Source organism: Exilispira thermophila (genome assembly GCF_055389015.1).
The window spans coordinates 2,422,199-2,479,869 of the sequence record NZ_AP042476.1 but is presented as its reverse complement, the minus strand read 5'-3'; the positions used below and the strand labels follow the sequence as shown (position 1 = coordinate 2,479,869).

Below are 57,671 nucleotides of genomic sequence, written 5' to 3'. Positions count from 1 at the left end.
TTCACATAATGGAATTATCAATATAATCAAAACAGCTATAAACTTTTTTAACATAAATAAAATCAATTTAATAGCAGGTGGATTTCATTTAAAATCAAAAGATCAAAACTATATTTTAAAAATTATAAATGAATTTAAAAATATTGATTTTAACTTAATTGGAATTAACCATTGTTCTGGTTTTGAAGCATATAGACTTTTTAAAAATTACTTTTCAGATAGGGTCAAATATATTTCAACAGGAGATAAAATATCATTTTAACTTTAACTATAGTTCCAATTATAACTTTTATGAGATTTCAAATATTTTTATATTAGAAAAATGAATAAACAAATTATATTTTATTACTATTATTCTTTTAATATTTTATTATTATTCATTTTAAATATTTTGGTCAAATTTATTTTATTAATATTATGATTTTAGTTTTATCACTTCTTAAATTAAATAAATAATCCAAATTATTTATTTTTATTAATATAATGATTTTAGTCATTCTTGTTAAAATTCTTTTTAATTTGATAATTAGTTCTATTTAATTTTAAAATAAAAATTAATACTATAAATGAAGATAATAAGCTAATAAAAATTATACTCATAACAGCCTTTTCTCCATAAATTTCATAACTATTTCCAATTATACTTGGAACTACCATTGCTCCAATTGAAGTACTAATAAAAAATATACTGTTAATTTTACCAGTTATACCAATAATTTTTTCTGCATATGCCATTATTGAAGGAAATATAGTAGCCATTAATAAACCTGCTAACATTACAAAAACAATATATATAAAAAGATTTAAATTCTGTAAGTTTAGAAATAGAATAACTAAAACACTACCAGAAAAAGCAAGTAAAAGAGTCTTTTCAACCTTAATTTTAAATTTTGATGATAAAAACATATTTATGAATCTACCAATTATAAGCATACCCCAGAATATTGATGTTATTAATCCAGATATAAGCAAATGGGAAGAATATTTGTTCAAAGTATAAACATATATCCATCCCCCAAAACTGGATTCTGCACCAACATAAAGCAAAAACATAAGAGAAATTAAAATTAGAGGGCCTAAGATTTTCTTTCTTTCAGATTCATGTTTTTTAATTTTTCTTATTTCTGGACTTTTTAAAAACAAAATAAATATTGAAGACAAAAATGTATAAATAGAAATTATAATATAAGATAATTTTAATGAACCTGTTTTATTTAACAATAAACTTATTAAAAGAGGAGAGATAAAAGCACCTATTCCTGAAAACATATGTAAACCATTAATCCACATATCAACTCTATCTTTATTAACCCATACAATTAGAGTATTACCTCCAACTAAAATTATCCCTAAAAAAACTCCTAAAAAAAAAGTTAAACCAATAAGATAAAGATAAAAAGAGATCAAAGGAACTAAACAATATAGTATTGAAACAAATATTAAAGAAGAACCTAAAACTATATGCCCTCTAAAATAATCAAAAAGGAAGCCTCCTATTAATGAACCTATTAATATTCCAAGATTATAGGTTGTAAACAAAAAACTTATTTTTCCTATTGTGGTTTTTGTATTAAAAACCAATGAAGGAATTGATGGTCCAAGAGAGGATATAACCATTCCAAAAGATAAAAAAGCAAAATAATATGAAAATGATTGTAAATAATTATTTCTCTTTTTTAATAGATTCATTAAATTTTAAAGACCCTGTTCTTACCACTATTTTTCGCTTTATACATTGCACTATCAATTTTTTTTGTCAATTCATCACAATCAACTTCTTTTTCAATTGTTGATACTCCAAAACTGCATGTTACCTTACCAACATGTTCTTTCTCAGAATTGAAATCTGTGTTTTCTAAAACTTCTCTTATTTTCTCAGCACTTATATAAGCACCTTCTAAATTAGTATTGGGTAAAAGGATAATAAATTCATCTCCACCCCATCTAAAAAATATATCTGTATTTCTAATAGTATAACTTACAACAGTAGAAATAGTTTTTAAAACATTATCCCCTGTTATATGGCCAAAATTATCATTAATCTTTTTAAAATTGTCAATATCAAACATTATAATCGAAAAAATTGTTCCATACCTATTGTATAAATTTATTAATTTATTACACTCTTCATAAAATTTGTATCTATTATAAATTTTTGTTAATGGATCTATTGATGCTAATATTTCTGCATATTTCAACTTTTTATTTAGATCCTTAATCTTGTCTTGAAGAAATTTCTCATTAGTTTTAATAACAGTTATATCATTTAATAAAATCAATTTATAAATTGATGAATCATAATCAAACTTAATTTTATTAATTATAAAAAATAATTTTTTTTCAAACTTTTTCCCTAACTTTATTTCAAGAATATGGTTATTATAATTTTTATCATTACTAAAAATATTATAAAGGTTTAGATCTTTATCTTTTTTATTAATAGCATCAATCAATTTTAATTTTTTAACAATTTCATTTTCCAGATTATTTTTTTTTATTATCTTATCAAGGTCTAACAACTTTAAAAAATATTTATTATAATAAATTATATTATTGTCACTATCAATAATTAATAAAACCAGTTTTATTTTACTGAAAATCTTTCTTAAATAATCTGTAATATCTAAATCTTTATTTTTCATATATATTATTTTTGACAATTGATTTTTATATATAATAATATAATTATAGAATAAATCAAACACACATTAAATATTATTATGGCATTTAATTTAATTTAAAAATAAAATATTTTTCTAAAATTAAAGATTTTATAAAAGTATTGTCTACTTTTGTTAGTTTTTAATAAAATTAAGGTTTTATGTATGCATAAAAAAGTAGTATTAAAGATACTCTTAATTTTCACTATTGGTATTTTATTCTTTTCCAATTCCTGCAAAAATAATTTTAAATTAAATTCATTAACTAATAAAGAAAAAGAATATCTAAAAAACAAGAAAACCATAATTTTTACCGGTCAGATAAATTATGCTCCATTTGAATTCATTGATAAAAATAACGAATATACTGGAATGATGATTGATCTTGTAAGATGGATTTCTACAGAATATGGATTTAAAGTTAAATTTATACCTCAACAATTTCAAAAAGCACAACTTTCAGTACTTAAAGGAGAAGCTGATGTAATAACTTCCCTTTTTTATAGTGAAAAAAGGGATAAATTTTTTGACTTTACAAAAACAGTTTTTAAAGTTCCATCTTCAATTTTTACATATATAAATAGATATGACATTCAGTCATATCAAGACTTAAATAATAAAAAAATAAGTATGCAAAAAGGTGATGTAGCTGAGGAATTTTTAACTTCTCATAACGTTAAAGCTAAAATAATTTATGTACAGGATTTTTATGAAGCAGTTGATAAAATTGTCTCATTTGAATCTGATGCTGTAATAGGCGATGAACAGGTTGTCTGGTATCATGTTTTCAATAAAAATTATGTTAATAAAATTAAAATAGTTGGAAAACCTTTATATATAGGTCAAAATTGTATGGCTGTAAAAAATGGAAATATAATTTTATTAAACATTTTAAATAAAGGGATTAATCAAGCAATAAAACAGGGTATTTTAGATAAACTTTATGCAAAATGGATTGGAAGGACTCCTGAAGGAAAAAACTATTTTTTAAAATACAGAAATCATATAATAATTACTTTATTAATAATTTTTTTTATTCTTATTTTATTATTTATCAATAATATTTATTTAAGAAAAAAGGTTAAAGAAAAAGTTAATGAAATTATTGAAAAAAATGAAAAACTTGAAACAAACGAGGAAAAATTAAGAAATCTAATAAATTCTATACCTGATATTATATGTTTTGTTGATTCAAATGATAATATTGTTGAAGCCAATAAATCGTTTTTATCTCTTTTTAAAATAAATAATTCAAATTACAAAAATCATACAATAACTGAACTTACCAATTTATATATAAATAATTCTAAAAATTTAAATGATTTTATAAAAGAATTTTCTATTCAATCATTTTATACAGATCTCGAAAATATTAAGTATGAAAAAAATGTGATTTCTCCATTTAATACTAATACTAAAATAATAAGAAAAGAATTAAAACTAATTTTAGAAAATGACAAACTCTGTTATTTTGATCTAATTAAAATCCCAATAATTAATAAAAAAAATCAAATTATAAGCATAATATCAATTGGTAGAGATATAACTGAAAAAAAACTTGCTGAAAATGAATTAATTAAAATTCAAAAATTAAATTCTTTAAAAAACCTATCTTCTCGTTTTGCTCATGACTTTAATAATATTTTAACAGGAGTTATAGCAAATATTACACTATTGCAAATGAAAACAAAAAATAAGGAATTCTTATCCCTTTTAAAAGAAGCTGAACTTGCTGCTGAATCAGCAAAAAACATAAGCTTGCAATTACTAACTTTTACAAAGGAAGCAAAAACAATTAAACAGGAAATTGATCCTGTTGATCTTATTGAAAAAGCTGCAAAATTATCACTGAGAGGTGGTAAATGTAAATACAATATTTTAATTAAAAGCAATGATATATACGCTATTAAAGCTGATCAAAATCAATTAATGCAAGCCTTAAATAATATACTTATAAATGCTGATCAGTCAATGCCTGATGGAGGAAATATTGACATATTAATTGAAAATAAAATTATTGATAAATTTAATAATATTCCTATTGATAAAAAACTATATTTAATAATTGAGATAAAAGATCATGGAATAGGAATAGATAAAGAAAAATTATCAAAAATTTTTGACCCCTTTTTCACTACCAAAAAGAAAGGAAATGGTTTAGGATTATACTCTGTTTATAATATTTGCAAAAATCACAATGGATATGTATTTGTAAAATCTCAAATTAATAAAGGAACTTCATTTTATTTATTAATCCCTTCAACTGGTAAATTTATAAAAACCAATAATAATAATGAAACTATAAACACTAAATTTAATTATTCAATTTTACTTCTTGATGATGACCCGATTATTCACAAAGCTGCTAATAAACTTTTCAAACATCTTGGATGCTATATTGAAAATTCTTACACTGATAATGAATTTATTGAAAAATTTAACAGCAAAAAATTTGATATAGTTATACTTGATTTGATTTTGCCAGATAGTAAAGGGGGCATAGAATTAATAAAAGAGATTAAAGATAAAAACCCCAATATTATTGCCATTGTATCTTCTGGATATTCCAATAATCCTGCAATTAGTAATTATAAAGAAATTGGATTCAATTATTTTTTGAAAAAACCATACACAATTTATGAGGTATATGAAATTTTAAATGATATAAAAAATAAAAAACTTATATAAAAAAACTAAAAATATCAACTTGAATATAACAATTCCCCTTCTTTAAAAACCATTAATTGAGCAGGCTTAAATGGGATCCATCCTACCTCTGTTAATGGTTTTGTAGAAATAATGTATCCCTTTAATTTCTTTTTTAATTCTTCATCTTCAATACCACAATTTATCTCAAATTCTTCATTAAGATCAACAAATTTTACTTTAAAATGATCACTTATCTTTTCTATTTTTGAATAATACAAGGTATCAAATCTATTTTTATCATAATAACAAAAAAGATACTCCCCTTGTGACATTAAAAAATTCAAAGTCCCTGAATTATTAATATAAAATATTTGCTGTAATAACCAATCAAAACTTTCTTTATCCCATTTACAAATCTTTCTTTTTTCAATTTTTCTTAATAAATAACAAAATATATACTCTGAATCCGTTGTTCCAATAGGCAAATAACATTCATCTATTTCAAGATTTTTAAAATTCTTTATTTGACCATTATGCATAAAAACATATTCTTTCCCTTTTAAAATTCTTTTAAAAGGATGTGTATTTTTAAAATTAATTTCCCCTGTATTTGCACTTCTTACATGGAGTAAAAATGTTTTTGTTTTTATTAAACTATATGTTTTTAAAAAATTATATAACATACTTTTTCTTATATCTATTGGCTCTTTAAATACAATTGCTGCACCATCTTCATAAAATGATAAACCCCAACCATCACTATTTATTGCTCCTCTTAACTGCATAGCATCCATAGGAAAAACTGGTTTTATTTTAAAATTAAATGTCATACCTAAAAATTCACTAATTTTTCTTCCCCTTCAAATTTTTCTATATATCACATAGTAAAATATATTCTCTTCATCTTCATTTCTCTTTTATTGTTTCCTTTAATAAATTTTTATTTTAATTTTATTTAATCTTACTATTTACTTTTTTTTCTCTATTTATATTAAATTTTTATTCAAATTTTCTAAATCTATTTAAACTTTTTTTCTAAATCTAAAAGAAATCTTTTATTTTCTAAACCTGATGCATATCCTACAAGTTTTCCATTTGCACCTATTACTCTATGGCAGGGTATTATAATTCCTATTTTATTTTTATTATTAGCTAATCCCACTGCTCTAAAAGCTTTAGGATTTCCTATCATTTCTGCTATTTGTTTATAACTTCTTGTTTCACCATAAGGTATTTCTAATAAGGCATTCCAAACTTTTTTTTGAAAATCAGTACCTTCAATTTTTAATTTTAGCTCAAACTTTTTCCTTTTCCCTTTAAAATATTCATCAATTTGCTTTTTTGCTTCTTCTAATATTTTTGGGGTCCTATTTTTTAAAACATATTTTTCATAATTATCCCAAATATATTTTTTATTATTTTCTCTGCTTCCAATAGTTAAAGCAATTATACTTGTTTCATCTGAATAAATTTTTATAAACCCAATAGGGGATAAATATTCTATCTTATAAATTGTTTTCAATATTTATCCTTAATTTTATAAACTTTTTTTTAAAATAAAAAACTGTTGCTAAAATATAAATTTTATTCTTTATAATAATAAATGAAAGAAATTAAAATATAAATACTAATTAAACATTAAATTAATTTTATAAAAAATCAATAGGAAGTCTTTTAAATATCTGTTAAATTTGACAATTATCATATTTAATGTAATTTTTTTAAAACCGTAAATAAGGATACATAATGATCAAAAGAAAAAAAAATGGAAAAACTGGTTTAATAATTCTAAGTATTTTATTAATTTTAATTATTTTGTTAATAATTTTTACAGGTTTTTTTGTAGTTAAACCAATTGCAGCATCCAATATTAATCAAAAATCAACATTCTGGTTTATAAGAATTGGTACAGGGTTACCTTTTATCTCTTCACCTGAAAGTTTGGCAATTAAAAAATTTAAAAAAGCCAACATTCTTGGTTCAACTGCCATGCTTATACAAACATTAACTAAAATCAAAAATAAAAAAATTGCAAAACTACCATATATTGGATTATTATATAAATTGAGTCTGGTTCTTAAATAAAAATTAATCTCCATAATAATACTATCTTTAAAAGACTATATAATACATAATTATAAATAATAAAAAAAATTATTAGAAAATAAAAAAGGATTTTTTATGGAAGTTAGAACAAGATTTGCTCCTTCTCCAACCGGTTATTTTCATATTGGTGGTGCAAGAACAGCACTTTTTACTTATCTTCATGCAAAAAAAAATAAAGGCAAATTTATTTTAAGGATTGAAGATACTGATAGAAACAGATATGTTGAAGATTCTGTAAAAGATATTGAATCCTCTTTAAAATGGTTAGGATTGAATTGGGATGAAGGACCATACTATCAGTCCAATAGACTTAATCTTTATAAAAAAGCAGCAGAAAAACTTTTAGAAGAAGGTAAAGCTTATCGTTGTTTTTGTACTCCAGAAAGACTAAAAGAAGTTAAGGAAGAAAGACTAAAAAAAGGGTTAAAAACTTCTTATGATAGAAAATGTAGAAATTTAACTCAAAAAGAAATTGATGAAAAGCTTAAAAACAATGAAACTTATGTAATTAGATTGAAAGTTCCTCTTGAAGGACAAACAGTATGCCATGATATGATAAGAGGTAAAATAGTTTTTGATAATGAAAGCCTTGAAGATATTATACTATTAAAATCTGATGGGTTTCCAACCTATCATCTTGCACATGCTGTTGATGATACGCAAATGCATATTTCCCATGTAACAAGGGGGGAAGAATGGATCTCCTCAATGCCAGTACATTACATTCTATTTAATTACCTTGGATACCCAATACCTGAATATATTCACCTACCTGTTATATTATCAGAAGATGGTGGAAAACTATCAAAAAGGCATGGTGCAACTTCAATCAAAGAATTTAGAGAATTAGGATATTTACCTGAAGCTTTAGTAAATTTCTTGGCAATGTTAGGTTGGTCATATGACGATAAGAAAGAAATTTTTTCTATGGAAGAACTTTTAAAATATTTTGATATCTCTAAGGTTTCTAAGAAATCTGCAGTTTTTTCATATGAAAAACTAAAATGGTACAATGGGCACTATATTAGAAATTTAGATCTTAATAAGTTTTATAAATTATCCCTGCCATATTTTATTGATGCAGGTTATATTGATTTCAAATATAAAGACAAAAATTATAATAAAAATGATTATATGTGGTCATCTTCAAATAATACATTATCTAAAATATCAATAATTGAACTTCAAGAAAATATTGATAAAATATCAATTTCCCCTGAAGATGAACAAAAAATCAAAAACATTTTACCATTAATTCAAGAAAGGATTGAGTTACTTCAAGATATTGGCCCTTATTGTAATTTCTTCTTTAAAACTCCTGTTGCCTATAATAAAGATGATTTTATTGATAAAAAAAGAACTTTAGAAAAAGCATTGAATATACTGGAAAAAATTTTACCAACACTTGAAGAAACAGATTTTAATGAAACAGAACTTGAAAATAGTTTAAGAGGATTTATTGAAGAAACAGGAGAAAAAGTAAGAAATGTTTTCATGAGTTTGAGAGTTGCTATAACTGGTAGAAAATTTTCACCTGGACTTTTTGAAACAATGAAAGTTATTGGTAAAGAAGAAACTTTGATAAGGATCAAAAATGCAATAAATTTTCTCAAAACAAATATATAAAAATTATTTAAATATTTATTATTAAAACATTTTAAAATATTTAAAATCCATTTAAAAAACTTGATTTAAACTATTTTTTTGTTTTATTTAACTTTAACACATATTATAAGATATACTCATATTTAGGAGCCAGATTATGTTTAAAGAAGTTAACAACAAAGTATCTTTTCCTGAAATGGAAGAAGAAATTGTAAAATTCTGGGAAAATAACAGAATATTTGAAAAATCTTTAGAACAAACTAAAGATAATGAACCATTTATTTTTTACGATGGACCCCCATTTGCTACCGGGCTTCCCCATTATGGACATTTTGTCCCAGGAATTTTAAAAGATATAATCCCCAGATACCATACAATGAAAGGCAAATATGTACAAAGAAGATGGGGATGGGACTGTCATGGACTTCCAGTTGAATATGAAATGGAAAAAGAATTAAATTTAAAAACTAAAAAAGATATTATTAAATTTGGTATAGATAAATTTAATGAATCATGTAGATCAATTGTTTTAAGATATACATCTGAATGGGAAAAAATAATTAAAAGACTTGGTCGATGGGTAGATTTTGAAAATGCATATAGAACTATGGATCTACCTTATATGGAATCTATCTGGGCAGTATTCAAAGCTTTATGGGATAAAGGTTTGATTTATGAAGGATACAAAATTTTGCCTTATTGTCCAAGATGTGCAACTCCTTTATCAAATTTTGAGGTTAATCAAGGATATAAAGAGGTATCTGATCCTGCAATTACAATTAAATTTAAATCGCTTGAAGAAAATAATACATATTTTCTTGCATGGACAACTACTCCATGGACTTTACCGTCAAACCTTGCATTAGCAGTAGGTCCTGATATTGATTACGTGCTTGTTCTGGATAATGATTCAAAAGAAAAATACATCTTAGCAAAATCAAGATTACAAGCTTATTATAGAAAAGAAGATGAATACTCTATTTTAAAAGAATTTAAAGGAAAAGAACTTGAAGGTCAAAGATATGAACCTTTATTCTCATATTTCAAAAATATCTCAGAAAATGCTTTTAAAGTTGTACTTGCTGATTATGTATCAATTGAAGATGGTACTGGTATTGTCCATACAGCACCTGGTTTTGGAGAAGATGATTACAATACTGGTAAAAAATACAATATTCCAACAGTTGCCCCAGTTGATGAAAATGGTGAATTCACAGATGAAGTAATTGATTACAAGGGGATACATGTTAAAGATGCTGATAAATTAATAATTGAAAGATTAAAAAAAGAAAAAAAACTTGTAAAAAAAGATACTATTAAACATAACTATCCACATTGCTGGAGATGTGATTCACCTTTAATCTACAAAGCGATTTCAACATGGTTTGTTAAGATTGAACCAATAAAACAAAAGATGATAGATGCTAATCAGAAAATTAACTGGATACCTAAACATATAAAAAATGGTAGATTTGGGAAATGGCTTGAAGGAGCAAGGGACTGGGCAATCTCCAGAAATAGATTCTGGGGAACACCATTACCAGTATGGAAATGTGAAAAATGTGGTAAAACTCATTGCATTGGATCAATTGAAGAACTAGAAAAATTAAGTGGTAAAAAAATTACAGATATCCATAAACACTTTGTTGATGAAATTACTTTTAAATGTGATGAATGTGGTGGAGAAATGAAAAGGATCCCTGAAGTTCTTGATTGCTGGTTTGAATCTGGGTCAATGCCTTATGCACAACAACATTACCCATTTGAACATAAAGATGATTTTAACAAACTTTTCCCTGCAGATTTTATTTCTGAAGGGCTTGATCAAACAAGGGGATGGTTTTACACATTAACAGTTATTGCTGCGGCTTTATTTGATTCTCCTGCTTTTAAAAATGTAATTGTAAATGGATTGGTTTTGGCAGAAGATGGAAAAAAAATGAGTAAAAGACTTAAAAACTATCCTGAACCAACTTATATTATGAATAAATATGGTGCTGATGCTTTAAGACTTTATCTTGTTAATTCTGCTGTTATTAGAGCTGAAGAATTAAAATTTTCTGAAAATGGGGTAAAAGAAGTAGTAAAAAATATACTTTTACCGTTATGGAATTCATATTCATTTTTTGTTACTTATGCAAACATTGATAAATGGGAACCCCCTTTAAATCTTGAAGAAGTTATAAAAAAACATAAATTTTCTAACGAGCTTGATAGATGGATTATCTCAGTTTTACAACATCTTATTCAAGAAGTTACTGAAGCAACTGAGGAGTATAAACTTTATAAATCTATTCCTTCTATACTAAAATTTATTGATAAACTTACAAATTGGTATATTAGAAGATCAAGAAGAAGATTCTGGAAATCTGAAAATGACAATGATAAACATGAAGCATATTTAACTTTATATTATGTTTTACTTACTTTTTCAAAATTAGCTGCTCCAATTATACCATTTATAACAGAAGAGATTTATAAAAATCTTGCAAAAAATGGGAAAGAATCAGTACATCTTGAACCATATCCAGAATTTAATCCTGAACAAATAGATAAAACTCTGGAAAAGAGGATGGAACTTATAGAAACAGCAACAAGACTTGGTAGAAGCCTTAGAGCTGCTGCTAATATTAAAATCCGACAACCTCTTTCAAAAATTTATATTATAGATTCATTTGAAAATGAAATTAATATTATTAATGATATGGCATCAATTATCAAAGAGGAACTTAATGTTAAAGAAGTTGTTTTTGATACTGATGAATCTAAAATGCTTAATTTATCCGCAAAACCAAACTTTAAAAAACTTGGCAAAACTTTAGGTAAAAATATTAAAAAATTACAGAAAGGGTTACAAAAACTAAACAATAATGATATTGTTAATATTATGAAAGGTGGTTCTTTTGAAGTTAAAGAAGATGACTTTTCATATAACATTAAACTAGATGATATTATTATTGTTAGAGAAGAAAAAGAGGGATTAAAGATATTAAATGAAGGTAATATAACAGTTGGATTAGATACAACTTTAAATAAATCTTTAATTGATGAAGGAAATGCAAGAGAAATAATTAACAAAATTCAAAATATGAGAAAAGAACAGAAATTCAATGTTGTTGATAGAATAAAAACTACAATATATGCAAGTTCTGATCTTGTCGCTTCTTTAAAAGAATTTATAGATTATATTAAAAATGAAACACTATCTTTAGAAATAAACATTTATGAAATTGATAAATCTAAAGACTTTGCAAATTTTAAAGAATGGGATATAAATGGAAAAACTGCATATATTAAAGTTGAAAAACTTTAATATATAAAATTAATTTTAATTTAGAAGTTTGCACTTACAGATAATATTCAATTAACCGGATTTAAATTTTATCAATAAACTAAAAAAGAGAGGCTGTCCTGAAACTTAAAGGATAGCCTTTTTTTTGTATTTATTAAATTAACTATTTAAAAACATCATTTGCTTCTTTATACCATAATACAAAGTCAAGATGTTGAGAATCAATATTCAATATTTTTGAAAATTCTATAAATTTTTCTTCTAATTCTAAATATTTTTTCTTTGGTAATGATTTTGGTATTTCATCAATTATATTTGCATAAACCATATTTTTTAAAATATGTCTATCTAAAATAGCCAGGTTTACACCTTTCCCAATATTTCTTAGAAAATGACTTGCTTCTTTAAATCCATACCCTTTAACTTCTTTAACAAGTAAATTTCTCAATTCCCTATTTGAATTACATCTTTTTTCAAATTCTAGAATTTTTTGTTTAATTACTATTTTTCCATTTTCACTAAACTTATCTCTATTTTCAACAATATATAAAGATTTTTTATATTTGAATCTTACCCCATATAAATAATTAATTATTGTATCAGAATTTCCTGTAAAAAGGAGCTTATTTTGTTTTAATTTTTCAATAGCATCCCAACAAAGTTTTGCTTTTGATTGAGGTGTTAATAAACAAAAAGCAAATTCTACAAAAACTTCATTATTATCATATGAATCATAATTTAATTTAAATTCTTTTAATCTCTTTTCAATTTTATCCTTAATCTTATTATATAAATCAAGTATCTCATCAATTTTTTTCTTATCCATTTCAATCCTTTATTGGTCTATACTATTCGCATTATTCAAATTTTTTGTCACATACATCTATTGCATCAAATATAAACTTTTTAAACTTTTCTAAATCAAGGTCCAATGCTACATTTACATTTGGTTTTTTACCGGTAACACCATAATAATCAACTACTGTTTGCCCAGAAGTTAATTCCCCTTTAGTTTCTATTTCAACATTCAGAAATTTAGTTGTCAATATGGATTTGTCAATAACATATGCAACTGCTAAAGGATCATGTAAAGGTGCACCAGAAAAATTGAAAATCTCTTTATTTGCATTTGCAAAAAATCTTAACAAAGGAGCAATAATACTGGAAACCTTTCCATTCTTTTTTTCAAGTTTATCTATATCTTCATAAGAAATAAGAGCTTTATTTGTTACATCCAGACCAACCATTGTTATAGGTATACCAGATTCAAATACAATTTTTGCTGCTTCAGGATCCACAAATATATTGAATTCTGAAGCAGGAGTTACATTTGAATCATGGAAAGCACCACCCATTAATACTATCTCTTCTATTTTTCCTTTTAAATCAGGTCTTTTAAGCAAAAATACTCCAATGTTTGTTAATGGTCCTACTGGGACTAATGTAATTGGTTCATTAACTTCTTCCAATGTTTTTTCGATAAATTCCACTGCATGCATATTAAGCCCTTCAAATTCTGGTTCAGGTAGATTTGCTCCATCCAATCCTGAAACACCATGAATTTCTGGAGCTACATGTAGTTCTCTTATAATTGGTTTATTAAACCCCCTTGCAACAGGAATCCCATTTTCTCCAATTAAAGTTAATGTTTTTAAAGCATTTTTATATGTTTTTTCCCCTATTTGATTTCCAGCAACAGTTGTCACCCCTAAAAGATCAATTTCTTTAGATGCAACTGCTAAAATAATTGCCATCATGTCATCATGACCTGGATCACAATCTAAAATGATTTTTTTCATATTTTCCCCTTTTGTAATTTTTCCTTTTTAACACTTTCATTTATTGAGTATATAGCCAATACAATAACAGTTGTTATATAGGGCAAAGATTGTATAAATTCAGAAGGAATTTTTAGTGGTGCAATAAAAATTGCAATAGCATTTACAATTCCAAATAATAATGAACCAAGAAATGTTCCAACAGGCATATTACCTCCTAAAGATGCAGCAGCTATTGCAATAAAACCACGCCCTGCAACCATATCTCTTGAAAACCATGATACATAACCCATAGATAAATATAATCCTCCAAGTGAACCAAAAAATCCAGATAACAATAAAGAATACATTTTTATCTTTTCAACATTTACACCAACTGATTCAGCAGCATCTGGATTTTGACCAACAGACCTTATTCTTAAACCCAGAGGTGTTTTGTAAATAATATAATAAAATAAAATTACAGATATAAATGCAAAATATGTTAAAATATTATGCCCACTAAACATTGGACCTATAATTGGGATATCCTTTAATAAAGGGATTTCATAAGATGGAAAAACTAAACTTGTCAAAGAACTTGAAGTACCTTTATCATGGGCAATTATATAAAGAAAGAAAATAGTAATACCTGATGCAAACATATTTAAAGCAATTGCAGCAATAATTATATCAGCTTTTAATTTTAAATGGAAATAACCTAAAAGCCAGGACATGAACATTCCTGATAAAATTCCTGAAATTAAAGCTAAAAATAAACTTCCTGTATATGCACTTACAATGACACCAGTAAATGCAGCTACAAGCATTATTCCTTCTAAAGCTATATTAATTGAACCTGCTAAAGCAGAAATCGCAACACCAATTGCTGGATATAATATAGGAGTCATAACCCTTATTATAGCAAAAACAAATTTTTCAGATAATATGCTTTTCAAAATAGGATTCATTATTTTTCCTCCTTTTCTAGTTTAGCAAGCTTAACTGTAATTCTATATCTCCATCTTTCAAGAAATGCTTCTGCGGTGATTAAAAGTATTATAATTGCTTGAATTGCAGTAACCATTTCAGAAGGGATATCTGAAAGAAGGTTCATTATTTGCCCACCAATTCTTAAATATGCTAAAAACAAAGCGGCTAATATTATTACCAGTGGATTATTTCGTCCTATAATAGCAACTACAACACCATCCCATCCATACCCGGGGCTCATTTGCCATTTAAATCTATGGTGAATCCCCATAACTTCAGTCATTCCAGCAATACCTGCTAAAAATCCACCAACAACCTGAGATATTATTATTACTTTTGCAACATTAATACCACCAAATTTTGCAAAATATTTGTTAAATCCAACCTGTCGTATTTCATAACCCTGTGTAGTGTGATACAGATAAAAATACATAAGAATTGCAAGCCCAAAAGATATAACAATTCCCCAATGGATCCTTGTTCCAGGAACAAATTGAGCTAACCATGCAGATTTAGGTAATTCATAAGATACTAAATAACCTGCAGATTTATCTCTAAAATGATAATTTATCAAATATAATCCTAAAAAATATGCAACATAGTTCATCATTAAACTAATTACTAATTCATCAGTATTCCATTTTGCTTTTAATATACCAGGTATATATCCCCATATTGCACCAGTAATACCAGCAACAAGTAAAACTGTTGAAACATGAAGAAGTGTAGGCATATGTGTTGATACTGCAAAAGCTGTACCGACTGCAGCACTAATAAATAGTGCTCCTTCAGCCCCTATGTTAAATTGTTCTGCTTGAAAAGGAATAGATATAGCAAGACCACATAATATTATTGGTGAAGCCATTTCAATTATATTTCCAAATCTACTTGTGGATAAAAATGGACCTAAAAAAAATGATTTATATGATAACCCAGGATTTTTAGAAATTATGTAAATTACAAATACACTTAAAATAACTCCAATTAATATAGCTATAATTGTTCTAATCATATCGAAATAGTTAACAATAAATTTTTCTAAAGAATTTTTATTCACCAGTCTCCTCCAGTTTGTGTTTTTTTACACCAAGCATATATGGACCTAATAATTTTTGAGTTATTTTTTCATTATTATCAAATTCTACCACAATTTCACCATTATAAATAACCAATATCCTTGTTGCTAGTTTTAAAATTTCATCTAGGTCAGCTGAGATTAAAAAGACAGCAATACCTTCATCTCTTTCTTCTTTTAATAGAGTATGTACAAGTTCTTCTGAACCAACATCAATTCCTCTTGTTGGTTGATCAGCTATTATCAACTCAGGTTCTGCAGATAGCTCTCTTGCTACTACAACTTTTTGTATATTACCTCCAGAAAGAGCAGAAATTGGTGTTTTCCCAGACTTTGTTAATATATTGAATTTTTTTATTAGACCATCAACATATTTTTCAATATATTTCCAGTTTATTACAGAGTATTTTGAAAATGGTTTTTTATAATATCTATCAACAATAATATTTTCTATTATTGATGTTTTTTGTGCAACTCCATTTTGCATTCTATCTTCAGGGATATGAGAAATTTTCAATTCTCTTAATTCCCTTGGAGTATAATTTGTAACTTCTTTTCCTTTGTAAAAAACCTTCCCTGAAGTTGCAATTCTTAACCCTGTTAAAATTTCTACAAGTTCTGTTTGTCCATTTCCTTCAACACCTGCTATACCTAAAATTTCCCCTTTATGAACTTTAAAATTAATATTTTTTAATACATTAACTTTTTCTTCATTAACATAATTAAGATTTTTTACTTCTAAAATAGGTTCCCCTATATTTTTTGGAGGAGGTATTCTATTAAAATTAATTTCTCTACCAACCATTAATTGAGCTATTTCATGTTCAGTTAATTCTTCAATATTATTAGTTGCTATATCTTTTCCATCTCTTATCACTGTTACAACATCAGCAATTAATTTTACTTCTTTTAATTTATGAGAAATAAATATTATTGTTTTACCTTGTTTTTTCAGATTTCTTAATGAATTAAAAAGCGAATCTACTTCTTGTGGAGTTAATACTGCTGTAGGTTCATCAAGAATAATTAAATTTGCATTTCTTATTAAAACTTTTAATATTTCAACTCTTTGTCTTATCCCTACAGGTAAATCTTTTATCTTTTTATCAAAAGGAACATCTAGCCCAAAATGTTTTGAAGCTTCTTCTGTTTTTTTTATTATTTTGTTATTATCTAAAAAAACTCCCCATTTAGTAGGTTCTATACCCAAAATTAAATTTTCTGCTACTGTAAGGTCAGGAGCTAACATTAAATGCTGGTGAATCATTCCTATCCCTAGCTCAATTGCATGTAATGGATTTTTTATGTTAATTTTTTTCCCTTTATAATGGATCTCACCTTCTTGAGGTTTTTCCTCTCCAAATATTACTTTCATAAGGGTTGACTTTCCAGCTCCATTTTCACCAACAATTGCATGAATTGTATTCTCTTTAATATCTATATTAATGCCTTTATTTGCAATAATACCATTAGGATATATTTTAACTATATTTTTTAATGATAACAATGTACCCATAAATCCCCCAGAATGGTTGTTCAAATAATAAATAAAGCTGGATGTCTCCATCCAGCCTATTTTTAAAAAATCTTCTTATTTACCAAAAGCAGTAGCAACTTTAATTTCTCCAGAAATTATTTTCTGCTCTATCTCTTTAATCTTATTTCTAAATTCTTCAGGAATTATTTTTTCATAATTTTCATTATCGGCAACACCTACACCATTTTCTTTTATTCCAAGAGCTTCAGCTTGCCCTAATGGAAGTTTGCCATCCTTATAAAGTTTAACTGCTCTATATAATGAAAGATCAACATTCTTTTTCATTGAAGTTACAATAAAAGATGCTTTTTCCGGGTCTTTATCTTTGTATAATAAATATTGATCTGAGTCAACACCGATTGCATATCTCTTTTTTTCCTTAGCTGCATCCAGTAAACCAAGTCCTGTTTCACCTGCAACATTAAATGCTATATCTGCACCCTGATCATACTGAGCCATTATCAACTCTTTACCTTTAGCTGGATCATTAAAACTACCTGCATAAGATACTAAAACTTTAACATCTGGATCTATATATTTAGCACCCTGTTCATATCCAACTTTAAAATCATTAATAACTGGAATATCCATACCACCTAAAAAACCAATTACTTTGTCTTTATTAGCATATTGTAAATTTGAAGTAGTAACCATTGCAGCTAAAGCACCAACAAGAAATGAACCTTCATTTTGTTTATACAGTATTGAATAAACATTTTTCAAATCACCCTTTGAATAATCAACAGATGTATCATAAATAATAAACTTCTTTTCAGGATGTTTTCTAGCTACTTTTTCACATATTTCAACCATCTGCCATGTACCTAAAATAATAATATCCCAATCTCCTTCAGCTAATTGTTCTACATCTGGTTCCCATTTAGCTGGATCATATCCACCTTCAATAGTTTTTCCCTCTACACCTAAATCTTTGATCATCATCTGGAGTCCTCTGTTCGCTGAATCAAAGAATGATTTATCTCCTAAAGTCCCATTAATATAGTTTACAATTTTTAACTTAGCAGGACCTTTTGTTTGTTCAGAAGTAGCACCTTTTTTACATGCAAAAACTCCAAAAATTAATGAAACAACAATTAATAAGACCAATACTTTTTTCACTTTACCCCCCTTTTTTTTGTTATTTAAAATATTTTTTTAATTATAAAACACAATTTGTTATATGCAAATATTTTGCATAATTTTTTTTAATATTTAATATTTTTTTAAATTAAATTATTTATTTATAAAATTATAGAAATTCTATTAGTTCCTGTAATGCAGGACTGGAAATAGATGCTCCTTTTTTTGTTACAGAATATGAAGCTGCAATTTGTGCAAAAATAAAAGATTTATCAACTTCTATATTATCCAATAATGTAATCTTATCATTTTTGAAATAATATGTTTTAATCATGTTTTGTTTTTTTAAAATAGTCCTAACCTTGCTTAATTTATCCATTTTATTTTTTATTTCTTCTATTTTTTTATTATCTATTTCCCTTTTGTTTTCACTAAAAAGAAGATTAAAATAAAAAGCTAATGCACCATTAAATGTATCGCCTGCAGCGGTAGTATCAATAGCATTAATCTTGTTTCCATTTTGATAAAAACATAGATTATTATTTTTGAAAAATATCCCTTTTTCTCCTAATTTGACAATAATATTTTTTACTCCCATTTTTAATAAAAACGCACTCTTTTTATTTAGATCAATTAAATATTCTTCTGAGATACCATATTTTTCATTTATCTCTTTGAGTTTTTCTTTGTTCTGTTCTAATAACAAATCTTTATCTAATAATTCTTCTTTAAACAAATCTTCTTTTGTAATATTCTCTTCTTTAGCATTATTAGAAACATATTTATTTTTAAACTTTTCTTTTATATAACTTTGCATTGAATTATACAAATATTCAAATTCTACTTCATTAGGAGTAATAAAATCAACTTTATCTATAATCTTAATCATATTTTTATTAGCAGGTGCAGGGTCAAATATTATTACCCCTTTATTTTTAACAATTTTTGTTGCTTCTATATTTTGTTGTAACTGTATTTCCCCCTGCAATAATAAAATGTCACCGGATTTAAAATTATTTTCTAAAAATTTTAATTCCTTTTCACCAGTATTATTATTTGCACCAGAAACAACAATTATTCTATTTTCACCCTCTTTATTTACTTCGATTAAAGCAATACCTGTATTATTATTGTCATCTTTTATCAAATGGTTTTTCACACCATTTTTCAATATTTCTTTTTCAACAAATTCTCCAAAATTATCTTTTCCTATTCTTCCTAAAAAAAGACTATCTCCTCCTAATTTTGATGCTGCAATTGCCTGGTTTGCTCCCTTACCTCCCTGATTAATTATATAATTGGCACCAAACATTGTTTCTTTTGGTTCTACGAATTTTTCTGTAAAAACAACTATATCTGCATTAACACTACCATAGACAAAAATCATTTTAAACCCCGGAAAAATATATTTTTATACAATATTTATCTTTAAATAATCCTTCTTCATATAAGATGTTTTCTAGCATAAAATCTTATAATTTCCTGTAATTATTCTATTTTAAATTTATTTACATAATTTTTCAATTTTTTTACAACTTCAAGATTTGTTTTTCCAGCCATTGCTATAACCCCAACTGATTTGAAAATCTCGTTTGCACCTTCTGACATCTCCATCATTCCAATTTTTGTATCATTGGAAATATTGACTAAATTTTTCATTGATAAGTCTATTTTATTCATCCGGCTTTGCATCTCATTTGATGAATTTTTTACTTTGCTTGTCAATTCAACTAACTCTCCTAAAGCCTTAATTATTTGATCACTACCAATTGCAAGTTCTTCCATAGCACTTTTTAGTTCTAGCATACTCTGACTAACTTTATTTGATCCATCATAAATTTTTTCAAAAATTTTATTTGTTTCGTATAAAGAAGTTTGTGTGGTTGATATTTTATCAACAATTTCATTTAAAGATTGCTCTATACCTTTAGCCTGCAAATTTGTATTTTCAGCAAGCTTACTAATCTGATCAGCAATAACTGCAAACCCTTTTCCTCTTTCTCCTGCTGATGCTGCTTCAATGGTTGCATTAATTGCTAAAATATTTGTTTGATCTGCTATATCTGCAATTAAAGTTAACATATTTTTAATTGAAGAAGTGGAACTTACCACCTCTTCAATAAGTTTTGTGGTTTTATTCATTTCTTCAGCACCTATTTTTGAAGTTTTTTCAAGGTTTTTAGCTATTTCAAATTTTGCTTCGCTATCATTTGCAATATTTCTAATAGACGAAGACATCTCCTCAATTGATGAGGAAGATTCATTTATTGCAGCAGCTTGATCATTTATAACCTGATTTAAAGAAGCAACAAATTTACTTACTTCTTTTGTTATTTCATTTGTATCTTCAACCTCTTTATCAAGTTTTGAAACTTTTTCATTTATATTTTTTATATTAACTGTTATCTGTTCAATCGCAGATGAGGTAGTTTCAGAGGATTCTGATAATTTTTCTCCAACTAAAGAAAGCTCCTTAGTTTGCATTATTATAGCTGATATAATCTCTTTAATATTTTTCATAAAATAATTAAAAGAGTTTGCAATTTCCCCTATTTCATCATTGGTTTTTATTAAACTTTTTATTGTAAGGTCTCCTAAGGAACCTTTTTTCAGATTTTCAACAAATTCTTTTAAATTTCTAATAATACTACTCATTACAGAAAAAGTTACAACAAAAGCAATTATTCCTATAACTAAACTTATTAAAATATGTAGAAATATTTGTTTAACATGTCTTTCGGACTCAGCCTGCATCATACCAACAGCTTTATTCATCTCAGACAATACTTTTATATTATTATTTATTACATATTGTAAATCATCCTGTTTTTTTGATTCCAGATATTTTTCAATATGGTTTTTAAAGGGTACCCATAGATTAACAACTATTTCTAACTGTTTTTTAGTTTTTATATTTTCCATTTCAGGCAAAGTTGTAAAATTTTTCATGTCCAGGTCAACTGGTGCTTTTCCTCCATCCTTTAATGCTCTTAAAGTCAAATCAAAAACCTGCATAGTTTTATAAATTAAATTTTTGTCAATACCCTTATTACTATATATAGAATATATTAACACTTCTTTTGTCATTTTTTGAGATAACATTCTCTGTCTTCCAGCGAGATTAATTCTTACCCCATCAAATTTTTGTTGTTTAACATTTAAATAAATTGCAACACCCATATAAATTATTGTTGAAAAGATTAACAAAATAATTAAAAACACTTTTAAAGATATACTAAATCTTTTGTTTCTTGCCATAATAAAACCCCTTACTTATTTTTTGAAATATATTACAATTAATATCCTATTTTATAAATTTTATAAAAAAATTATACATTGTTTTGCATTTAGTTTTTAATGGACATTATAAAATTAACTTCATTAAAACTTTGTTATATTTTAAATTAGAAATTATTAAAAGTCAATTTTTAAAAAAAATCATTTAAAACTATTTTTTATTTGCTCTTAGCAAATTTTTATAAAATTTTCCTGAATTCTATTGAAAAAAATATAAACTTATTTATAATATAATAAAAGATTATATACAAATGTAAAAAAATTGTTATCAATTTAGATAATTAATGTTTTAAATTTATGTAATTTATATCCATTAAATAATTAATGGTTATTTAATTATTAATTTTTGTTTGTTATTTATAATTTTTAAAAATTATAAGTGTGTAAGGAGAAAAATGTGTTGAAAAATATAAAAGTAACCTGGAAATTATTAATTAGTTTTGGTATTGTTATTGTTCTAATTCTTTCCCTGATCTTTTTTAATTATTCATTTATAAACAAAATTAAACAAAATATCAATATATACAAAAAAATACAATCTGACAATTATCTTAGAAAACAAATTCAAGTAAAAGTACTTAAAATGCAGGATGCTTTTACTGAGGCATCATTAACACATGATAAAGAAGGAATTAATGAAGCTTCAATATATTTTGCTGATGCAAAAGAATTACTTAACGAAATAATTTCTAAAAATAGTGATAACCAGAAAATTGTTGAAAATATCAATAATTTTTCTGACAACTTAAATAACTTGTATAATTCTGGAATTTCAATGTACAATGCATATATCAAAGATTATGAATTGGGTAACAAAGAAATGGAAAAATTTGATTTAGAAGTTGAAAAAATGTCTTCTTTTCTTCAAAACATGATTGGAAAATTTAATACTGAAGTACAAAAAGAATTTAATACAATACTATCTTTAATTAGTAAAACGATATACTATTCTTTAATTATTGGTATGATTATAGTTGCACTTGCTCTTCTAATTTCATTTTTAATTTCTTATTCTATAAGAAAACCACTATTTTTTAACCTTAAAATTATAAAAGTAATTTCTGAAATGGATTTTACAATTGAAAATACAAAACTATCAAAAGATGAATTTGGACAACTTGCAAATATGGTTAATACTTTAATTAAAAAACTAAACACAATGTTTGCTTCTATTTTATTTAAAATGAATCAATTATCAGATAATTCAAATAATCTCAGTAACGAAATGGATCTTGTTCTTAATTCTATTAAAGAAATCGATTCTAACATATCAAATACTGCTAATCTTTTAACTGATCAGGTTGCAAGTATAAACGAAACTTCAGCAGCAGTTGAACAGATGACAAGAAATATTGACACATTAAATCAATCTATCGATACACAAGCTTCTTCTGTTACTGAGGCATCTTCTGCAATTGAACAAATGGTTTCAAATATACACTCGGTTACAAGTACAGCACAAAATGCAAAAAATACAGTTGAAAATCTTATCAATGTTTCAAATAAAGGGGAAACTAATGTTAAAGAAGTAACAAAACTTATTAACAAGATTTCAGTTGAATCTGAAAAATTACTTCAAGCAAATCAAATGATATCGGATATTGCTGACAAAACAAATTTGCTTGCTATGAATGCTGCAATTGAAGCTGCTCATGCTGGTGAAAGTGGGAAAGGGTTTGCAGTTGTTGCTGATGAAATTAGAAAACTTGCTGAAAGTTCCACTATTCAAGCTAAAGAAATTGAAAAAAATATTACTCATATAAAACAAATAATAATTGATGCTGTTAGTTCAATGAAAGATACAAATCAATCTTTTAGTGATATCTCACAACTAATCGATATTGTTTCAAAGGTTATCGATGAAATTAATCAATCAATGGTTGAGCAAGCTGAAGGTTCCAACCAGATTTTAATTGCTTTAAAAAATTTGAATGAGATCACTTCTTCTGTTAAAACTGGATCAACTGAAATGCAGACTGGAAATGAGCAAATATTATTGGCTATTAAAAATCTAAATAAAATTACTAATGATTTACAAACACAATTTGATGGTATTAAAAAAGAATCAATAAATGTTTTTGATAATGCAAATAAAACTAATGAAATTTCTAATAAAAACAAACAATTAGCTGAAGAGGTTAATTCTATAATCAAAGTTGTTAAATTAAAAGAAGAAAACATAGAAAATAACAAACTAATTGCAGATAAAGATAATCAACAAAAAATTGATGATGAAAAAAGGATTATACCAAAAGAGTAATAAATTACTTTTATTATAGCTTTTTTGTATTTATAAAAAATAATTTGTTTTTAAAATTATTTTTTCTTTTTTTCTACTTTTTTATAATCTAAATTATATATATGATAAGCACAGTCTGGACCAACAATTTTTGAAGCAATTGTTCTATTAATTTTAATTTTGTTTTTTAAAATTAATTCTTTATATTTATATTTAATTCTGATCTCTTCAATTTTTGAATTGTTACTTGTTTTCATATCCCATTCTTTATTATGAAAATATTTTAAATCATCTTTTAAACCCATAAATTTCTCAAATTAATATTATTTAATTTATAAGTTCTAATTTGTATATATTTTTAGTTAATTATTAGTATTTTAATCCTGATTTCAATTATGTTTCAATTATATTTTAATTATTTTTTACTATTTTAATTTAATATAAACTAAAATGAGTCAATTTCAAAATTAGTGAATAAAAAAAATTTAAGATTAAAATTTAAAAATAACATTATTTATAATTAATTCCTTTACATTTTCAAAAAAATAAATTAATTTCTTTATGAATTTAGTTAGGTTTTCTTAACTATTGTTTATAAATTTATTTTACACCTAATAGATTTTTATTATCATTTTATTTTAAATTTATTTTTATATATTTTTTTATTTAAATAACAGGAAATATAAATATGATTATTGGTGAATTACTGGCTTTATTTACAGCTTTTTGTTGGGCACAAAATTCTGTTTTCTATTCTATTACTGGCAAAAGAGTTACTTCTTCTACAACAGCACATATTCGTTTATGGATAACTCTACCATTTATGTTTTTAATTCATTTTATCTTTTACAAATCCATTTATCCAATCCATGAACCGTTACCAGCCTATATTTACATAGCTTTGTCTGGTATTTTTGGTTATTTTTTCGCTGACCTTATGATATTTAAATCATTTGTTGACCTTGGCCCTAGAGAAACAACTGTTATTTTGACCTTATCACCTATTTTTAGCGCAATATTATCATATTTCTTTTTTAATCAAAATTTGAGTGTTTTGAAAATATCAGGAATGTTTTTAACAATTCTTGGAATTATTATTGTAATAATTGGTGACAGTCCTGAATATAAAAATAACAAAAAAAAATTTTATAAAGCATTTAAAATAAATAAAGGGATTGTTATAGCTTTTTTAGGTGCTTTAGGGCAATCACTGGGGCTTGTACTTGCAAAAATGGGACAAAATTATGGTACAACTCCTATCTCAACTAATACCATAAGAATAACTTTTGCTTTAATTGCATACATTTTTTACCGTGGTTTTACAAAAAATTTTAAAAAAGACTTTTTAAAAATGAAAGATAAAAAAAGTTTTGTTTTAATAATGATAGGATCAGTTGTAGGACCAATTCTTGGAGTGATTGCTGCTTTATATGCAATAAATTACGCTCCAATTGGTATAGTAAGTACAATTATGCAAATAGTCCCTATACTATTACTCCCTTATGAATATTTTGTTTTAAAAAAGAAAATAACATTATTGTCAATTAATGGTACAATCCTTGCTGTTATTGGAACTGCTATATTATTTCTTTAAATTGAAAATTTTATCCATTTAAAATTTAACCTGGAATTATCATTTTATTATTTAAATCTATTATCTTATTCTGAAAATAATTGATTAAGATCAATTTTACCCAATTTTTTATCTTTGTACATATTTTCATAATTTTTAATAGCATCAGAAATATAGCTGGAACTAATACCATGTTTTTTTGAATACAAAGCTTCTAAAAACGCAGCATATCGGTCTGCAATCCTTACAATTCCACCAAATATTGGATTAAATCTATCATTATTATATTTATTCAAAAAATCTTTTTCTTTTATAATTTCAGAAGTTTCAAATTTGTTATATTCCCCATCTATAAATATCTTGTTTTCAAATTCATCTATAATATACAATCTTATCTCTTCTCTTATATATGGAGTTAAAGTTGGTAATAATCTCCCTTCAATTTCTTTTAATTCATAATCTTTAATAGCTTCATCAAGACCTTTTATTCCCATCTTTATCGGAGATATGATATCCCTTGTTAAAGCTTCAGGTAAGTCATGAAATAATGCATTAAAAAATGTATTATAAACACCTTTATCACAAATATTTAATTTAATTGAAAATAGATGCACAAAAACAGCTACAAGATAAATATGACCAAGAACAGATGTTTTAGGTACTCTTGGAGTTTGAGCCCATCGTTTCTGAAATCTTAATTGACCACAAAAATTTATAAATTCATAAGGTTTTTGTTTATTTAAAATTCTTTCAACCCCTTTAAAATGTAAATAATTCTCAACCTCATTAATAAGGTCATTATAAATTTTTTCAACTGGATGTATTTTTTTATTAAATTCAGATATTATTTCAAACTCATAAAGTGTTGCTAAAGTTGAAGAAGCTCTCAAAATTTGTCTTTCAATAATATATTCATTATCAGAAAAATAATATTTTTTAAATCTTTCAAAGAAATCTTTGTTGAAATGCTTTAAATATTTTTCAAAAGTGTTTATCACATATTGATTAATTTCTTCTTTTTTTCTTTTGTATAAGTAAGAAATAACAGGTCTTTTTATATCTGTTAAAGCAATATTTCTAAAATATTCAAAAATTGACCCTTCAATAAGGATTCTCCAGTTTATCTTTTTTCTTCGTTCTTTTTGTTCAATATTTGCAATTATATAAGCAATAATCATCTTATGTGCTTGCTTATCTAACTCAATAAGATCTATTGGCCTTAATAAATCATTCCACCTTTCTATAGAGGCGCCATTAAAAAGTAATTCTACAAATTTTTTATCTATCATTATTAGCTCCAAAACTTTGTTTTTAATTTATTACTATTACTCAATATCACTTTTTATCTTTTTTATCCAGTTTTTAAGTTTAATTTCAAAACCATTATTTTGAAATTCAAAAAGTTTTAAGTCTTCTTCTAAATATTTTTGTCTAACCCAATGATTTTTATAATTATGAGGATATTTGTATTGAGTAGCATCTTTGTAATTTTTAATACTTTTTTTATATAATTTATAACCACCACTTTTTAAATAATCTGGTATTTTAAAAATTTTTCCACTATTAATTACTTCTGTTGCCTTATTTATTGCTAAATATGAAGAATTACTCTTTGGTAGAGTAGATAATAATATGGTAATTTCTGAAATAATTATCCTTGCTTCAGGCATCCCAATTCTTTCTATAGCAATTAAACCAGAAACGGCAATAGACAAAGCTTCTGGATAAGCCAGTCCTATATCTTCTGCTGCTAATATAATTAACCTTCTTGCAATATATACGGGATCCTCACCACTTTCCAGCATTAAAGCTAAATAGTAAATTGCAGCATCAGGATCACTTCCTCTAATCGATTTTATAAAAGCTGAAATAACATTGTAGTGATCTTCAATATCTGAATATTTAGTCTCTTTTTTTAATGTAAATAAATTTATATCGTCTTCAGTTATTTTAATTTTCTCATTCTTTAAAATATCATCAATTTCCTTTAATTTAATTTTGTTTTTTACATATTTTCCAATATTTTTTTCATTATACATTAAATCTAATAAAAATTTTTCAAAATTTTCTTCTTTTATATAAAATTCATTTTTTTGTAGTATTGAATAAACTCTGGATAAAATAACCAATTCCAGAATATTTAAAGATTTTCTTACATCAAAAGAAATTTCAAGAAGAGATGATAATGCTCTATCTTCAATATCAATATTAAATTTACTTAAAAGAACATCCTTTTTAATAGCGTTTATAATTATCTTTTCTATTTCATCCCGATTAAGTTCTTTAAATTCAAAAATTAAAACTCTCGATCTAAGAGCTTTTTGTAAAACAAAAAAAGGGTTTTCTGTAGTTGCTCCTATTATTATTATTTCTCCCTTTTCAAGAGGAGCTAAAAGCATATCCTGTTTTGGTTTGTTTAATCTATAAAACTCATCAATAAACAAAATTCTTTTTGTACTGCTTTCTAAATCATTTGAATTTAAGATTGTATTTAATTCTTTTGAATTTAAACTTAAAGCATTACTTTTAATAAAAGGGTAATTAAAATATTGGGCTAAAATATTTGCTAATGTTGTTTTTCCAGTTGCTGTAGGACCATAAAATATCATTGAAAACAAGTTTTTTGATAGCATCATTGTTGTTATTGGTCCATTTTCACCCAATAGATGTGTTTGTCCAATAAACTCATTAATATTTTTAGGTCTTGCCCTTTCAGATAAAGGTTTCATGGCTCCTCTTCACTAAATATTTTTTAATAAATCTTAACACACTTTCATCTATATATTGATTTGTATAATGTTAGTTTAATTTTGATAATATTTTTTTATTATGCTTAAATGTTTATAATATATTCTAAATATAACAGATTAAATGTATAAAAACAAAATTTTTAATTATAATTTTATTTATAATAATTAATATTTATATAACCATTATATTCTTTTTCTTTCTATAATCACAATCAATTCACAATAATATTCACAAAACTCAAAGGTATTGTTTATTTATACACACAAGGTTTTCATAAAACATTAAAACCTAATTTTTTCAGATTATTAACAAGTTTTTCAATTTTTTTATACTATCAAGTTTTTTATTCAAAAATAAGATTTATGAAAATTAAAAAAAGAGGCTATCCCATAAGCTTTAGGACAACCTCTTTTTGTTTTTAATATTTATTTATTATTTTTCTAAAGCTTCTAAAACTCTTTCTGGAGTAAAAGGAGCTTTATAAATTCGTTTTCCTGTTGCATGAAAAAAAGCATTTGCAATTGCTGGAATAGGACCATTAATATTGATTTCTGAAATTGATTTTGCACCAAATGGACCTGTTTTTTCATAAGTTTCGACTAATTTAACTTTCAAGTCAGGAATATCATCTGCTGTAAATAGTTTATATTTACCATAGCTATTATTTATCATTGTACCTTTATCAGAAAAATAATAATTTTCTGTTAAAGCATAAGATAAACCATTAACAATAGCTCCCTCACATTGACCTTCAGCAAGGGTTGGATTAATTGCTGTGCCACAATCAACTGCAGCAAAGTAGTTTAATACTTTTATATTTCCAAGTAATGTGTCAACTTCGATTTCTACAAAATGTGTTGCAAATGGTGGTGGAGATTGATCTCCAACATGAGATGCATAAGCCTGTATTTGAAATTGGTCTTTATCATATAAAGAATATAAACAAATATCCTCATACTTAACATGTTTATCACTGTTTTTAATAAATACTTTTCCTTCAACAATTTCAAGATTATCGACTTTTTCTTCTAACATTTCAGAAGCAACTTTTAAAATGGTTTGTTTTATATTAACTGCACATTTCCTTGTTGCTTCACCTGAAAGATAAGTTGTTGAAGATGCATATGCACCTGTATCAAAAGGTGTAAAATCTGTATCAGAAGAATAAACTATAATTTTTTCTACAGGAACATCCAATACTTCAGCAGCAATTTGAGCTAATATTGTATCAGAGCCAGTTCCTAAATCTGTAGCTCCAACATTCAAATTGAATGAACCATCTTCATTCATTTTCATATATGCTGATGCCATATCAATTCTAGGTATTGCAGACCCCTGCATAAGTGAAACCATTCCAACACCTCTTTTAAACCTCTTTCCTTCTTGTTTATAAAACCAATATTTCTCTCTTTTTTCTCTCCAATTAAATTCTTTTTCACCTACTTCAAGACATCTATCAAGACCCACAGAATTAAGATTCATATCAACACCTTCTTTACCTTCACCAATTGCTTTAAAAATTGGGGAAGTTTCACCTGTTTTTATTGACCATTTTTTATAAAAATCAACAGGATCTATTTTACATTCATAAGCAATTTGATCTATAATTTGTCCATATCCTGCATACCCTTGAGATGCACCATACCCTCTATAAGCACCTCCAACTGGTAAATTTGTATATACTGCTTTACCGTTAAATTTTAAATTAGGTATTTTATTCAACAAAGGTAAAACTTTTGAACCTGCATTTGAAAGAACTGTCAAAGCATGGGAACCATAAGCACCTGTATTTTCTAAAGCTTCATACAAAAGGGAATTAATTTTACCATCAGAATTATACCCTGCTTTAATATGAATCCTATAAGGGTGTCTGGTTCTTGTAAAAGTAAAAACTTCCTCTCTTGTTAGAGTTATTTTTACATTCCTTTTATATCTCCATGCAACAAGTGCTGCATAAGGCTCTATAATTATCTCCTGCTTTCCTCCAAATCCCCCACCTATTCTTGGTTTGATAACTCTGATTTTTGAAATTGGAATTTTTGTAACATAAGAAGTAATTCTTCTTACATGATAAGGAACTTGAGTAGTTGTAATTATAACAAGTCTACCTCTATTATCAAAATATGCTGCAACAGAGTGTGGTTCAATAGCAGCATGAGAAGTATAAGGAGTATAAAAAGAACCTTCAATTGTATGTTCTGATTCTTTAAACCCTTTTTCAATATTACCAATCTCAAAATTTATTTCAGCTGCAATATTCTTTTCTGGATAATAAGGAACCGGTATCTTTGCAAAAGAATCTTTTTCAGGATGAACAGGATTTGAAGATTCAGCTTTTTCAAAATCAAGTACTGGTTTTAAAATTTCATATTTTATTTTTACCAGTTTTGAAGCTTTTAATCCTATCTCTTTTGTCTCTGCAACTATAGCACATACTTTATCACCAACATATCTTACATAATTATCAAATAAATAAGTATCATAAGGAGAAGGTTCAGGATATCCCTGGCCAGCTGTTGTATAAGGTATTCTTTCAACATTTTTATATGACAATACATCTAATACACCTTCAATTTTTAAAGCTTCTGTTGCATCAATATCAACAATTTTTGCAAATGCATAAGGAGATGTGATAAAAATCAATAGCAGGGGATAAAGAAACTGCTTTCAGGCAACGAAAATAAACCTGAAAGCAGATAGGCTTAGGTTCGACATTTAATTTGGTCAAAAAGACCGTTTAGGAGAATGAAGAGCCTACAGCCGAATCAACATAATAATCGGATTTTAACAATCCAGATTGAATAGGAGAATGGATTATTCTCTGTAATAAATATCGTAAAGAATCTGCTTTCAATTAAAAAAAAATAATTGGAGGAGGCAGATGAAACTATCAGTTGGAGTTGATTTACACAAGCATCAAATGACGGTATGTATAAAAAATTTAGAACAAAGGATTGCAGATATTAATTGGAAATTTTCTACAAAAAAAGAAGGATATATGGAATTTGTAAGATTGTTAAAGAAATTATCCCAACCAGAAGAAATTGAAATAGCAGTAGAATCTACAGGAAATACAAGATATTTCAAAAGAGAAATGGAAAATTATGGATTTAAAGTACATGTAGTAAATACCTTAAAGTTTAAAGTAATAAATGAATCAATAAACAAAACAGATAAACATGATGCAAGGACATTAGCAGAATTTTTATCAAAAGATATGATACCAGAAGTAAATTTATGTAAAGAAGATAGTAAAAATTTAAGAGATTTATTAAAGCATAGGTCAGTATTAAAAAAGACCAATGTAAGTTTAAAGAATCAAATACATGGAATAATGTTAGAAATGGGTATAGGAACAAAGAATGGACAGCTTAACACAAAAACAGGAAGGGTAAAAATTATAGAACAAATATCGGACCCAATAAAAAAAAGTATAGTATCAGGGATAATAAAAACAATAAATAGTATAGAAAGTTTAATATCAGAAATAGAGAAAGAGCTTTCAAAGATGACAGAAAAAGATGAAGCAGTAAGAATACTAAGGACAATACCAGGATGTGGATTGATAACTTCAATTACTTTAAGGGCTTACATAGATGACATAAATAAATTTAGTTCATATAAAAAGCTTTCTTCTTATTGTGGATTGGTACCATGGGTACAAAATTCAGCAGACAAAGAAAGATATGGGAATATAACTAAAAGAGGTTCACAAGAATTGAGAACAGCATTTGTACAGATGACAATGGGTATGATAAGGGTAAAAAGAGAAAGAGAAAATAGATATATGAAATCTTATAGAAATATGAAAAAAATAAAAGGAAGTGGAAAAGCAATAATAGCAACTTCAAGAAAGTTAAGTAAATTGGTATGGACATTATTAAAAAATGGTTGTGAATATGATCCAGTAAAATCAAATGATATATTGTTAAATAAAGATTATTCCGTTGCCTGAAAGCAATGATTTGAGGTTTTACCTCGTTTATATAAATTAGCAGATTTTTTGATATTTAATATTGATTTTTATAGGAGAATAAATAAAAACTACTGATAAAGGATCCTCTATTTTAAAATCATCTGTATAAAGCTCTTCCCCAGTTGCTAAAGCTAACCCATCTATTTTTTTTTCAGCTTTGTTAACATATTTAAAATTATTCTTTTTCATAATTTTCTCCATTTTTTACTACATATTTTTATTTTTTTTAATTTTTCATTTTTTTTCTTTTTTATAATTTTTTTTATTTTTATTTTTATTTTATTTTTATTTTATTTTTTTTATTTTATTTTTTCAAATTTATTAAATTAATTACTTTTCAATATTGTTTATTGAAATTATTAAGTCTTTTTTATTAACAAATTACTTTTTATTTAACCTTTCAGCTGCTAATTTGACTCCATCAATTATTTTAACATAACCTGTACATCTACATAAATTACCATCTAAAGCACTTTTAATTTCTTCTTCATTAGGTTTTGGGTTGTTTTTTAACAATGCATAAGTTGATACAACAAAACCTGGGGTACAAAAACCACATTGAACAGCACCTGCATCAACAAAAGCTTTTTGTATTTCATCAGGTTCATGTAAAGTTCCAATACCCTTAACTGTCTTTATCTGTTTTTCAAGAACACTCATAGTCAAAACCTGACAGGAATTAACAGGAATTTCATCAATTAGAACCATGCAGGCTCCACACTCTCCCTCTTCACAACCATTTTTAACCTCAGTATAACCATTATTTCTCAAAGTAGTTAACAATGTTTCATTTGGGAAAAAAGTTAAATCAACAAGTTCACCATTTATATTCATCCTTTTTGTTACCAAATATTTTTTCTCTTTCAATTTAATATTGTTTAATTTTTGCATCTATTTCCTCCATAAATCATAAAGTTTTTATTACTAATTTAATTTTATTATTTTTATTTAAATCAAGATTTTTTCATAATTTGATTTTTTATCTCATTTAATCCATCTTTTATAAAGATTTTTAATGCTTTATCTTTGTAAGCTGCAGAAAACCTATAATCTCTTGTAAATTCAACATATAAATGATTATCTATTTCATTTATCAGATTATCATCTAACACTTTATCCTGCAAATAACTCTCTAAATCTGTTAATTCTCTAAATCTTCCAACAATACCAGTTATAAAAATTTTTGATGATTTAACTATTTTATTGTCAATTTTCAATAAAGCTGAAATATTAAAAGCAGCATAATCAAAATTTACTCTAACCAATCTGTTTACAAAGAAATAATAATCTTTTTCATTTTTAAATTTTATACTCTTTATTATAAAAGGTTTTAATTCATTCATTCTTTTAACAAGTTCAATAACTTTAATTTCAACTAAACCATCATTTCCAAATATAACTGCATTAGCATCTATTGCAAATAATGGAGCCATAAGATCGCTCCATGGTTGAAAATCAACAATTGAACCCCCTATTGTTATTCTATTTCTTAATGGGTGAGAAGCAGCTAATTCTAAAGATTTTTTTAACAATCCTGTTTTCCCTTCACCTTTATTAAAATGTTCAATTACCTTATTAAAAGTGACCATGGCACCAATTTCTATTTCGGATTCAGTTTCATTAATAAAATCCAGTTTTAATTTTGAAAGGTCAACAAAACCTTCTATTGCAGTAGATTTTGTTCTTAAAATTCCAGTTCCTCCTGCATGTAAAATTACATTAGGTTGTTTTAAATAAGCTAATGCATCTTCAAAAGTTTCAGGATAATACCATTTTACATCTTTTCTCAACATAAGCAATCCTTTAATAATTTTTATTTTTTTCTATTTTCACTATTTTTCTCTTTTTTATTTGGCTTTTTATTTTTTTAATGACACCTATTACTTTTCCAGAATCCTTTTTGCAATTTCATTTCCCTTTTTAACAATCTCTTCTTCATCAAATCCAATAAGTTTTCCATTTCTTACAACGATCTTCCCATTTACAATAGTATATTCAGTTTTATGATCATTACCTGCAAATAACAAAGCAGCAGCAGGATCTGATAAACTTCCAACATACTCTATTTTGTTAATATTAAATAAAGCAAGATCTGCAGCCCAACCTTCTTTAATTTTTCCAACTTTATTAAAACCTAAAATTTTTGTTCCATTTTCAATAGCTATTTTATATACATCTTCTGTTTTCATAGCTTTTGCACCATATTTAATCCTCTGTAATAACATAGCATTTCTCATCTCTCCAAGAAAGTCTGAAGTATCATTTGAAGCTGAGCCATCAACAGCTAAACCTACATTAATTCCCATTTCTAGCATTTCAGTAACTCTTGCAATTCCTGAACCAAGTCTCATGTTTGAAGAAGGGCAATGTGCTATTGAAGTTTTTGTTTCTTTTAATCTTTCTAACTCATTATCATTAAAATAAATGCCATGTGCATAAAAAACATCCTCCCCAATAAACTCCCAATCTTCCATTAATTCTAAAGGTCTTTTCCCAAAAGTATCCACACAATATTGAGTTTCATCTTCTGTTTCAGCTAAATGTGTATGTAATTTCACCCCATATTTCCTTGCCAGTCTGGAGGATTCAATCATAAGATCTTTTGTAACTGAGAATGGACTACATGGAGCTAAAACTATTTTTTTCATTGAAAATTCTGAATTATCATGAAATTTTTCTATCACTCTCTGACTGTCTTTTAAAATCTCATCTTCAGTCTGAACAACAGAATCTGGCGGCAAACCCCCATCTTTTTTACTTAATGACATTGAACCTCTTGTTGGTGAAAACCTGATTCCTAATTTCTCAGCAGCTTCAAATTGAATTCCCATTAAATCATTTTTAAAATCTTTTGGATAGAGGTAATGATGATCAGTTGTTAAAGTGCATCCAGTTTTTAAAAGTTCTCCTATTGCTACCAATGATGAATAATAAACAGCTTCTTCATCAATATTTTTCCATATTTCATAAAGGTATACAAGCCAATCAAATAATTTAGCATTTTGCACAGGTTTCAAATTTCTTGTTAAAGTCTGGTAAAAATGGTGATGAGTATTAACAAAACCAGGAACTACAACTAAATCTTTTGCATTTATAACTTCTATTTTATCACCTTTTTTAATAAAATTCTCAGTATCTATATTTTTTTCTATTTTTAAAATTTTATTATCTTTAATTAAAATATCATATCCCCAATAACTTTTATTATTATCCATTGTATAAATATAAAAACAATTTTTCAATAATATCATTTTTTATCTCCTCAATTTGCATTTTATTAAGAATCCTCAATTTTATAACCTTTTAAATTATTATATTAAATGAAAAAAAATCAATAGCTTTGTATAAAATTGTCAACCAATTCAAAATATTGATTTTATTTATTTATTCTCTATATTATTAAAAGCATTTGCACTTAAAATAAATATAATTAATAGCTAATAATTATTTAATTTATTTTTCTTAAAATAGGTATTATAATTATTTCATTGGGGGTTGATAATGACTTTAAAAAATATTAACAATATCCTTTTTAAATTATCAAATTCAATTATTGTTATCATCTTAGTTGCACTTTTTATTTATACCTTTTATGCATTTGTTCTTAGCTTATTAATTTTTCCTGCTATTTATTTAGTTATAAAATCAATAAATTATTTTCTGATCTCCAGATTTATAGAAATTAAAAACATATTTTATTTTTCTATTTCTATTGGTGTAATTTTTTATGCTTTCTTAATTTATGGTTCTATCCTTTTAGCTTTATTTATTAGAATTTTATCTATTGGAATTAAACCTGGGAAATACTATAAAACTTCTTTAACTACTTTAAGATGGTTAATTTACTCAGGAATTTACTCCATAGCAATTAATTTCATCTTGCCTCATATAGTTATGTCATTTTTCTTAAATCTATTTTTTAAAATTATTGGTGCAAAAATTGGGGACAATGTTTATTTAAATACATTTATGTTAAACGATGCATATTTGCTAACAATAGAAGATAATGTTATAGTTGGAGGCCAAACAGATCTTTCATGTCATATTTTTGAAAATGATTATCTAATACTTGATAAAATATTTATAGGGAAAAACACAACAATTGGAGCACATTGTTATATTTCTCCGGGAGTTAAAATAGGTAAAAACTGTAAAATAGGTCTTTATACTTATATAAGATCAAATACAACTATACCTGATTATTCAAAAATAATTTCTATTGCAGGTATGAACATGAGAGATGTTATAAAAATTGAAAAAGGTAATTTATATTAGTTATCTTTTTCAAATTCTTCTATATCTTTTATTATCTTATTATAAAACTTTTTATCAATTGGATAATAAAACAAAATACTAATACCTATTAAAAATAATATTGCAGGAAATATTCCAATTAAAAGGGTAATCCCTAATTTGGAAAGAGCTGTTTGTTCAACTTCTGGAATATATCCAAAAATAGATAAAATCCAACCACTTAAAAATAAGGCAAATGCCTGTCCAACTTTACTTGAGAAAGTCCACATGCCATAAAAAACCCCTTCTCTTCTTACCTTATTAATTGAATAATCATATTCAATTATATCTGGAATTATTGAATATGGCATCACATATTGAGTTGCAAACCCAATTCCTGTTAAAAACATAATGATATAACCAAATGTCGGGCCAAATTTTTTAGTTCCAAATGAAAAGACAATTGCAAAAACAGTTACAATAAACATTCCTATATTATAACTTAATTTCTTACCTATTTTTTTAGAAATTTTAACCCAAACAGGGATGAATAAAATACTTGTTAATAAAAGTATCATCAAAGCAATTTGAAATAATGATTCATTATGAATTATGTATTTAAAATAATAAAGTAATCCACTTTGAATAATTGTAATACCCATGATATGGAATGTCCATGGAAATAAAGCAGTTAAAAACGCTTTTAACTTTAATACTTCTTTATATGACTTCAATATTGGGATTTTTATCTCTTTTTTATAATTGTTGTTTTCATGAACTGTAATTATAGTTATAATCATTGTAAAAAACATTATAAAACCCATAACAGCTCCTGCAACAATCCATCCAGTTACTTTATTATCAAAACTGTTAACAATTGGTAAAGTCAATGCTGCTCCTACCATTGTACCAATAACAGCAAATGACATTCTATATCCGTTTAACTCTGTCCTTTCATGATAATCTTTTGTTAATTCAGGAGTTAAAGCTCCATATGGAATGTTAACCAATGTATATGCAGTATTTAAAAAACAATAAATTATTACTATGTATATAAAAAGCAAATTTTTATTAACAATTCCTGGTTTTGCAAACATTATTATCATACCCAGTAAAAGTAAAATTGAACCAATAAAAAGATAAGGTTTCCTTCTACCCCATCTGCTTTTAGTGTTATCAGATAAATACCCAACTAAAGGATCTGTTATAGCATCCCAGATTTTTCCAATCATTAAAGCAGTTCCAGCTAATGCTGATGGAATTCTAACAATATCTGTCAAATAATATAGGAGATAAAACCCTATAACAGTTACAAAAAGGTTTCCTCCAAGGTCACCAATACCAAACCCAATTTTTGAAATTAATTTCAATTTCCCTTTTTCATTTAAATTAAGATTTTTTCCCATCATTTTACCTTCATTTTATTATTTTTTTTCTATTTTTATTGATTTTTTTGTTTTTATTATTATCATTATTTTTTTAAATTTTTTAGATTTTTTTGTTTTTCTTATTTTTTTTTATTATTTTTTTTAATTTATATTGGTACTTTTACAAAATGAAAAATTAAATAATTTTTAGTTAATTTTTATTTAAAATCTTTTTTTGTCAATTTTTAATAATATTTTACTTTTATTGTTTTTAAATTATAAATTATGTTAAAAGAATAAAATCATAATTCTTATATTGTATATTCATGATATTGATGGAGGTTAAATGTCTATAGAAGCAAAGATCAGGTATGAAATATTTAATTTAAAAAACGATGAAATTGCTAATCATTCAAAAATATTTTTCAAAACAGGTAAAGGGGAATATGGAGAAGGTGATTTATTTTTAGGTGTTAGAGTTCCTGTAATAAAAAAAATTGCTAAAAAACATTATAAATCAATAAATTTTAATGAAATAGTAAATTTATTAAAGGATAAATATCATGAGATTAGATTATTGGCTATTTTTATATTGATTTTTAAATATGAAAAAAGTGATTTGTTTTATAAAGAACAAATTTTAAATATTGTGTTAGAAAATATTAAGTATTTAAATAATTGGGACATTGTTGATACTGTATCACCAAAAATTATAGGAAATTTTTTATATTTAAAAAATGAAAAAGGCCTACTTTTTGAACTTGCAAAAACTAACAATTTATGGACTAAAAGAATAGCCATTATTTCAACTTTATATTTTATAAAAAATAAAGAATTTAATACTACATTAAAATTAATCGAATATTTTCTACAAAATTCATCTAATAAAGATATAGATAAAAATTCTAGTATAAAATATAATGATAAAAAAATATATAATAAAACAAACTTTAACAAGAAAAATTATGATAAAAACAATTTGAATAATCATGATTTAATACAAAAAGCTTGTGGATGGATGCTTAGGGAAATTGGAAAAATAGATTATAATACAGAATATAATTTTTTAAAAAAATGGTACAAAAGAATACCAAGAACTATGTTGCGCTATGCTATAGAAAAATTTGATGAAAAAACAAGAAAGAATTTTTTAAATGGAACCATTTAAGATTAACAATTACATAATAAGAAGCAACAAATAAAAAAACGGAGAGGGGGGGATTCGAACCCCCGGTAGAGTTAACCCCTACAACTCCTTAGCAGGGAGCCCGATTCGACCACTCTCGCACCTCTCCGTCTGAATCAAAAATATATAAATTGAAATTTTTGTCAATAAAGAAAAAAAGGACTACCTCAATTTGAGATAGCCCTGAAATAATTTATAATAATCGGAGAGAGAGGGATTCGAACCCCCGGTACCCTTTCGGGTACAGTAGTTTTCAAGACTACCACCTTCGACCACTCGGTCATCTCTCCATCCTGTGAAATTTATTTACAATAATCTTAATAAATGTCAAGAAAAGATTATAAAATTTCTTGTTTAATTTTTTCTAATAGAATTACATGATTTTTTTCTTCAGATATAATTTGTTTTGTAAATTCTTTAGAATCATTAAATTTCAATAAATCCAATAATTCATTATAGAAAGTAATTGAATCTTTTTCAGTTTGTAAAGCATAATTTAAAATCTTCTCTAATGAATTATTTTTTATAAACCCTTTGATTTCATCTTCTTTTGTAAAAAACGGCGTATTTAAAATAGTTGAAAGATAAAGAGAGATATCATCACCTAAATAATCTGAATCAACAACTTCTTCACCATGCCTTTCAAGAATTTGTGCAAACTTTTGTTTATGCCCTTTTTCCATATCCATTAAATTAAGCATCAAATTTCTTACTTTTTCATTTTTACTTTGTTCAGCAGCAATTTTATAAAATTCAATACCTGATTCTTCAAGTTGAATTGCAATGTTTAAAAGTTCTTTTATATTAAGATTTTTAATGTTATTATTATCCATAACATCCCCTTTTCAAAAATCATTTTCTAAATAATATAATAATATTTTTTTTATTCAATAGTAAAGATTATTTTATTATTCAAATTTATTTTTATTGACAATCATAAAAATAGTTTTATCTATTTAAAAAAAAGGTTTTGCTATGATTAATTTAAAAGACTATATTAAAAAAGACAAAATCTTCTTTATTTCAACAAAAGACAAAACTGAAACTTTAGAATTTATGATTAATAATTTAAAAGACCTTAGAGAAATCAAAGATTTCGATGAATTTAAAAAAGCTGTTTTTAAAAGAGAAAGTATAATTAGTACTGGTATAGGGAAAAATGTTGCAATACCCCATGTTAAAATAAAAAGCATTGAATCTTTTTTTATTTCCATTGCAATTCACAAAACTGGAGTTGAATGGAATTCACTTGATGGACAACCTGTTAATTTTATTTTTCTTATTGGTGGCCCTGAGAATCATACAATGTATTTAAGAATACTTGCTAAATTGACTTTAATTATAAAAAACGAAGAAATTAGAAACAAACTTAAAAACACCAATAACCCGGAAGAAGTTTTAGAAGTTTTTAAGCATCTATAGAAAATAAAAAATCTTTTTTCTCTTTATATTAAAAGAACAATTTAAATTTAAATTGTTTATTTTTTTAATTTAAATATATAAAATTATAAATAGATAACTTAATATCAAAAATAGTTTTATTTTTTTAAAACAATTTTTTATCATTTAAATTTTTTTTTATTGTTAAAAAATTAGTACATATAAAAAGACAAATAAAATAATTATTAATATTCATTTAAAAGGAACAAAAATGGATGTACTTGAATATCTTCTTATTTCTTTAGGAATTACTTTGCTTATTGCACTTTTATTAAAATACTTTATATCTGACAGATATAAAATCCCAGCTGTTACCTTATATATTATATTTGGTGTAATAATGGGTATTTCGCTTTTAAAAGTTTTTACTGATAAAACTCTTAGTGATCTAAACTTTGTTTCAAAAATTGCTTTAGGTATTATTGCATTTACTATTGGTTCAGAGCTTGACAAAAATACTTTGGCCAAACTTGGCAAATCTATTCTTATAATTGCTTTCTTTGAATCATTTGGAGCATTCATTGTTGTTACTGGGTCATTAATATTATTTACAAATTATCCTTTTTATTATGCTTTAATTTTAGGTGCTGTATCTTCTGCAACTGCTCCAGCTGCTACTGTATATGTAATTAGACAATATAAAGCTAAAGGTCCTTTAACTTCTACAATAATGGGCGTTGTAGGAGTTGATGATGCTGCTGCTTTAATAATTTTTGTATTTGCATCAGTATTTGCTTCAAGTTTTATGAAAGGAACTAACCCATCTATTATTGTTATTATTTTTAAACCAATTATAATTATTGCTATTTCTGTATTGCTTGGTTTTTTATCAGGTTTTGTTTATAATCTTATTTTTAGAAAAATTAGAGATAATGAAATTATAATTATGGGTATCTTTGCTTTTTTACTTATACAATTAGGAATTTCAGAAAAATTTGATTTATCGGAACTATTAGCAATTATGTCATTTGGTTTATACCTGGCAAATACTAATAATAACCTTACTTATAGATCAAAACTTAACCTTGATAATATTTCACCTATTTTATTACCATTATTTTTTATTCTAGCTGGAGCTCAACTAAATATAAAGCTAATTGGAAAAATTGGATTAATTGGCCTTCTTTACACAGCTGCCAGAATGACAGGTAAAATTTTAGGAGCTTCTTTTGGAGCAGTAATTGGTAAGGCACAAAAAGTTGTTAAAAAATTTGTAGGATTTGCTCTTATTCCTCAAGTAGGTGTTGCTGTTGCTCTTGCTTTAACTGTTAAATCAAAATATGGTACTGGAGCTTATGGCCAAACTGGAATTGACCTATCCAATATTGTTATTAACATTTTACTTTTTACAACTATTATTACAGAAACTATTGGACCTTTTTTAACTAAAACTGCTTTAACTATGGCTGGGGAAATTGAAGAAAACAAATCATCCTAGTTTTTTTAAATATTTTATCTTGTATTCTATAAAAAATTTATTAAATATTAAAAACAATATTAAATTAATTAAAATTATAATTGATTAAATTTAAAAACTTATATTTAAGGAGAAAATATGTTTTTTTATATTATTCAGGTTTTTGATTTTTCATATAAAGATGACATAGTATTAGGATTAATTTCTGCTGATATTCATAGAGGAACATTTATTGAGGGGAAAAATATTGAAAATTTATTAAACCAGGATTTCCCTTTATTTAAAGGTTTTTTTAAAATGAAAGAAGACAAAGAAATAGTATCTGCATTATTTTTTGGAATGTGTAAAGAAAAGAAAAAAATTGAAAACCTTATAAAAGTTTTAAAACAATCTGGAATCGAAAATAAAGACAACAAAATATATAGAATTATTCTTTTACCTGGAGAAGAAATTAGTTAATTTTTCTCTAAATTGATATTCGCCTTTAATATTTCTTTTTTTAATATTTTTATAAAAACCTTATTTTATCAGAAATAAAAATAAAAAGAATTAACTATTATCTGTTTTTTAATGATTGATAAACTAAAGAAGAAATAGAATTCAATCCATTTTTAGCCATAAGTTTAGAATATTCATCATACAACATATCTGACCAGATATCCTCAGCTAAACCACCATATAAAGGATTTTTCTCCTGATGCAATGTTTTTTTCATTTCACTTAACATAAGTTTAATAAATATACTTGCAAAATCCTGTGAAACCTTTTTAAGTTTTTCATCATTTTTTGTTTTATTTAAAATCTTTTTAGAACTATCTATTTTTTTTTCTAAATTATCATATTGATAATTTGTTTTATACAGATCTTTTATATTATTTAAATTAACCATAAAAACCCCAATTCCCTTATAATTATTTTATTCTTATTTTATATATTAATCGGAGTTTTATTATATTTTTTAATCAATTTGTAAAATATAGCTTCTTTTTCTTTTAATTATTTTTGAATCAAAATACTTCCATGTTGATTGTACTTTAGAATTAATTTCCAATTCACTATTTGTTTCTACTTTTTTTATTTTCTTTTTTATTGCAGTTTTTGTCATCTCTATCATTAGTAAAGCTGGTAGTCCTTTCCCCTGATATGATGGATCAACAGCACCTAAATAAAGGTCTAACTTATCATAATATTTTAAAGCTTTTAAAATATGTATAAATCCAAATGGAAATAATTTACCTTTTGCTTTTTGTAATGCTTTTGATAATGATGGCATAGATATTACAAAAGCAATAACATTCCCTTTTTCATTTATAGCAAGTTTTACTAAATCTGGTTCAATTTTCTTAATATAATCATCAATATATTTATTAATCAATTCATCATTAAGAGTTATTGCTGAAAATAATTCACTATAAGATTCATTTATTAAATCAAAAACCTCTCTAGCATATTTCATAAGATCTTTTTTTGATTTTAATTGAACTGTTTTAACTTTATATCTTTTTGTGATGATATCACCTATTTTTAAAACTTTTTCAGGAATTTTATCTGGGACATTAATCTCATATTCTACCCAATCTATCTCTTTTTTAAAACCATAATTCTCAAAAAAAACTTTATAATATTCATAGTTATAGCTTGAAGCTACAGTGGGTAATTTATTAAACCCCTCAACTAATAATCCCTGTGTATCAAAATTTGTAAATCCTAAAGGACCATGTATAAAATTTTTCCCATTTTTTTTAGCCCACTCTTTTGAAAAATCAAAAATAAATTTTGCTACATTATAATCTTCAATAAAATCAATTCTTGTAATTCTTGCAAATTCCTTTTCTTTTTCTTTATTTTTATTAATAATTAAACCAACTCTACCAACAATATCTTTTCCTCTTTTAAATAGATAAAATTCAGCATCACTAAATTTATATGCTGGATTTTTATCATTTCTTAAAGTATTTATTTCATCATTTATAATTGGAGGAACCCAATATTTAGAATTTTTATAAATATAAAAAGGGAATTTAACAAATCTTTTGATATCATCAATGGACTCAACTTTTTTTACTTCAATCATAATAATTTTCCTTTTATATTTTAACTTAATCACATATTTAAACTATATATCTAATAAACTTTATATGTCGAAATAATTAAATAATCATATAGGTAATATAGTAAACTTCTTTATAGAACTTTTTTTAATATTTTATCTCCTATAAAAATCAATATTAAATATCAAAAAATCTGCTAATTTATATAAACGAGGTAAAACCTCAAATCATTGCTTTCAGGCAACGGAATAATCTTTATTTAACAATATATCATTTGATTTTACTGGATCATATTCACAACCATTTTTTAATAATGTCCATACCAATTTACTTAACTTTCTTGAAGTTGCTATTATTGCTTTTCCACTTCCTTTTATTTTTTTCATATTTCTATAAGATTTCATATATCTATTTTCTCTTTCTCTTTTTACCCTTATCATACCCATTGTCATCTGTACAAATGCTGTTCTCAATTCTTGTGAACCTCTTTTAGTTATATTCCCATATCTTTCTTTGTCTGCTGAATTTTGTACCCATGGTACCAATCCACAATAAGAAGAAAGCTTTTTATATGAACTAAATTTATTTATGTCATCTATGTAAGCCCTTAAAGTAATTGAAGTTATCAATCCACATCCTGGTATTGTCCTTAGTATTCTTACTGCTTCATCTTTTTCTGTCATCTTTGAAAGCTCTTTCTCTATTTCTGATATTAAACTTTCTATACTATTTATTGTTTTTATTATCCCTGATACTATACTTTTTTTTATTGGGTCCGATATTTGTTCTATAATTTTTACCCTTCCTGTTTTTGTGTTAAGCTGTCCATTCTTTGTTCCTATACCCATTTCTAACATTATTCCATGTATTTGATTCTTTAAACTTACATTGGTCTTTTTTAATACTGACCTATGCTTTAATAAATCTCTTAAATTTTTACTATCTTCTTTACATAAATTTACTTCTGGTATCATATCTTTTGATAAAAATTCTGCTAATGTCCTTGCATCATGTTTATCTGTTTTGTTTATTGATTCATTTATTACTTTAAACTTTAAGGTATTTACTACATGTACTTTAAATCCATAATTTTCCATTTCTCTTTTGAAATATCTTGTATTTCCTGTAGATTCTACTGCTATTTCAATTTCTTCTGGTTGGGATAATTTCTTTAACAATCTTACAAATTCCATATATCCTTCTTTTTTTGTAGAAAATTTCCAATTAATATCTGCAATCCTTTGTTCTAAATTTTTTATACATACCGTCATTTGATGCTTGTGTAAATCAACTCCAACTGATAGTTTCATCTGCCTCCTCCAATTATTTTTTTTTAATTGAAAGCAGATTCTTTACGATATTTATTACAGAGAATAATCCATTCTCCTATTCAATCTGGATTGTTAAAATCCGATTATTATGTTGATTCGGCTGTAGGCTCTTCATTCTCCTAAACGGTCTTTTTGACCAAATTAAATGTCGAACCTAAGCCTATCTGCTTTCAGGTTTATTTTCGTTGCCTGAAAGCAGTTTCTTTATCCCCTGCTATTGATTTTTATCACATCTCCTTTTTAGCACATTTCTATCCTAAAAATTTCAATATCCATACCATGAAAACCCCATAATAATTACCTATTGCATAACCGATTAATCCTGCAGTAATCCCTGAAAAAATAATCTCTTTATTTTTTAAAACTGATGAGACTAATGGAACAAATGGGGGAGAAAATATCCCTGCAATTGATGTTATTATCATTGTATCAATATCAATTTTTAAAATATAACATAAAATTAAATGGATTATTAGAGATCCAAAGATTGCTATGGTTACATATAAAATTATATAAGGGGAATTAGATAACATTTTAACTAAATTAGCCATTGACCCAACAACAAGGCAAAATACAAGTATAAAATATTGGCCTACTTGAAAACTATTTTTTATATTTTTAAAAGGTTTTATTAATGATGCAATAGTACCAAGAGTTGTTACTGATAAAATAATAACTAGAGACATATCAACCTTTTTTAATAGTAAAGTTAAACCAAAACTTAACCCAACTATAACTATATCAATTAACATTAATTTAATAAATGCAAATATATTGTCTCTTGTAAATATCCCTTCATATTTTTCTATCTCTTCTTTAGAAACAACCTGTTCTTTTTTATTCTCAACCTTTTTAAATTTTGGTAAAATAAGATTAAATAGTTTTTGAGCTATTGTAACAATAAACAATAAATATATTGAAGAAATTAAAATATCTGCTGTATGAACAGCGATGTAATCTGAAGGGGACACTTTTAATGCTAATTTTATTGCTGCTAAATTTGGAGTTCCACCTGTATAAACTCCTATCAATAAACCACCTATTTTATTAGCCTCAGGTAAATTATTTTTTAAAATCAAATATCCTATTATAACGGATATCCCTATTGCAATACACATAGCAATAAAAGAAATTAATGTAGATTTAGCTAATTTTTTCCAGGAACTAATATTTAAAGAAAGTAATAATAAAGGAAGTGCTAAAAGAACAGAAATAGAACTTAAATTATCCTGTAATGGGAAAAACTTCTCAGGTAAAAGATTAAAATTACCAATTATTAAACCTACTATATATAATAAAACTATTGGATTTATTTTTTGAATTATTACAGATTTCTTTTCCCACAAAATAATTAAAAAAGGGAATCCTAAATAAAAAACTATCAATAAAAAATAATCCATATTTTCTCCACTATATAATTTATTAAAATTATTTTAAAAATTTTGCCAATATTTTGAACTTATAATTTTTCATCTATTTTTTTACATAAAAAATGGTAAAGCATTTGATGAATCTCTTGAATGTGAGATGTTTTATTACTTTTAACTAAAAAAACAATATCAGAGTACTTAATTAATTCCCCTCCATCTTTTCCTAAAAAACCTACAATAATTATCCCCTTTTTCTTTCCAATTTTTGCAGCTTCAATAACATTTTTAGAATTTCCTGAAGTCGAAAAACATATTAAAATATCTCCTTTTTCACCTAATGCCTCAACCTGTCTTGAGAATATCTTTTCAAAAATATAATCATTTGAAGTTGCTGTTATTAATGAAGTATCTGTAGTTAAGGCTAAAGCTTTTAATGGTTTTCGTTCTTTTTCAAATTTTACAACAAGTTCAGTTGCTAAATGTTGACTATCAGCTGCTGAACCTCCATTACCACAAATTAAAATTTTTCTATTTTCTGTCATTAAATCAACTAGTTTTTCTATATTATTTTCTATTTCTTCAAAATTTATACCTTTCATTAAACTTATAATTTCTTCTATATATGTATTTAAATTCATTTCTCCCCCTTTATTCACTCCTTTAACATAACATATATTTAACAAAAATAAATTTATTTTATATTTATGAGTTGTTAACAAATTTTAAATATTCTCGATAATAAAAAAAATATTGCTCTTAATTTTGACAATCTATTAATCTTAATTATATTAAATATAGATAATTTTGCTTGTATAATATAATTAAAAAGTATTTTTTATCTATACAAGTGTATAGTAAACAAAAAATTAATTATATATTTTAGATGGAGAAAATATGAACGCTCCAGTTTTTAATGTTCCCAGAGCCACTACTACACAAATAATTATTTCAATTCTAGTTCTTTTTGTTATTATATTTTTCTTTTTTGGAGGTCTTTACTATTATAAAAAACTTTTTCAAGTCCTTTCAGAAGAAAAAGTATTATTAGTTAAAAGATATGCTTCTAACAACAAACTATCCAAATATGAAACTGATCTACTTATAGATATTATAAAAAGAGAAAAAATTCAAAGTCCTGAAATTTTTTTAAGAAATTCTGATCAATTAAAAAGTGTAATTTTGAAATATATTTCATTATATTCTTCTAAAATAATGGAGCCTAAAAAGCTTATTGAAGTAAAAAATGCTTTATATAATATATTGAATAAATTGTGCAATTTTTATAGACCTAAAAGGCGAATATATAATAGCGAGAAACTTAAAGAAGGACAAAAAATAAGAATTGAATACAATAACAGATTTTTTTATTCCCAAGTTTTAAAAGTTACTAACTCATATATTTTAATTGAAAGAGTTCAAATTTTTGATGATCCTAATGCACCTATGGCAAATTTACCTATAAAAGTTTATTTTTATAATAAAGGAGATGCTGGTTATTCATTTGAAACCAAAATTACCAGAGATATTAATAACCCAAAAGTTCAGGCATTAATGCTAGCACACTCAAACAAATTGCGAAGACACCAAAAACGAAAATTTCTTAGAAAAAATTGTAATATCCCTTCACAAATTACAATGCTAGAAATAAATGTTGTTAATGGAAAAAAGAAAATTAAACAAACAAATATTAGATTACAAGGGTTAATTTTAGATTTATCTATTGCAGGAGCCTTAATAAAAATAATGAATTTAAATAATTATGAATCAATTCAAATTGGAAAATATTTTTTGTTAGAATTTGTAATTAATCAGGTTAAAATTAGAATTATAGCCAATATAATAAATATTACAAATGAAGAAAACATACATTCTAAATTTGTAAAAATACTTGATAATAATGCTTATGTAATAAATGATTTTATATTTATGTAAAATTTATTATTTTCTCTAACCAATAATAATGAAATCATTGTAAATTTAAACTGTCTGTCATATTTTATAAATTATCTTAAATTTTATCAATTATATTTCATATTATATTTTATTGTTATAGCTCGATAAATCTGCTCAAAAAGCATAATTCTAAAAATTTGATGCCCAAAAACCATTTTTGAGAAAGATATTATCTTATAGGCATTGTTCTTTATAGGAAAAGGGATTCCAGTTTTTCCTCCAACTAGAAATCCTATGCAATCATAATTTTCAAAAAGTGTAAAAAGGTCTTCAGAAAATTTATTAGAAGTTATACTTTCCCCTTCTGGTGAAAATACAATCAATGCTGAATTATTTTTATTCAGTTTTTTTTCAATCTCTTTTTTGAGCCATACTATATTTTTATCTATTTTAAAATCTTTCTCTTTAAGAAAAATCTCTTTTATATCAATATATGAAACGATTCTCTTTTTAAATACTGAAACTATCTTATCTATACCTTCATATTTTGGTTTACCAATAAATATTAGAATTATTTTTTTCATTTTTTTAAGTTACTTAAAACTTCTGGATTTACAATATTGTTAATTTTATCAAATTTGCTATTTAATGCATATTTTAATGATGTTAATGATAACACAGCCATCCTTTTTCTTGTTTCAATTGTAGCAGATCCAATATGTGGTAATACTAAAACTCTTTCAAATTTCAAAAGTTCTTTATTTACATATGGTTCATTTTTATAAACATCAAGACCAACGCCAAAAAACTTCCCATACTTTAAAGCCTCTATTAAAGCATTTTCATCAATTATATCACCCCTGGAAGTATTGATTAAAATAGCTTCATCTTTCATTAATCCAATTTTATCTTTATCAATTAAATTTTTTGTTTCTTCAGTTAAAGGTGTATGAATTGAAATAATATCTGAAATTTTTAACAACTCATTTAAATCTTTATATTTTATCCCTTCTTTTTCCAAATATTCTTTTTTTGTCCTTGAATTATAATAAACATTACATCCAAGATTTTTCATCTTTTTAGCATAAGCAGAACCAATTCTACCTGCTCCAATAATACCAACAGTTTTCCCTACTATATCGACCCCTAATAAATATTTTGGACCCCATGGCTGCATAGTATAATTATCCATCTGGTGAATTGCTTCTCTTACTCTCCTGGCAACACTAAAGGTCAAAGTTAAGGCTAATTCTGCAGTTGCCTCTGTTAAGACATCTGGAGTATTTAAAACAATTATCCCTTTCTTTGTAGCATAATCTACATCAATATTGTTATATCCAACTGCATAGTTTGATATAACTTTTAAGTTAGGAAGATTATCTATAATTTCTTTGTCAACTGGATAAGAAAGCAAAGTTAAAATGCCATCAGCATCTTTACAAAAATTTATAAAATCACTCTTATTGTCAAATTTTTTATTTTCTTTTCTCCATTTTATATCAATACCATTTAATATTGAATTTACTTCCTCTTCAAAAAGCTTTCCAAATATTGCAACTTTCATATTTTAATCCCTTTTTTTACTAATACAAATGACAGGCTACTTGATGCCCATTTTTTATTTCTTTTAATACAGGTTCTTTTTCTTTACAAATTGGCATTCTACTATAACACCTATCATAAAATCTACATCCTTTATATTCCTCTATAGGAGAAGGAACATCACCTTCCAGTATTATTCTCTTTCTGTTTTTTTCTTTTTCAGGATCTGGAATTGGTACTGCTGAAAGCAAAGCTTTTGTATATGGATGCATTGGATCATTATAAATATCTTTATAGTCAGCAATTTCAACAATTTTACCTAAATACATTACAGCAACTCTATTTGATATATGTTTAACTACAGATAGATCATGAGCAATAAAAAGATATGTTAAAGAAAATTTATCCTGTAATTCCTGTAATAAATTAATAATCTGTGCTTGAATTGAAACATCAAGGGCAGACACAGGTTCATCACATAAAATCAATTTTGGTTTTAAAGCTAAAGCTCTAGCTATACCAATTCTCTGTCTTTGTCCACCAGAAAACTCGTGAGGATATCTATTTATATGTGAACCTGACAAACCAACTACCTCAAGTAAATATTTTACCTGTTCTTTTATTTCTTTTCTTGTTATATCAAGCAATTTTAGGCTTCTAAAAACTTCTAAAGGTTCGGCAATTATATCACCAACCGTCATTCTTGGATTTAATGAAGCATAAGGATCTTGAAAAATCATTTGTATATTTCTTCTTTTTGGTATTAAATTTTTATGACTCATTTTAGCTATATTTTCACCATTGATATATACATCTCCTGCTGTAGGATCGTACAATCTAATAATAGTCCTTGCCAATGTTGACTTACCACAACCGGATTCACCAACCAATCCTAAAGTTTCTCCTTTATTTATTTCAAAAGATACTCCATCTACAGCTCTTAAATATATTGGTTTAGTTTTAAAAAAATCTTTATGCCCTACAACAAAATATTTTTTTAAATTTTCAACTTTTAATAAATTCTCCATTTTATAACCTCTTATTTGGATTTTATATTAAATTTTAATTTTTTTCTAATATAATTATCTATTTTAATTAAAATTAATATTTTATAATATTTTTTTCAATTTTAATTAATAAATTGGATTATGACAGGCAACATAATGATTATCAGAATATTTTTTCAATTCTGGTTTTTCTTTTGTACAAATAGGTAACATCCTATCACATCTTGGATAAAATGGACATGCATTTGGCATATCAACTAGATTAGGAGGAGAACCTTTTATTGAAAACAACTTCCCCTTAGTATCTTCATCTAATCTTGGAATAGATTTCAATAATCCAACTGTATATGGATGTGCTGGTTTAGTAAAAAGTTCATTTGTTGTATTCTGTTCAACTATATGACCAGCATACATAACAACAATTCTGTCAGTCATACCAGCAACAACACCAAGGTCATGAGTAATTAAAATTAAAGACATTCCAATTTCATGTTGAATTTTTTTAATTAATTCTAGAATTTGAGCTTGAATTGTAACATCTAATGCTGTGGTCGGTTCATCAGCTATTAATAAAGAGGGATTTGTAGTTAAAGCCATTGCAATCATAACTCTTTGCCTCATACCACCAGAAAATTCATGAGGATAAGAGTATATCCTTTTTTCTGGATTAGGAATTCCAACTAACCCTAAAAGTTCAATCGCTTTATCCAGAGCTTCATTTTTAGTTAAATTATCATGATAAATTAAACCTTCTATCATTTGTGTTGATATTCTTAAATATGGATTTAAGGAAGTCATTGGATCCTGAAAAATCATTGAAATCTTTTTACCTCTAATCTGTCTTTTTTCTTTTTCAGGAATATTTAAAATTTCTTTACCTTCAAAATACACTTCTCCACCAAGAATTTTTCCTGGAGGTGTTGGAATTAACCCCATAATACTTAAATTTGTTACAGACTTTCCAGAACCAGACTCACCTACAATACCTAAAGCTTCCCCTTTATAAACATCAAAGGAAACTCCATTAACAGCTTCTACTATACCTTCATCTGTTTTAAAAACTGTTTTTAAATTATTCACTACCAATAATTTATCATTTATCATAAAATTACCCCATTTTTTTATTAAATATAATTTTTCTTTTATAATTTTTTTTCATATTTTCATTTTGTTTTTAAAATTCTAAACCTTATTTTTCATTGATGGATCTAAAGCATCTCTTAACCCTTCACCTAAAAAGTTTAATGAAAATAAAACAACTGCCAGTGTAATACCAGGAGCTAATATTAACCAGGGATAAGTTGTAATTGCATTCTTACCTTCTGAGGCTAAAAGACCCCAGGAAGTCATTGGAGCTTGAACACCTAAACCAATAAATGAAAGAAAAGCTTCCTGTAACATTACGGAAGGAATTGTTAATGTAATATATACAATTATAGGGCCAGCAGCATTTGGTAATAGATGTTTAAATATTAATCTACTTCTTGATACCCCAACTGTCTTAGCTGCTTCAATATATTCATTGTTTTTCAAACTAATTATCTGTCCTCTCGTAATTCTTGCAATTGTCATCCATGATACTACACCAATTCCAATAAACAACATATATATTTTTCTACCAAAAATTACCATTAACAAAATTACAAAGAACATATATGGAAGACCATATAAAATATCAACAAATCTCATCATTGCTTCATCAACTTTTCCACCAGCAAACCCAGCAATTGCTCCATAAGTAACCCCTATTACCAGAGCAACAAACGCTGTTACAAAACCAACTGCTAATGAAACTCTACTTCCATATATAACCCTGGAAAAAAGGTCCCTTCCTAAACTATCTGTTCCAAACAAATGTTGTTTAGAAGGTGGTTGATATTGATTTGGCATATCTATTGTTTCATATGAATATGGTGCAATTACATTTGCAAATATTGCTATTAAAATGAAAATCATGACAATAATTCCACCTACAATTGCCATTTTATTCTTTTTTAACCTTCTCCAGGCATCTAACCATAGTGATACACCCTTAACTTCTTCTGCAGATAAAACTCTATTTTTATCCATATATTTGACTCCCAGAAATTATAATTTTTACATTCAAATACTTACTTTAATTTTTTTAAACCTTACTTTTTCCATATTTTATTTATTTCATTAATTTTAATTTCTAACTATTAATATTTTTATGTTACTTTTTATATATTTTTAATATTATTTACTAATTTTCATTTCTGATTATTAATTTTTTTTCTAATAACTCTACCAATTTTAAGAATATTTAATTCTTGGATCTAAATATGCATAAATAATATCAACTATAAAGTTCATAACCATAAGTAAAGCAGCATATGTTATCATTACACCAGCTACTAAGGTATAATCCCTATTAAATGCTGCTAAAACATAATCTCTTCCCATTCCAGGGATCGAACAAATTTGTTCTACAACCATAGATCCTGTAACAATACCTGCAAAAGCAGGTCCTAAAAAGGTAACAACAGGAATTAAAGAACCTTTTAAAACATGCTTTACAAGAATAGTTGAATTAGATAAACCTTTTGCTTTAGCTGTTACAACAAAATCTTTTCTTATTATATCCAGAACACCAGCTTTAGTTAATCTAGTGATATATGCAGTGTATGGTAAAGCTAAAGATAAAACAGGAACAAGTAGATTGCTTAATTTCCCCCATCCTGCTACAGGTACCCAACCTAAGGTCCTTGCAAACAAAAGAATAAAAAGTGGGGCGACTACAAAAAGTGGAGTAGAAATACCCAATAACGCAAATGACATGAAAAAATAATCCCAAAATTTATTTTGTTTAAATGCGGAAATCAAACCAAATGTCACTCCAAAAATAAAGGCAATTAATAAAGCTAATGAACAAATTTCGAATGATACAGGAAATTTTAGCTTTATTAAATCATTTACAGAATAGGCTCTATACTTAAATGATGGACCAAAATCTCCATGGAATAATAAATCTCCCATATACCTCAAATATTGTTTCATCAATGGTTCATCTAAATGATATTTTTTTTCAAGATTATGCTTAATAATCTCAGGAACATTCCTTTCAGCATCAAAAGGTCCACCTGGAACAAGTCTAATAATAAAGAAAATCATAGTAATTATAATTAATAAAGTAGGAATCATATTCAGCAATCTTCTTAATATAAACTTTAACATAGAATTGTCTCCATTCGTTATATTTTTAACTCCACCTGTATGATATATATAAAAAAAATTATTTCAATAAAAAAAAGGAGGACTAAATGCCCTCCCTTTTAAAACCTTTAAATTGTTTAACTATTTTTCTTTTTCAATATAAACTTCTTTTAATGGATGCATGTCAAGAATATTTTCATAAATTCCTTTAACATAAGGTTTTAACATATATACATTTACATAAAAGTAAATAGGAATAACAGGTAATTCTGTCATTAAGATTTTTTCAGCATCATGAAAATACTGCATTCTTTTTGTATTATCAGTAGTTTGTTTAGCTTTTTCAATTAAAGCATCATATTCAGCATTTGACCAACCAGTATTATTGTTACCACCATTAGTAATATACATATCAAGGAAAGTATTAGGATCAACATAATCACCAATCCAACCAGATCTTGAAACCATATAATTTAAAGATCTTTGAGAAGTTAAATAAACTTTCCATTCCTGGTTTTCAAGCTCAACATCGATATTTAATTCTTTTTTCCACATTTGCTGTATAGCTTCAGCTATTTTTTTATGACCTTCAGATGTATTGTAAAGAATAGTAATTTTTGGAAATCCTTTACCATCTGGATAACCAGCTTCTGCTAATAATTTTCTTGCAAGTTCAGGATCTTCTTTATCAGCAAATTTATAACCAGTATATCCAGGCATATTTGAAGGAACATATGAATAAGCAGGAACCTGTCCAGCTTTTCCAATATATTCACAAATATATTTTCTATTAATAGTTAAAGCTAAAGCTTTTCTAACTTTAGGATCAGCTAAAGCTTTGTTAGAAGGTGGATTACCAGTTACATTAACTTTGTAATAATAAGTTCCTAAATATGGAGCAACATGGAAATCAGGATGTTTTTTCATTTCATCCATTCTTTCAGTTGGAACACCTGTTATCCAATCAATTTCACCATTTAAGTATTGTTCTAATGCTGTATTTTGATCTTCAACAGGGTAAACAATAACTTTGTCCAATTTAACTTTATCTTTATCCCAGTATTTATCATTTTTAACAAGAACGATTTCTTGCTGAGGTTTCCATTCAGATAATTTAAAAGGACCATTGCAAACTATGTTTTCAGCCAAATACCACTTATCAGTACCAACTTTGTCAATAACATGTTTAGGAGTTGGCATATAAGTCTGGAATGAAGTTAATCCTAAAAAATATGGAGTAGGATTTTCTAAAGTTACTTTTAAAGTATAATCATCAACAACTTCAATTCCTAAATCTTCTGGTTTAGCTTTTCCATTAGTATAAGCTTCACCATTTTTAATATACCATAATTGATATGCATAAGGAGAAGCTGTTTCTGGAGCTAAAGCTCTTGTCCATGCAAATTTGAAATCATTTGCTGTTACAGGAGTTCCATCAGACCATTTAGCTGTTTTTCTTAAATGGAAAGTATAAACTTTACCATCAGGTGAAATATCCCAGGATTCTGCAACACCAGGCATTGGGGATAAATCTTTTGGATTATATACAGTTAAACCTTCAAAAATTTGCATAGCAATTCTAAACTCAGGCACACCACTCATTATAGATGGATCTAATGTTTCAGGTTCAGCACCATTATTGAATTTGAATACCATTTCTTCTTTTTTTGCAGCAGTTCCACTTTTACAAGCGAATAAACCAAAAACCATTAAAATAGCCAATATCACTATACCAGCTATTTTGATTCCTTTTTTCATATAAATTCCTCCTATCAATTTTTCATATATAAATATCAATACAAATTTACAAATGTCAAGTATTTTTTAAATAATTTTTACAGTTATTGACTTTTTTTTAACATTGATTAACCTGAATACAACATTATTTATAAAAAAAATCATGATATAAACAAATTACAAATTTTATTTAAAATTGAGTAGCGATTTTAATTTTTAATGAATATTTAATGATTTTAAAATTACTTTTTTAATTTTTTCTAGAGAATCTTTTTTCTTAAAAATACCAAATTTAATTTTATCTCCATTTTTAAAATGAATTGTAAATTCATAAACAACTTTTTTTTTGTATCCAATTTCATGTTTTATAATTGCAATTTCTTCAATTGATGAATAGGGTATTTTCTTTTTTTTATTTAAAAAGAAAATCCCTTTTTTAATATATATGTTTTTTGTTTTATTATTAAAAATAGTTTCATCAACTAAAATTCCCATATAAAGTAAATAAATAACGATAAACCAAAATATTAATTCAAACCAAAAATTTATATCATTTTTAAACTCAAACCTATAATAAATAAAAATAAAAATTAGGAGTAAAAAACTAATTAAAGCTTTTATTCTATTACTAAGTCGGTAAAACATAAATACTTTTTCTTCTAAAATTTTATGATCATACCATTTTGATTCATACATAATTTAAATCCTTATTTAAAAATAATATTTACATTCTTTAACTAATTTATTATTCTTTATTTAAATAAAACATTATTAAGTAACATTGTTTAATTATTTAATTTTTAATTAATTTATCTATAATAATAAAAAAAACTATAATTTTTTTACAAAATATTTTATTGGAATAAAGGATAATTATGATTCTTTCAAAACCTGAGTTATTAATACCAGTTGCAAATTTACAAAAAGCTAATTTCGCAATTGAATTTGGAGCTGATAGTATTTATGCTGGAACTAATCAATTTGGTCTTAGGTATAATAAAAATTTTGCTAACCTTAAAGAACTAACAAAAATTTCAAAATTTGTGCATAGCAAAAACAAAAAAATTTATATTACAACAAATATATTTATGCATAATCAAGATATAAAATCATTTGAACAAAGTCTGGATAAAATTTTATATGTAGACCCTGATGCTTTAATAGTATCCGACCTGGGTGCATTGAAACTTATTCTTGATAAAAGAGAAAAATTAAATAACATTAACCCTTTTGAAGTTCATATTTCTACTCAAGCAAACACAACTAATTTTATGTCAGCTTTATTCTATGAAAGTCTTGGAATTGATAGAATTATATTAGCACGAGAACTAAC

General features: G+C 25.5%; 50 protein-coding genes and 2 tRNA genes (2 of these 52 running past the window's edge). 15 read left to right on the top strand and 37 right to left on the bottom strand.

Annotated features, from left to right (window positions below):
* Positions 1 to 262, top strand: the 3' end of a protein-coding gene (locus ACZ5EC_RS10520; RefSeq protein ID WP_464302439.1) for an MBL fold metallo-hydrolase. Its footprint begins 740 nt before the window's first position; 262 of the gene's 1,002 nt are visible here — the last part of the coding sequence; its start codon lies off the left edge, out of view; it ends in the stop codon at positions 260 to 262.
* A gap of 227 nt (positions 263 to 489) precedes the next feature.
* Here the strand turns inward: ACZ5EC_RS10520 and ACZ5EC_RS10515 are convergent, their stop codons facing one another.
* Together ACZ5EC_RS10515 and ACZ5EC_RS10510 are read right to left on the bottom strand one after the other, a co-directional pair.
* A complete protein-coding gene (locus ACZ5EC_RS10515) occupies positions 490 to 1,689 on the bottom strand; it encodes an MFS transporter (RefSeq protein WP_464302438.1) in 1,200 nt (399 codons plus the stop codon).
* Complete coding sequence (locus tag ACZ5EC_RS10510) at positions 1,689 to 2,642, bottom strand: GGDEF domain-containing protein (protein WP_464302437.1); 954 nt, start codon at positions 2,640 to 2,642, stop codon at positions 1,689 to 1,691. Before ACZ5EC_RS10510 ends, ACZ5EC_RS10515 begins: the two co-directional genes overlap by 1 nt.
* 183 nt (positions 2,643 to 2,825) lie before the next feature.
* Between ACZ5EC_RS10510 and ACZ5EC_RS10505 the strand changes: the two genes are divergently transcribed.
* Positions 2,826 to 5,348, top strand: a complete 2,523-nt coding sequence (locus tag ACZ5EC_RS10505) for a transporter substrate-binding domain-containing protein (RefSeq protein ID WP_464302436.1) — start codon at positions 2,826 to 2,828, stop codon at positions 5,346 to 5,348.
* 14 nt (positions 5,349 to 5,362) lie between these two features.
* Here the strand turns inward: ACZ5EC_RS10505 and ACZ5EC_RS10500 are convergent, their stop codons facing one another.
* Positions 5,363 to 6,157 (bottom strand): class II glutamine amidotransferase, encoded by a 795-nt coding sequence (locus ACZ5EC_RS10500; RefSeq protein WP_464304161.1) that lies wholly within the window; start codon positions 6,155 to 6,157, stop codon positions 5,363 to 5,365.
* A 170-nt stretch (positions 6,158 to 6,327) separates the two neighbouring features.
* Positions 6,328 to 6,831, bottom strand: a complete 504-nt coding sequence (locus tag ACZ5EC_RS10495; RefSeq protein WP_464302435.1) for a methylated-DNA--[protein]-cysteine S-methyltransferase — start codon at positions 6,829 to 6,831, stop codon at positions 6,328 to 6,330.
* Positions 6,832 to 7,055: 224 nt separating this feature from the next.
* Between ACZ5EC_RS10495 and ACZ5EC_RS10490 the strand changes: the two genes are divergently transcribed.
* The 3 genes from ACZ5EC_RS10490 to ileS all read left to right on the top strand — a co-directional run bounded on the left by ACZ5EC_RS10490 (position 7,056) and on the right by ileS (position 12,333).
* Positions 7,056 to 7,394, top strand: a complete 339-nt coding sequence (locus ACZ5EC_RS10490) for a hypothetical protein (protein ID WP_464302434.1) — start codon at positions 7,056 to 7,058, stop codon at positions 7,392 to 7,394.
* A gap of 96 nt (positions 7,395 to 7,490) precedes the next feature.
* The gene (gltX, locus tag ACZ5EC_RS10485; protein WP_464302433.1) at positions 7,491 to 9,041 is read left to right on the top strand and encodes a glutamate--tRNA ligase; all 1,551 of its coding nucleotides are present in this window, start codon (positions 7,491 to 7,493) and stop codon (positions 9,039 to 9,041) included.
* Positions 9,042 to 9,177: 136 nt separating this feature from the next.
* On the top strand, positions 9,178 to 12,333 hold the full coding sequence (gene ileS / locus ACZ5EC_RS10480; RefSeq protein ID WP_464302432.1) for an isoleucine--tRNA ligase: 3,156 nt from the start codon (positions 9,178 to 9,180) through the stop codon (positions 12,331 to 12,333).
* A gap of 142 nt (positions 12,334 to 12,475) precedes the next feature.
* On the opposite strand, the gene ACZ5EC_RS10475 is transcribed toward ileS, so the two are convergent.
* From ACZ5EC_RS10475 to ACZ5EC_RS10440, 8 genes are all read right to left on the bottom strand, one after another.
* Positions 12,476 to 13,138, bottom strand: a complete 663-nt coding sequence (locus ACZ5EC_RS10475) for an N-glycosylase/DNA lyase (protein ID WP_464302431.1) — start codon at positions 13,136 to 13,138, stop codon at positions 12,476 to 12,478.
* 31 nt (positions 13,139 to 13,169) lie between these two features.
* Positions 13,170 to 14,111 carry a nucleoside hydrolase gene (locus ACZ5EC_RS10470; protein WP_464302430.1) on the bottom strand — a complete coding sequence of 314 codons (942 nt, stop codon included), beginning with the start codon at positions 14,109 to 14,111 and terminating at the stop codon, positions 13,170 to 13,172.
* Complete coding sequence (locus ACZ5EC_RS10465) at positions 14,108 to 15,040, bottom strand: ABC transporter permease (protein ID WP_464302429.1); 933 nt, start codon at positions 15,038 to 15,040, stop codon at positions 14,108 to 14,110. Before ACZ5EC_RS10465 ends, ACZ5EC_RS10470 begins: the two co-directional genes overlap by 4 nt.
* Positions 15,040 to 16,119 carry an ABC transporter permease gene (locus ACZ5EC_RS10460; protein ID WP_464302428.1) on the bottom strand — a complete coding sequence of 360 codons (1,080 nt, stop codon included), beginning with the start codon at positions 16,117 to 16,119 and terminating at the stop codon, positions 15,040 to 15,042. Before ACZ5EC_RS10460 ends, ACZ5EC_RS10465 begins: the two co-directional genes overlap by 1 nt.
* Positions 16,112 to 17,653, bottom strand: a complete 1,542-nt coding sequence (locus ACZ5EC_RS10455) for an ABC transporter ATP-binding protein (protein WP_464302427.1) — start codon at positions 17,651 to 17,653, stop codon at positions 16,112 to 16,114. Before ACZ5EC_RS10455 ends, ACZ5EC_RS10460 begins: the two co-directional genes overlap by 8 nt.
* Before the next feature lie 75 nt (positions 17,654 to 17,728).
* On the bottom strand, positions 17,729 to 18,793 hold the full coding sequence (locus ACZ5EC_RS10450; protein WP_464302426.1) for a BMP family lipoprotein: 1,065 nt from the start codon (positions 18,791 to 18,793) through the stop codon (positions 17,729 to 17,731).
* Positions 18,794 to 18,923: 130 nt separating this feature from the next.
* Positions 18,924 to 20,141, bottom strand: a complete 1,218-nt coding sequence (locus tag ACZ5EC_RS10445) for a ribokinase (RefSeq protein ID WP_464302425.1) — start codon at positions 20,139 to 20,141, stop codon at positions 18,924 to 18,926.
* Between the two features lie 101 nt (positions 20,142 to 20,242).
* Positions 20,243 to 22,012 (bottom strand): methyl-accepting chemotaxis protein, encoded by a 1,770-nt coding sequence (locus ACZ5EC_RS10440; RefSeq protein WP_464302424.1) that lies wholly within the window; start codon positions 22,010 to 22,012, stop codon positions 20,243 to 20,245.
* 436 nt (positions 22,013 to 22,448) lie between these two features.
* Between ACZ5EC_RS10440 and ACZ5EC_RS10435 the strand changes: the two genes are divergently transcribed.
* The gene (locus ACZ5EC_RS10435; protein WP_464302423.1) at positions 22,449 to 24,311 is read left to right on the top strand and encodes a methyl-accepting chemotaxis protein; all 1,863 of its coding nucleotides are present in this window, start codon (positions 22,449 to 22,451) and stop codon (positions 24,309 to 24,311) included.
* Between the two features lie 56 nt (positions 24,312 to 24,367).
* Here ACZ5EC_RS10435 and ACZ5EC_RS10430 read toward each other — a convergent pair whose 3' ends face one another.
* Positions 24,368 to 24,595, bottom strand: coding sequence for a hypothetical protein (locus ACZ5EC_RS10430; RefSeq protein ID WP_464302422.1), 228 nt, complete (start codon positions 24,593 to 24,595; stop codon positions 24,368 to 24,370).
* Between the two features lie 383 nt (positions 24,596 to 24,978).
* Between ACZ5EC_RS10430 and ACZ5EC_RS10425 the strand changes: the two genes are divergently transcribed.
* Positions 24,979 to 25,884, top strand: coding sequence for a DMT family transporter (locus tag ACZ5EC_RS10425; RefSeq protein ID WP_464302421.1), 906 nt, complete (start codon positions 24,979 to 24,981; stop codon positions 25,882 to 25,884).
* A gap of 65 nt (positions 25,885 to 25,949) precedes the next feature.
* On the opposite strand, the gene ACZ5EC_RS10420 is transcribed toward ACZ5EC_RS10425, so the two are convergent.
* From ACZ5EC_RS10420 to ACZ5EC_RS10410, 3 genes are all read right to left on the bottom strand, one after another.
* Positions 25,950 to 27,152, bottom strand: a complete 1,203-nt coding sequence (locus ACZ5EC_RS10420) for an HD domain-containing protein (protein ID WP_464302420.1) — start codon at positions 27,150 to 27,152, stop codon at positions 25,950 to 25,952.
* 36 nt (positions 27,153 to 27,188) lie between these two features.
* Entirely contained in the window at positions 27,189 to 28,592 is a 1,404-nt protein-coding gene (locus ACZ5EC_RS10415; RefSeq protein ID WP_464302419.1) for a replication-associated recombination protein A, read from the bottom strand.
* A 454-nt stretch (positions 28,593 to 29,046) separates the two neighbouring features.
* Complete coding sequence (locus tag ACZ5EC_RS10410) at positions 29,047 to 31,257, bottom strand: xanthine dehydrogenase family protein molybdopterin-binding subunit (protein ID WP_464302418.1); 2,211 nt, start codon at positions 31,255 to 31,257, stop codon at positions 29,047 to 29,049.
* A gap of 238 nt (positions 31,258 to 31,495) precedes the next feature.
* On the opposite strand from ACZ5EC_RS10410, the gene ACZ5EC_RS10405 reads away from it, so the two are divergent.
* Positions 31,496 to 32,569 carry an IS110 family RNA-guided transposase gene (locus ACZ5EC_RS10405; RefSeq protein ID WP_464301764.1) on the top strand — a complete coding sequence of 358 codons (1,074 nt, stop codon included), beginning with the start codon at positions 31,496 to 31,498 and terminating at the stop codon, positions 32,567 to 32,569.
* Between the two features lie 36 nt (positions 32,570 to 32,605).
* Here the strand turns inward: ACZ5EC_RS10405 and ACZ5EC_RS10400 are convergent, their stop codons facing one another.
* The 4 genes from ACZ5EC_RS10400 to ACZ5EC_RS10385 all read right to left on the bottom strand — a co-directional run bounded on the left by ACZ5EC_RS10400 (position 32,606) and on the right by ACZ5EC_RS10385 (position 35,841).
* Complete coding sequence (locus ACZ5EC_RS10400; protein ID WP_464302417.1) at positions 32,606 to 32,779, bottom strand: hypothetical protein; 174 nt, start codon at positions 32,777 to 32,779, stop codon at positions 32,606 to 32,608.
* Between the two features lie 192 nt (positions 32,780 to 32,971).
* A complete protein-coding gene (locus tag ACZ5EC_RS10395; RefSeq protein ID WP_464302416.1) occupies positions 32,972 to 33,481 on the bottom strand; it encodes a (2Fe-2S)-binding protein in 510 nt (169 codons plus the stop codon).
* 62 nt (positions 33,482 to 33,543) lie between these two features.
* Positions 33,544 to 34,383 (bottom strand): FAD binding domain-containing protein, encoded by an 840-nt coding sequence (locus ACZ5EC_RS10390; RefSeq protein ID WP_464302415.1) that lies wholly within the window; start codon positions 34,381 to 34,383, stop codon positions 33,544 to 33,546.
* Between the two features lie 87 nt (positions 34,384 to 34,470).
* Positions 34,471 to 35,841 (bottom strand): 8-oxoguanine deaminase, encoded by a 1,371-nt coding sequence (locus tag ACZ5EC_RS10385; RefSeq protein WP_464302414.1) that lies wholly within the window; start codon positions 35,839 to 35,841, stop codon positions 34,471 to 34,473.
* 250 nt (positions 35,842 to 36,091) lie between these two features.
* Here ACZ5EC_RS10385 and ACZ5EC_RS10380 point away from each other — a divergent pair, with 250 nt between their 5' ends.
* Complete coding sequence (locus ACZ5EC_RS10380) at positions 36,092 to 36,865, top strand: DapH/DapD/GlmU-related protein (RefSeq protein WP_464302413.1); 774 nt, start codon at positions 36,092 to 36,094, stop codon at positions 36,863 to 36,865.
* Here ACZ5EC_RS10380 and ACZ5EC_RS10375 read toward each other — a convergent pair.
* Positions 36,862 to 38,229 (bottom strand): MFS transporter, encoded by a 1,368-nt coding sequence (locus tag ACZ5EC_RS10375; protein ID WP_464302412.1) that lies wholly within the window; start codon positions 38,227 to 38,229, stop codon positions 36,862 to 36,864. The genes ACZ5EC_RS10380 and ACZ5EC_RS10375 overlap by 4 nt on opposite strands.
* Before the next feature lie 307 nt (positions 38,230 to 38,536).
* Here ACZ5EC_RS10375 and ACZ5EC_RS10370 point away from each other — a divergent pair, with 307 nt between their 5' ends.
* Positions 38,537 to 39,358, top strand: a complete 822-nt coding sequence (locus tag ACZ5EC_RS10370) for a DNA alkylation repair protein (protein ID WP_464302411.1) — start codon at positions 38,537 to 38,539, stop codon at positions 39,356 to 39,358.
* A gap of 39 nt (positions 39,359 to 39,397) precedes the next feature.
* Here ACZ5EC_RS10370 and ACZ5EC_RS10365 read toward each other — a convergent pair.
* The 3 genes from ACZ5EC_RS10365 to ACZ5EC_RS10355 all read right to left on the bottom strand — a co-directional run bounded on the left by ACZ5EC_RS10365 (position 39,398) and on the right by ACZ5EC_RS10355 (position 40,209).
* Positions 39,398 to 39,485: transfer RNA gene (locus ACZ5EC_RS10365), tRNA-Ser, on the bottom strand.
* Between the two features lie 94 nt (positions 39,486 to 39,579).
* A tRNA-Ser gene (locus ACZ5EC_RS10360) sits at positions 39,580 to 39,666 on the bottom strand.
* Between the two features lie 48 nt (positions 39,667 to 39,714).
* On the bottom strand, positions 39,715 to 40,209 hold the full coding sequence (locus tag ACZ5EC_RS10355; RefSeq protein WP_464302410.1) for a ferritin family protein: 495 nt from the start codon (positions 40,207 to 40,209) through the stop codon (positions 39,715 to 39,717).
* Positions 40,210 to 40,351: 142 nt separating this feature from the next.
* On the opposite strand from ACZ5EC_RS10355, the gene ACZ5EC_RS10350 reads away from it, so the two are divergent.
* From ACZ5EC_RS10350 to ACZ5EC_RS10340, 3 genes are all read left to right on the top strand, one after another.
* Positions 40,352 to 40,798, top strand: a complete 447-nt coding sequence (locus ACZ5EC_RS10350; protein WP_464302409.1) for a PTS sugar transporter subunit IIA — start codon at positions 40,352 to 40,354, stop codon at positions 40,796 to 40,798.
* Between the two features lie 229 nt (positions 40,799 to 41,027).
* Complete coding sequence (locus ACZ5EC_RS10345; protein WP_464302408.1) at positions 41,028 to 42,254, top strand: cation:proton antiporter; 1,227 nt, start codon at positions 41,028 to 41,030, stop codon at positions 42,252 to 42,254.
* A gap of 117 nt (positions 42,255 to 42,371) precedes the next feature.
* The gene (locus tag ACZ5EC_RS10340; protein WP_464302407.1) at positions 42,372 to 42,692 is read left to right on the top strand and encodes a hypothetical protein; all 321 of its coding nucleotides are present in this window, start codon (positions 42,372 to 42,374) and stop codon (positions 42,690 to 42,692) included.
* A gap of 97 nt (positions 42,693 to 42,789) precedes the next feature.
* On the opposite strand, the gene ACZ5EC_RS10335 is transcribed toward ACZ5EC_RS10340, so the two are convergent.
* The 5 genes from ACZ5EC_RS10335 to ACZ5EC_RS10315 form a co-directional block, all read right to left on the bottom strand.
* On the bottom strand, positions 42,790 to 43,122 hold the full coding sequence (locus tag ACZ5EC_RS10335) for a rod-binding protein (protein ID WP_464302406.1): 333 nt from the start codon (positions 43,120 to 43,122) through the stop codon (positions 42,790 to 42,792).
* A gap of 69 nt (positions 43,123 to 43,191) precedes the next feature.
* A complete protein-coding gene (locus tag ACZ5EC_RS10330; RefSeq protein ID WP_464302405.1) occupies positions 43,192 to 44,307 on the bottom strand; it encodes a hypothetical protein in 1,116 nt (371 codons plus the stop codon).
* A 213-nt stretch (positions 44,308 to 44,520) separates the two neighbouring features.
* Entirely contained in the window at positions 44,521 to 45,594 is a 1,074-nt protein-coding gene (locus ACZ5EC_RS10325) for an IS110 family RNA-guided transposase (RefSeq protein WP_464301764.1), read from the bottom strand.
* 272 nt (positions 45,595 to 45,866) lie between these two features.
* Positions 45,867 to 47,015 (bottom strand): DUF819 family protein, encoded by a 1,149-nt coding sequence (locus ACZ5EC_RS10320; RefSeq protein WP_464302404.1) that lies wholly within the window; start codon positions 47,013 to 47,015, stop codon positions 45,867 to 45,869.
* A 59-nt stretch (positions 47,016 to 47,074) separates the two neighbouring features.
* Complete coding sequence (locus ACZ5EC_RS10315; RefSeq protein ID WP_464302403.1) at positions 47,075 to 47,623, bottom strand: D-sedoheptulose-7-phosphate isomerase; 549 nt, start codon at positions 47,621 to 47,623, stop codon at positions 47,075 to 47,077.
* Between the two features lie 256 nt (positions 47,624 to 47,879).
* Here ACZ5EC_RS10315 and ACZ5EC_RS10310 point away from each other — a divergent pair, with 256 nt between their 5' ends.
* Complete coding sequence (locus tag ACZ5EC_RS10310) at positions 47,880 to 48,917, top strand: PilZ domain-containing protein (protein ID WP_464302402.1); 1,038 nt, start codon at positions 47,880 to 47,882, stop codon at positions 48,915 to 48,917.
* Positions 48,918 to 49,003: 86 nt separating this feature from the next.
* On the opposite strand, the gene ACZ5EC_RS10305 is transcribed toward ACZ5EC_RS10310, so the two are convergent.
* The 8 genes from ACZ5EC_RS10305 to ACZ5EC_RS10270 all read right to left on the bottom strand — a co-directional run bounded on the left by ACZ5EC_RS10305 (position 49,004) and on the right by ACZ5EC_RS10270 (position 57,034).
* Positions 49,004 to 49,462: a 23S rRNA (pseudouridine(1915)-N(3))-methyltransferase RlmH gene (locus ACZ5EC_RS10305; RefSeq protein ID WP_464302401.1), complete on the bottom strand. Its 459-nt coding sequence runs from the start codon at positions 49,460 to 49,462 to the stop codon at positions 49,004 to 49,006.
* A complete protein-coding gene (locus tag ACZ5EC_RS10300; protein WP_464302400.1) occupies positions 49,459 to 50,442 on the bottom strand; it encodes a 2-hydroxyacid dehydrogenase in 984 nt (327 codons plus the stop codon). Before ACZ5EC_RS10300 ends, ACZ5EC_RS10305 begins: the two co-directional genes overlap by 4 nt.
* 19 nt (positions 50,443 to 50,461) lie before the next feature.
* Positions 50,462 to 51,448 (bottom strand): ABC transporter ATP-binding protein, encoded by a 987-nt coding sequence (locus ACZ5EC_RS10295; RefSeq protein WP_464302399.1) that lies wholly within the window; start codon positions 51,446 to 51,448, stop codon positions 50,462 to 50,464.
* A gap of 105 nt (positions 51,449 to 51,553) precedes the next feature.
* The gene (locus tag ACZ5EC_RS10290) at positions 51,554 to 52,531 is read right to left on the bottom strand and encodes an ABC transporter ATP-binding protein (protein WP_464302398.1); all 978 of its coding nucleotides are present in this window, start codon (positions 52,529 to 52,531) and stop codon (positions 51,554 to 51,556) included.
* 78 nt (positions 52,532 to 52,609) lie between these two features.
* Positions 52,610 to 53,497, bottom strand: a complete 888-nt coding sequence (locus ACZ5EC_RS10285) for an ABC transporter permease (RefSeq protein WP_464302397.1) — start codon at positions 53,495 to 53,497, stop codon at positions 52,610 to 52,612.
* Between the two features lie 204 nt (positions 53,498 to 53,701).
* Positions 53,702 to 54,622: an ABC transporter permease subunit gene (locus ACZ5EC_RS10280; protein ID WP_464302396.1), complete on the bottom strand. Its 921-nt coding sequence runs from the start codon at positions 54,620 to 54,622 to the stop codon at positions 53,702 to 53,704.
* 120 nt (positions 54,623 to 54,742) lie between these two features.
* Entirely contained in the window at positions 54,743 to 56,359 is a 1,617-nt protein-coding gene (locus ACZ5EC_RS10275) for a peptide ABC transporter substrate-binding protein (protein ID WP_464302395.1), read from the bottom strand.
* Positions 56,360 to 56,554: 195 nt separating this feature from the next.
* Positions 56,555 to 57,034, bottom strand: a complete 480-nt coding sequence (locus ACZ5EC_RS10270) for a hypothetical protein (RefSeq protein ID WP_464302394.1) — start codon at positions 57,032 to 57,034, stop codon at positions 56,555 to 56,557.
* A gap of 179 nt (positions 57,035 to 57,213) precedes the next feature.
* Here ACZ5EC_RS10270 and ACZ5EC_RS10265 point away from each other — a divergent pair, with 179 nt between their 5' ends.
* On the top strand, positions 57,214 to 57,671 hold the 5' portion of the coding sequence (locus ACZ5EC_RS10265; RefSeq protein WP_464302393.1) for a peptidase U32 family protein. The gene runs 1,315 nt beyond the window's last position; 458 of the gene's 1,773 nt are visible here — the first part of the coding sequence; its start codon is at positions 57,214 to 57,216; its stop codon lies beyond the right edge, outside the window.

Coding starts and splice junctions, on each gene's coding strand:
- ACZ5EC_RS10515 (WP_464302438.1), bottom strand. CDS start 1,689: ATGAATCTATTAAAAAAGAGAAATAATTATTTACAATCATTTTCATAT.
- ACZ5EC_RS10510 (WP_464302437.1), bottom strand. CDS start 2,642: ATGAAAAATAAAGATTTAGATATTACAGATTATTTAAGAAAGATTTTC.
- ACZ5EC_RS10505 (WP_464302436.1), top strand. CDS start 2,826: ATGCATAAAAAAGTAGTATTAAAGATACTCTTAATTTTCACTATTGGT.
- ACZ5EC_RS10490 (WP_464302434.1), top strand. CDS start 7,056: ATGATCAAAAGAAAAAAAAATGGAAAAACTGGTTTAATAATTCTAAGT.
- gltX (WP_464302433.1), top strand. CDS start 7,491: ATGGAAGTTAGAACAAGATTTGCTCCTTCTCCAACCGGTTATTTTCAT.
- ileS (WP_464302432.1), top strand. CDS start 9,178: ATGTTTAAAGAAGTTAACAACAAAGTATCTTTTCCTGAAATGGAAGAA.
- ACZ5EC_RS10475 (WP_464302431.1), bottom strand. CDS start 13,138: ATGGATAAGAAAAAAATTGATGAGATACTTGATTTATATAATAAGATT.
- ACZ5EC_RS10470 (WP_464302430.1), bottom strand. CDS start 14,111: ATGAAAAAAATCATTTTAGATTGTGATCCAGGTCATGATGACATGATG.
- ACZ5EC_RS10465 (WP_464302429.1), bottom strand. CDS start 15,040: ATGAATCCTATTTTGAAAAGCATATTATCTGAAAAATTTGTTTTTGCT.
- ACZ5EC_RS10455 (WP_464302427.1), bottom strand. CDS start 17,653: ATGGGTACATTGTTATCATTAAAAAATATAGTTAAAATATATCCTAAT.
- ACZ5EC_RS10445 (WP_464302425.1), bottom strand. CDS start 20,141: ATGATTTTTGTCTATGGTAGTGTTAATGCAGATATAGTTGTTTTTACA.
- ACZ5EC_RS10440 (WP_464302424.1), bottom strand. CDS start 22,012: ATGGCAAGAAACAAAAGATTTAGTATATCTTTAAAAGTGTTTTTAATT.
- ACZ5EC_RS10430 (WP_464302422.1), bottom strand. CDS start 24,595: ATGGGTTTAAAAGATGATTTAAAATATTTTCATAATAAAGAATGGGAT.
- ACZ5EC_RS10425 (WP_464302421.1), top strand. CDS start 24,979: ATGATTATTGGTGAATTACTGGCTTTATTTACAGCTTTTTGTTGGGCA.
- ACZ5EC_RS10420 (WP_464302420.1), bottom strand. CDS start 27,152: ATGATAGATAAAAAATTTGTAGAATTACTTTTTAATGGCGCCTCTATA.
- ACZ5EC_RS10415 (WP_464302419.1), bottom strand. CDS start 28,592: ATGAAACCTTTATCTGAAAGGGCAAGACCTAAAAATATTAATGAGTTT.
- ACZ5EC_RS10405 (WP_464301764.1), top strand. CDS start 31,496: ATGAAACTATCAGTTGGAGTTGATTTACACAAGCATCAAATGACGGTA.
- ACZ5EC_RS10400 (WP_464302417.1), bottom strand. CDS start 32,779: ATGAAAAAGAATAATTTTAAATATGTTAACAAAGCTGAAAAAAAAATA.
- ACZ5EC_RS10395 (WP_464302416.1), bottom strand. CDS start 33,481: ATGCAAAAATTAAACAATATTAAATTGAAAGAGAAAAAATATTTGGTA.
- ACZ5EC_RS10390 (WP_464302415.1), bottom strand. CDS start 34,383: ATGTTGAGAAAAGATGTAAAATGGTATTATCCTGAAACTTTTGAAGAT.
- ACZ5EC_RS10385 (WP_464302414.1), bottom strand. CDS start 35,841: ATGATATTATTGAAAAATTGTTTTTATATTTATACAATGGATAATAAT.
- ACZ5EC_RS10380 (WP_464302413.1), top strand. CDS start 36,092: ATGACTTTAAAAAATATTAACAATATCCTTTTTAAATTATCAAATTCA.
- ACZ5EC_RS10375 (WP_464302412.1), bottom strand. CDS start 38,229: ATGGGAAAAAATCTTAATTTAAATGAAAAAGGGAAATTGAAATTAATT.
- ACZ5EC_RS10370 (WP_464302411.1), top strand. CDS start 38,537: ATGTCTATAGAAGCAAAGATCAGGTATGAAATATTTAATTTAAAAAAC.
- ACZ5EC_RS10355 (WP_464302410.1), bottom strand. CDS start 40,209: ATGGATAATAATAACATTAAAAATCTTAATATAAAAGAACTTTTAAAC.
- ACZ5EC_RS10350 (WP_464302409.1), top strand. CDS start 40,352: ATGATTAATTTAAAAGACTATATTAAAAAAGACAAAATCTTCTTTATT.
- ACZ5EC_RS10345 (WP_464302408.1), top strand. CDS start 41,028: ATGGATGTACTTGAATATCTTCTTATTTCTTTAGGAATTACTTTGCTT.
- ACZ5EC_RS10340 (WP_464302407.1), top strand. CDS start 42,372: ATGTTTTTTTATATTATTCAGGTTTTTGATTTTTCATATAAAGATGAC.
- ACZ5EC_RS10335 (WP_464302406.1), bottom strand. CDS start 43,122: ATGGTTAATTTAAATAATATAAAAGATCTGTATAAAACAAATTATCAA.
- ACZ5EC_RS10330 (WP_464302405.1), bottom strand. CDS start 44,307: ATGATTGAAGTAAAAAAAGTTGAGTCCATTGATGATATCAAAAGATTT.
- ACZ5EC_RS10325 (WP_464301764.1), bottom strand. CDS start 45,594: ATGAAACTATCAGTTGGAGTTGATTTACACAAGCATCAAATGACGGTA.
- ACZ5EC_RS10320 (WP_464302404.1), bottom strand. CDS start 47,015: ATGGATTATTTTTTATTGATAGTTTTTTATTTAGGATTCCCTTTTTTA.
- ACZ5EC_RS10315 (WP_464302403.1), bottom strand. CDS start 47,623: ATGAATTTAAATACATATATAGAAGAAATTATAAGTTTAATGAAAGGT.
- ACZ5EC_RS10310 (WP_464302402.1), top strand. CDS start 47,880: ATGAACGCTCCAGTTTTTAATGTTCCCAGAGCCACTACTACACAAATA.
- ACZ5EC_RS10305 (WP_464302401.1), bottom strand. CDS start 49,462: ATGAAAAAAATAATTCTAATATTTATTGGTAAACCAAAATATGAAGGT.
- ACZ5EC_RS10300 (WP_464302400.1), bottom strand. CDS start 50,442: ATGAAAGTTGCAATATTTGGAAAGCTTTTTGAAGAGGAAGTAAATTCA.
- ACZ5EC_RS10295 (WP_464302399.1), bottom strand. CDS start 51,448: ATGGAGAATTTATTAAAAGTTGAAAATTTAAAAAAATATTTTGTTGTA.
- ACZ5EC_RS10290 (WP_464302398.1), bottom strand. CDS start 52,531: ATGATAAATGATAAATTATTGGTAGTGAATAATTTAAAAACAGTTTTT.
- ACZ5EC_RS10285 (WP_464302397.1), bottom strand. CDS start 53,497: ATGGATAAAAATAGAGTTTTATCTGCAGAAGAAGTTAAGGGTGTATCA.
- ACZ5EC_RS10280 (WP_464302396.1), bottom strand. CDS start 54,622: ATGTTAAAGTTTATATTAAGAAGATTGCTGAATATGATTCCTACTTTA.
- ACZ5EC_RS10275 (WP_464302395.1), bottom strand. CDS start 56,359: ATGAAAAAAGGAATCAAAATAGCTGGTATAGTGATATTGGCTATTTTA.
- ACZ5EC_RS10270 (WP_464302394.1), bottom strand. CDS start 57,034: ATGTATGAATCAAAATGGTATGATCATAAAATTTTAGAAGAAAAAGTA.